General features: G+C 69.4%; 50 protein-coding genes (2 of these 50 only partly in view). 19 read left to right on the forward strand and 31 right to left on the reverse strand.

The window, feature by feature from the left end; all coding sequences use genetic code 11:
- Positions 1-1,229: the 5' portion of an AAA family ATPase gene (locus IU450_RS14850; RefSeq protein WP_228834549.1), read on the reverse strand. 1,216 nt of this gene lie to the left of the window's left edge; the window shows 1,229 of its 2,445 coding nt (coding positions 1-1,229); the start codon lies at positions 1,227-1,229; its stop codon lies beyond the left edge, outside the window.
- Between the two features lie 434 nt (positions 1,230-1,663).
- Here IU450_RS14850 and IU450_RS14855 point away from each other — a divergent pair, with 434 nt between their 5' ends.
- The 5 genes from IU450_RS14855 to IU450_RS14875 all read left to right on the forward strand — a co-directional run bounded on the left by IU450_RS14855 (position 1,664) and on the right by IU450_RS14875 (position 10,006).
- On the forward strand, positions 1,664-4,531 hold the full coding sequence (locus IU450_RS14855; protein WP_195150365.1) for an SWIM zinc finger family protein: 2,868 nt from the start codon (positions 1,664-1,666) through the stop codon (positions 4,529-4,531).
- Positions 4,528-5,628, forward strand: a complete 1,101-nt coding sequence (locus IU450_RS14860; protein WP_195150366.1) for an ATP-binding protein — start codon at positions 4,528-4,530, stop codon at positions 5,626-5,628. Before IU450_RS14855 ends, IU450_RS14860 begins: the two co-directional genes overlap by 4 nt.
- Complete coding sequence (locus IU450_RS14865) at positions 5,625-8,069, forward strand: DUF5682 family protein (protein WP_195150367.1); 2,445 nt, start codon at positions 5,625-5,627, stop codon at positions 8,067-8,069. Before IU450_RS14860 ends, IU450_RS14865 begins: the two co-directional genes overlap by 4 nt.
- 29 nt (positions 8,070-8,098) lie before the next feature.
- Entirely contained in the window at positions 8,099-9,256 is a 1,158-nt protein-coding gene (locus IU450_RS14870; RefSeq protein WP_195150368.1) for a VWA domain-containing protein, read from the forward strand.
- Between the two features lie 105 nt (positions 9,257-9,361).
- A complete protein-coding gene (locus IU450_RS14875; RefSeq protein ID WP_195150369.1) occupies positions 9,362-10,006 on the forward strand; it encodes an SRPBCC family protein in 645 nt (214 codons plus the stop codon).
- A gap of 177 nt (positions 10,007-10,183) precedes the next feature.
- On the opposite strand, the gene IU450_RS14880 is transcribed toward IU450_RS14875, so the two are convergent.
- From IU450_RS14880 to IU450_RS14915, 8 genes are all read right to left on the reverse strand, one after another.
- Complete coding sequence (locus IU450_RS14880) at positions 10,184-11,014, reverse strand: phosphatase PAP2 family protein (protein ID WP_195150370.1); 831 nt, start codon at positions 11,012-11,014, stop codon at positions 10,184-10,186.
- Positions 11,015-11,443: 429 nt separating this feature from the next.
- The gene (locus IU450_RS14885; protein WP_195150371.1) at positions 11,444-13,972 is read right to left on the reverse strand and encodes an ABC transporter permease; all 2,529 of its coding nucleotides are present in this window, start codon (positions 13,970-13,972) and stop codon (positions 11,444-11,446) included.
- Between the two features lie 34 nt (positions 13,973-14,006).
- A complete protein-coding gene (locus tag IU450_RS14890) occupies positions 14,007-14,783 on the reverse strand; it encodes an ABC transporter ATP-binding protein (RefSeq protein ID WP_195150372.1) in 777 nt (258 codons plus the stop codon).
- A gap of 129 nt (positions 14,784-14,912) precedes the next feature.
- Positions 14,913-15,839 carry a hydroxymethylglutaryl-CoA lyase gene (locus IU450_RS14895; protein WP_195150373.1) on the reverse strand — a complete coding sequence of 309 codons (927 nt, stop codon included), beginning with the start codon at positions 15,837-15,839 and terminating at the stop codon, positions 14,913-14,915.
- A complete protein-coding gene (locus IU450_RS14900; protein ID WP_157229815.1) occupies positions 15,836-16,003 on the reverse strand; it encodes a hypothetical protein in 168 nt (55 codons plus the stop codon). Before IU450_RS14900 ends, IU450_RS14895 begins: the two co-directional genes overlap by 4 nt.
- Complete coding sequence (locus tag IU450_RS14905; RefSeq protein WP_195150374.1) at positions 16,000-17,220, reverse strand: CaiB/BaiF CoA transferase family protein; 1,221 nt, start codon at positions 17,218-17,220, stop codon at positions 16,000-16,002. The genes IU450_RS14900 and IU450_RS14905 overlap by 4 nt, the downstream gene beginning before the upstream one ends.
- Before the next feature lie 521 nt (positions 17,221-17,741).
- A complete protein-coding gene (locus IU450_RS14910; RefSeq protein ID WP_195150375.1) occupies positions 17,742-18,674 on the reverse strand; it encodes a TauD/TfdA dioxygenase family protein in 933 nt (310 codons plus the stop codon).
- Between the two features lie 694 nt (positions 18,675-19,368).
- The gene (locus IU450_RS14915; protein ID WP_195150376.1) at positions 19,369-20,139 is read right to left on the reverse strand and encodes a deoxyribonuclease IV; all 771 of its coding nucleotides are present in this window, start codon (positions 20,137-20,139) and stop codon (positions 19,369-19,371) included.
- A gap of 163 nt (positions 20,140-20,302) precedes the next feature.
- On the opposite strand from IU450_RS14915, the gene IU450_RS14920 reads away from it, so the two are divergent.
- From IU450_RS14920 to IU450_RS14930, 3 genes are all read left to right on the forward strand, one after another.
- Positions 20,303-21,454: a serine/threonine-protein kinase gene (locus IU450_RS14920; protein ID WP_195150377.1), complete on the forward strand. Its 1,152-nt coding sequence runs from the start codon at positions 20,303-20,305 to the stop codon at positions 21,452-21,454.
- Positions 21,455-21,579: 125 nt separating this feature from the next.
- Complete coding sequence (locus tag IU450_RS14925) at positions 21,580-23,400, forward strand: serine/threonine-protein kinase (RefSeq protein ID WP_195150378.1); 1,821 nt, start codon at positions 21,580-21,582, stop codon at positions 23,398-23,400.
- A gap of 3 nt (positions 23,401-23,403) precedes the next feature.
- Entirely contained in the window at positions 23,404-25,014 is a 1,611-nt protein-coding gene (locus IU450_RS14930) for a serine/threonine-protein kinase (protein ID WP_195150379.1), read from the forward strand.
- 64 nt (positions 25,015-25,078) lie between these two features.
- On the opposite strand, the gene IU450_RS14935 is transcribed toward IU450_RS14930, so the two are convergent.
- The gene (locus IU450_RS14935) at positions 25,079-25,909 is read right to left on the reverse strand and encodes a GNAT family N-acetyltransferase (RefSeq protein WP_195150380.1); all 831 of its coding nucleotides are present in this window, start codon (positions 25,907-25,909) and stop codon (positions 25,079-25,081) included.
- An 88-nt stretch (positions 25,910-25,997) separates the two neighbouring features.
- A complete protein-coding gene (locus IU450_RS14940; RefSeq protein ID WP_324197675.1) occupies positions 25,998-26,237 on the reverse strand; it encodes a hypothetical protein in 240 nt (79 codons plus the stop codon).
- A 348-nt stretch (positions 26,238-26,585) separates the two neighbouring features.
- On the opposite strand from IU450_RS14940, the gene IU450_RS14945 reads away from it, so the two are divergent.
- Positions 26,586-27,020, forward strand: coding sequence for a hypothetical protein (locus IU450_RS14945; RefSeq protein ID WP_195150381.1), 435 nt, complete (start codon positions 26,586-26,588; stop codon positions 27,018-27,020).
- Positions 27,021-27,059: 39 nt separating this feature from the next.
- Here IU450_RS14945 and IU450_RS14950 read toward each other — a convergent pair whose 3' ends face one another.
- Complete coding sequence (locus IU450_RS14950) at positions 27,060-28,184, reverse strand: acyl-CoA dehydrogenase family protein (protein WP_195150382.1); 1,125 nt, start codon at positions 28,182-28,184, stop codon at positions 27,060-27,062.
- 9 nt (positions 28,185-28,193) lie between these two features.
- Entirely contained in the window at positions 28,194-29,366 is a 1,173-nt protein-coding gene (locus IU450_RS14955; RefSeq protein WP_195150383.1) for an acyl-CoA dehydrogenase family protein, read from the reverse strand.
- Between the two features lie 213 nt (positions 29,367-29,579).
- On the opposite strand from IU450_RS14955, the gene IU450_RS14960 reads away from it, so the two are divergent.
- Positions 29,580-30,278, forward strand: coding sequence for a hypothetical protein (locus tag IU450_RS14960; protein ID WP_195150384.1), 699 nt, complete (start codon positions 29,580-29,582; stop codon positions 30,276-30,278).
- 122 nt (positions 30,279-30,400) lie between these two features.
- Here IU450_RS14960 and cysC read toward each other — a convergent pair whose 3' ends face one another.
- The 14 genes from cysC to IU450_RS15030 all read right to left on the reverse strand — a co-directional run bounded on the left by cysC (position 30,401) and on the right by IU450_RS15030 (position 44,006).
- A complete protein-coding gene (gene cysC, locus IU450_RS14965; protein ID WP_416382872.1) occupies positions 30,401-30,955 on the reverse strand; it encodes an adenylyl-sulfate kinase in 555 nt (184 codons plus the stop codon).
- Between the two features lie 88 nt (positions 30,956-31,043).
- Entirely contained in the window at positions 31,044-32,297 is a 1,254-nt protein-coding gene (locus IU450_RS14970; protein WP_195150386.1) for an MFS transporter, read from the reverse strand.
- Between the two features lie 21 nt (positions 32,298-32,318).
- Positions 32,319-32,858: a peptide deformylase gene (locus IU450_RS14975; protein WP_195150387.1), complete on the reverse strand. Its 540-nt coding sequence runs from the start codon at positions 32,856-32,858 to the stop codon at positions 32,319-32,321.
- A 3-nt stretch (positions 32,859-32,861) separates the two neighbouring features.
- Positions 32,862-33,881 (reverse strand): hypothetical protein, encoded by a 1,020-nt coding sequence (locus IU450_RS14980; protein WP_195150388.1) that lies wholly within the window; start codon positions 33,879-33,881, stop codon positions 32,862-32,864.
- Between the two features lie 449 nt (positions 33,882-34,330).
- Entirely contained in the window at positions 34,331-35,635 is a 1,305-nt protein-coding gene (locus tag IU450_RS14985; protein ID WP_324197676.1) for a nucleotide sugar dehydrogenase, read from the reverse strand.
- Positions 35,632-36,555 (reverse strand): glycosyltransferase family 2 protein, encoded by a 924-nt coding sequence (locus IU450_RS14990; RefSeq protein ID WP_195150389.1) that lies wholly within the window; start codon positions 36,553-36,555, stop codon positions 35,632-35,634. Before IU450_RS14990 ends, IU450_RS14985 begins: the two co-directional genes overlap by 4 nt.
- Positions 36,525-37,247, reverse strand: coding sequence for a polysaccharide deacetylase family protein (locus tag IU450_RS14995; RefSeq protein ID WP_195150390.1), 723 nt, complete (start codon positions 37,245-37,247; stop codon positions 36,525-36,527). The genes IU450_RS14990 and IU450_RS14995 overlap by 31 nt, the downstream gene beginning before the upstream one ends.
- The gene (locus IU450_RS15000) at positions 37,244-38,476 is read right to left on the reverse strand and encodes an Ldh family oxidoreductase (protein ID WP_195150391.1); all 1,233 of its coding nucleotides are present in this window, start codon (positions 38,474-38,476) and stop codon (positions 37,244-37,246) included. The genes IU450_RS14995 and IU450_RS15000 overlap by 4 nt, the downstream gene beginning before the upstream one ends.
- Before the next feature lie 358 nt (positions 38,477-38,834).
- On the reverse strand, positions 38,835-39,251 hold the full coding sequence (locus IU450_RS15005) for a glyoxalase (RefSeq protein ID WP_195150392.1): 417 nt from the start codon (positions 39,249-39,251) through the stop codon (positions 38,835-38,837).
- Between the two features lie 17 nt (positions 39,252-39,268).
- Positions 39,269-40,045 carry a sulfotransferase gene (locus IU450_RS15010; protein ID WP_195150393.1) on the reverse strand — a complete coding sequence of 259 codons (777 nt, stop codon included), beginning with the start codon at positions 40,043-40,045 and terminating at the stop codon, positions 39,269-39,271.
- Positions 40,035-40,904 (reverse strand): sugar phosphate isomerase/epimerase family protein, encoded by an 870-nt coding sequence (locus tag IU450_RS15015; protein WP_195150394.1) that lies wholly within the window; start codon positions 40,902-40,904, stop codon positions 40,035-40,037. Before IU450_RS15015 ends, IU450_RS15010 begins: the two co-directional genes overlap by 11 nt.
- Positions 40,901-41,563 (reverse strand): hypothetical protein, encoded by a 663-nt coding sequence (locus tag IU450_RS15020; protein WP_195150395.1) that lies wholly within the window; start codon positions 41,561-41,563, stop codon positions 40,901-40,903. The genes IU450_RS15015 and IU450_RS15020 overlap by 4 nt, the downstream gene beginning before the upstream one ends.
- 68 nt (positions 41,564-41,631) lie before the next feature.
- Positions 41,632-42,924, reverse strand: a complete 1,293-nt coding sequence (locus IU450_RS41310) for a Gfo/Idh/MocA family protein (RefSeq protein WP_416382869.1) — start codon at positions 42,922-42,924, stop codon at positions 41,632-41,634.
- A complete protein-coding gene (locus IU450_RS15030) occupies positions 42,870-44,006 on the reverse strand; it encodes an epoxide hydrolase family protein (RefSeq protein ID WP_195150397.1) in 1,137 nt (378 codons plus the stop codon). The genes IU450_RS41310 and IU450_RS15030 overlap by 55 nt, the downstream gene beginning before the upstream one ends.
- A 96-nt stretch (positions 44,007-44,102) precedes the next feature.
- Here IU450_RS15030 and IU450_RS15035 point away from each other — a divergent pair, with 96 nt between their 5' ends.
- A complete protein-coding gene (locus tag IU450_RS15035; protein ID WP_195150398.1) occupies positions 44,103-45,101 on the forward strand; it encodes a helix-turn-helix transcriptional regulator in 999 nt (332 codons plus the stop codon).
- A gap of 243 nt (positions 45,102-45,344) precedes the next feature.
- Positions 45,345-45,653, forward strand: coding sequence for an antibiotic biosynthesis monooxygenase family protein (locus IU450_RS15040; protein ID WP_195150399.1), 309 nt, complete (start codon positions 45,345-45,347; stop codon positions 45,651-45,653).
- Between the two features lie 63 nt (positions 45,654-45,716).
- Here the strand turns inward: IU450_RS15040 and IU450_RS15045 are convergent, their stop codons facing one another.
- Positions 45,717-46,670 carry a hypothetical protein gene (locus IU450_RS15045; protein ID WP_195150400.1) on the reverse strand — a complete coding sequence of 318 codons (954 nt, stop codon included), beginning with the start codon at positions 46,668-46,670 and terminating at the stop codon, positions 45,717-45,719.
- A 66-nt stretch (positions 46,671-46,736) separates the two neighbouring features.
- Here IU450_RS15045 and IU450_RS15050 point away from each other — a divergent pair, with 66 nt between their 5' ends.
- The 5 genes from IU450_RS15050 (at position 46,737) to IU450_RS15070 (ending at position 50,743) form a co-directional block, all read left to right on the forward strand.
- A complete protein-coding gene (locus tag IU450_RS15050) occupies positions 46,737-47,453 on the forward strand; it encodes an alpha/beta hydrolase (RefSeq protein WP_195150401.1) in 717 nt (238 codons plus the stop codon).
- A 34-nt stretch (positions 47,454-47,487) separates the two neighbouring features.
- Complete coding sequence (locus tag IU450_RS15055; protein ID WP_228834553.1) at positions 47,488-47,922, forward strand: hypothetical protein; 435 nt, start codon at positions 47,488-47,490, stop codon at positions 47,920-47,922.
- Positions 47,915-49,216, forward strand: a complete 1,302-nt coding sequence (locus tag IU450_RS15060; RefSeq protein WP_195150402.1) for a WXG100 family type VII secretion target — start codon at positions 47,915-47,917, stop codon at positions 49,214-49,216. The genes IU450_RS15055 and IU450_RS15060 overlap by 8 nt, the downstream gene beginning before the upstream one ends.
- A complete protein-coding gene (locus IU450_RS15065) occupies positions 49,213-50,034 on the forward strand; it encodes an ESX secretion-associated protein EspG (protein WP_195150403.1) in 822 nt (273 codons plus the stop codon). Before IU450_RS15060 ends, IU450_RS15065 begins: the two co-directional genes overlap by 4 nt.
- Before the next feature lie 184 nt (positions 50,035-50,218).
- The gene (locus IU450_RS15070) at positions 50,219-50,743 is read left to right on the forward strand and encodes a gamma carbonic anhydrase family protein (protein ID WP_195150404.1); all 525 of its coding nucleotides are present in this window, start codon (positions 50,219-50,221) and stop codon (positions 50,741-50,743) included.
- Between the two features lie 6 nt (positions 50,744-50,749).
- Here IU450_RS15070 and IU450_RS15075 read toward each other — a convergent pair whose 3' ends face one another.
- Together IU450_RS15075 and IU450_RS15080 are read right to left on the reverse strand one after the other, a co-directional pair.
- Positions 50,750-51,373, reverse strand: a complete 624-nt coding sequence (locus tag IU450_RS15075) for a phosphoribosyltransferase (RefSeq protein WP_195150405.1) — start codon at positions 51,371-51,373, stop codon at positions 50,750-50,752.
- An 11-nt stretch (positions 51,374-51,384) separates the two neighbouring features.
- Complete coding sequence (locus IU450_RS15080; RefSeq protein ID WP_195150406.1) at positions 51,385-52,239, reverse strand: carbon-nitrogen hydrolase family protein; 855 nt, start codon at positions 52,237-52,239, stop codon at positions 51,385-51,387.
- 62 nt (positions 52,240-52,301) lie between these two features.
- Here IU450_RS15080 and IU450_RS15085 point away from each other — a divergent pair, with 62 nt between their 5' ends.
- Together IU450_RS15085 and IU450_RS15090 are read left to right on the forward strand one after the other, a co-directional pair.
- On the forward strand, positions 52,302-54,092 hold the full coding sequence (locus tag IU450_RS15085; protein WP_195150407.1) for a DEAD/DEAH box helicase: 1,791 nt from the start codon (positions 52,302-52,304) through the stop codon (positions 54,090-54,092).
- A 116-nt stretch (positions 54,093-54,208) separates the two neighbouring features.
- On the forward strand, positions 54,209-57,595 hold the full coding sequence (locus IU450_RS15090; RefSeq protein ID WP_324197677.1) for an AAA domain-containing protein: 3,387 nt from the start codon (positions 54,209-54,211) through the stop codon (positions 57,593-57,595).
- Here the strand turns inward: IU450_RS15090 and IU450_RS15095 are convergent.
- A protein-coding gene (locus tag IU450_RS15095) for an amino acid deaminase/aldolase (RefSeq protein ID WP_195150409.1) crosses the window boundary here: on the reverse strand, positions 57,565-57,671 show its end. Its footprint extends 1,072 nt past the window's final position; 107 of the gene's 1,179 nt are visible here — the last part of the coding sequence; its start codon lies off the right edge, out of view; it ends in the stop codon at positions 57,565-57,567. The genes IU450_RS15090 and IU450_RS15095 overlap by 31 nt on opposite strands.

Consider the following 57,671-nt stretch of genomic DNA (forward strand, 5'->3'; position numbering starts at 1 on the left):
AGCGCCCGCGCGGCCCGCACGGCGTTGCCGAGCTCGATGCGGGCGGTGGTGAGCGCGTCCACCCGGGCGGCCAGCTGCTCGATGGCCGCATCGGTCTCGCGTACCCACGCCTCGTCGAGTGCGCCGCGGCCGCACACCGGGCACGGGCAGGCTCCACTCGCCGCCTGGTGCTCGCGCGCTTTGCGCAGCAGGTCGAGCAGGCGCAGATCGGCTTCGGCGTCGGCGGTGGCGCCCTGCGCGAGAGCCGCGCCGCACGCCTCCAGCCGGGACGCCACGGCTTCCACTTCGGCGTCGTCGGGCAGTGCGAGCCGCACGATCGCGCGCAGGCCGTCCGGTCCGGCCGGGTCGTCCACCGCACCCAGCACCTCGCGGCCCACGGCCGCCAGATCCGGCTGGGCGGGGCGCAGCAGCCCGGCCACCCGGACCGCGCGGTCGTCGGCGACCGACGCGAGCAGCTCCAGCAGTTCCAGCCGTTCCTGACGCGAATCTCGCACGGCGCGTTCCAGTTGCAGCCGGCGCATCCGGATCCGCTCCTGCGCCAGGGTGAGCTCGTCGAGCCCGAGCAGTTGGTGCAGCGCGTCGAACAGGTCGCTCGGCTTCCCGTCCACCAGCGCACCGAGCTCGCTGTAGGAAAGGAACGGGCGGTAGAGCTCGAGCTGCGCCGCCCAGCGGTCGGTGTCGAAAATACTCGGCGGCGCGGGCGGATACCGCTGGGTCCAGTGCGCGTCCGACAGATCCGCGTCGGGCGCCCATTCCTTGGTGATGGTCAGCCGGGGGGCGTCGCCCGCCGTGAGCAGTTCCAGCTCGATGCGGGCGGCCGTGCCGTCGTGCAGGTTGCGCCAGCCTTCCCGCCAGGCCGCCGATCGGCCGTCCCAGCGGCGATTGCCGCCGGTCAGGGCCAATTCGGCGGCCTCGGCGAAGCTGGATTTGCCGCTGCCGTTGCGACCGACCACGAGCGTGAGACCCGGACCGGGCGGCAGTTGCAGCGTCGTCTCCGGACCGATGCCGCGGAAACCGCACACCCGGATGGCGCTGAGGAAGATCCCGGAGTGATCGAACATCGTTGTCGCGTCATCTGATTCGGCTGCGCCGAGGGCGCGCAGCACGGTCCGCGTGACCGAGGGCGTCACCGCCGGGTCCTCGGCGAGGCGCCGGGTCACCACCTCCGAGAGCCGGGGCGTGGCGTCCGCGGATCCGGCGGCCTGGACAGCGTCGGGATCCAGGCGCATGCGAAAAATCCCCTCCACCATCGAGCCGCACACTCCTCCGACCCCGTGCGCGGCGCCTTGTCGAAGCTGGGCGAAACGCTACCCGATCGCGTTCGAATCGCACACCGCGCCCATGCGAATCTGCCCGCGGGGATGGAAATATGGTCATCGAAGCGCCTGCGCCGCGTCTCGATGTCCACCCCTCGCGCCAACCCCGGCGGGCAGCTCGATGGTGTCGACACCCGTTCTGGGTGGCTCGGTCGAGCCGAACAGGACAGAATGCCAGAGCGCCCCGATCGGCGCAAGATCGTCCGATCGGCGAATATGACGCAGGGGCAAGCGGTTCCGTTCCCGGCGCGGTACCGGCGACGGTAGTTGTCGGTGCGCTGGGGTAGAAATCCGGTCAACCGAGCAACGAAGGAAGCGATGAGGCACCACCGAGCCGGAGCCGCGCGATGACGACGCCGTGGACCGAAGACCAGGTCACGGCGTTGGCGCCGGACGCGAGCTCGCTGTCGGCGGCACGCAAGCTGGTGAACCGCTGGCAGGAGAGCGGGCAACACGGCGCGGCGCTGTGGGGCCGGTGCCAGGGCAGCGGGGCTACGCCGTACCAGACGATCGTCGACCTGTCCGGTCCCGCGTACCGGTGTTCCTGCCCGAGCCGCAAGTTCCCCTGCAAGCACGCGCTGTCGCTGTTGCTGCGCTGGGCCGCGGGCGAGGTCGCCGTGGCCGCGGAGACGGCGGACTACGCGGCGTCGTGGATCGGCGGACGTGCGGCGCGCGCCGCGACCGCCGACCGCACCCGCACCGCGAACCCGGCCACCGCCGAACAGCGCCGGGTACGAGTGACGGCGGGGCTGGAGGAACTCGACGTCTGGCTCGGCGATCAGGTGCGCACCGGGCTCGCGCAGGCCGATCGGTCCTACCGCGCCTTCGAGGCCGTCGCCGCCAGGATGGTCGACGCGCAGGCCCCGGGGCTCGCCTCCGCCTTGCGCAGGCTCCCGGCAGCCGTGGCCACCAGAACCGACTGGCCCGACGTGGTGCTGCGGGAGTACGCGCGGATGCACCTGCTGATCGCCGCGCACCGGCAGCTCGACGCGGTACCGCCCGCACTGCGCGCCAGCATCCGAACGCACGTCGGATACCCCAGCCCGGCCGAGACGGTGCGCGCCGAAGCTCCGGTCCGGGACCGATGGATGGTGTTCGGCCTGCGGATCACCGAGGAAGAACGCCTCTACACCCGGCGAGCCTGGCTGTACGGGCGGGAAACCGGGCGCTGGGCGCTGGTGGTCGATCATTCCTTCGGTTCCCCCGGCTTCCCGGCCGACGTTCCCGCACTCGGGCAACTGGCCGACGCCGAGCTGCATTTCTATCCGGGCGCCGCACCGCTGCGAGCACTGTGGGGTGAACGGCACGGCGTCGCCGAACCCTTCACCACACTGCCCGCCGAAACCGGCCGGGCCGCCACGATTGCCGCCGCGCTGGCCGCGCACGCGACCGCGCTGGGCGCCGATCCGTGGCTGCGTTCATGGCCGATGCTGTTGGCCCACGTGGTGCCCACGCGGACCGAACAGGGTTGGTACGTCACCGAATCCGACGGCACGGCGCTGCCGATCCGGCCGGGCGAACAGCCGTGGACGCTGATGGCCGTCTCCGGCGGTCACCCCGTGACCGTGATCGGCGAGTGGAGCCCAGACGGGTTGGCGCCGATCTCGGTGTTCACCGCGGGCGAGGTGACCGACCTGACGCCGACCGACACCTTCGGCCGCGACGTGCCCCGTTCGCCCGCTGGGTCGTCCGCGAGCGCGGACCTCACCTCCGTCGCGCTGCTGGGCACCGCGCGCCGGGCCCCGGATCTCTCCGCGCTGGCGCACCCGATCGCGCGCGCCGCCGAGCGATTGCCGAGCGACCCCGCGTTGCGGCTGCTCGAATCCGCCGCGCTGCACGACCTTTTCCGCCGAGGCGGGGTCGCGCCCGCCACCGCGGCGACGCCGGAACCAGCGGCGGACGATCCGCGCCCGATGCTGCCGCGCCCGGCCGCGGCACGCCTGGCACGCATGCTGCGGGAGCGTTCGGCATTCCTTCCCGAATGGTTCGACGCGGCAGCGCCGCACGACTATCGGGCCCCGGACGCGCTCTGCGAACAACTGCTCGAGCACGCGAAGATCAACGCCACCTTGCGGGAGCCGCTGCTGCGCTTGGCGGGCACTCGGGGCAGCTGGCTGGCGGCCCGGCATCCGGACTGGCGCGACCTGGTACGGCAGCCGTCGCCCGGATCCGAACGCTCCGCCGACACCTGGCTGTTCGGCCGGCCCGCCGAGCGGCGCGACTGGCTGGCCGCCCTCCGGCACGACGACGCGGAGGCGGCCAGGACGACGCTCACCGCGGCGTGGCCGAAGGAGACCGGGCCGCTGAAGGCCGAACTGCTGGCCCTGCTCGCCGACGGACTCGGGCCGGACGACGAGCCCCTGCTGGAAACGGCGTTGGACGACCGGCGGGCGGACGTGCGCCGCACCGCCGCCGGACTGCTCGCGCTGCTCCCGGAATCGGCCTTCAGCCTGCGCATGCGCGGCCGGGCGAGCGCGTGGCTGCGCGCCGAGCACCGCATGCTGCACACGCAGGTTGTTCTCGCCCTTCCGGATACGCTCGACGCCGCCGCGCAGCGCGACGGAATCACCGATCGCACGTCCGAATTCGCCTACCGCTGGAACGGCGCGCCCGACGTGTCAGCGGCGCGGCTGCGGCAGGTGGTCGCCGCGACCGCGCTGACGCACTGGACCGGTGTGCTCGGCACCCCGCAGCAGGCGGTCCGCGCCACCATCGAGGACCGGTTCCGCCAGCCGGTCTTCGACGGCTGGGTGGACGCCGCACTGGCCCAGCGCGATTCGGCTTGGGCGCGGGCGCTGTTCGAAGCCGGTGTCCCCACCGACCTGGCGATGTTGCGCAGGCGCGAGCTGTTCGCGCTGCTGCCGCTATCGGACCGGACCGCTCACCTGGTGCGGCTGGACGGCTCCTGGCTCTCGGAGATCGAGGCGCTGCTGCCCGCGATGGGCCATCCGTGGCCGGAGGCGCTCGCCCAGCACGTCGTCCTGCTGCTCTTCGAACGGGCGCGGGCGGCGGCGCGGCGGCCCGAGGCGCACGGCGCGTCGCCGAACGCGCACCGGTCGCTGCTCGCCACGGCCGCCGTCCACCTCCCGATCACCGCCGCGGGCAATCTGTCTGCGGTGGCCCGCCGATGCGACGATCCCGCCTGGGAGCGCGCCTTCGACCAGCTCGCCCACGACCTCAACCACCGCTCGATGATGCTCGAGGAGTTGCAGTGACGACCACCGACCCCACCCCGGCCCTGCTGCGCCCGCACGCCGAGCAGGCGTACGCCGACGAACTGCGCGCCCTCGCCGCCGCCGACGACCGGACCCGTCCGCCCTCGTGGCGGTTGTCGCCCTGGGCGGTGGTCACCTATCTGCTCGGCGGCACCCTCGGCGACGGCACCGTGATCACCCCGAAGTACGTCGGCCCGCGCAGGCTGATGGAAGTGGCGGTCGCGACGCTGGCCACCGACCGGGCGCTGCTGCTGCTCGGCGTGCCCGGCACCGCCAAAACCTGGGTCTCGGAACACCTTTCCGCCGCCATCAGCGGCGCCTCGACGCTGCTGGTGCAGGGCACCTCGGGCACCGCCGAGGAGGCGATCCGCTACGGCTGGAACTACGCTCGGCTCCTCGCGGAGGGACCGAGCGACGCCGCGCTGGTGCCGTCGCCGGTGCTCACCGCCATGCGGACAGGTTCCATCGCCCGGATCGAAGAACTCACCCGCATCCCTTCGGACGTGCAGGACGCCCTGATCACCATCCTGTCCGAGAAGACCCTGCCGGTGCCCGAACTCGGCCGCGAGGTCCAGGCGGCCAAGGGCTTCAACGTCATCGCCACCGCGAACGACCGCGACCGCGGGGTGAACGAACTGTCCTCCGCGTTGCGCCGCCGCTTCAACACGGTGGTGCTGCCGCTGCCCGCGAGCGAGGACGAGGAGGTCGCCATCGTCAGCAGGCGGGTCGAGCAGCTCGGCTCCGCACTGGAACTGCCCACCGTGCCCGCGGCGGCCGAGGAGGTGCGGCGAGTGGTGCGGGTCTTCCGCGAGCTGCGTTCGGGCAGCACCGCCGACGGCCGCACCAAGCTCAAGTCACCGTCCGGGACGCTGTCCACGGCCGAGGCGATCTCGGTGATCACCAACGGCATCGCACTCTCGGCGCACTTCGGCGACGGCGTGCTGCGCGCCTCGGACATCGCGGGCGCGGTGCTCGGCTCGGTGATCAAGGACCCGGTGGCCGACGCGGTGGTGTGGACCGAGTACCTGGAGGCCGTGGTCCGCGAGCGGCCCGACTGGGCGGATTTCTACCGCGCCTGCCGGGAGGTCACCGGGTGACCTCTCCCGCCGAATCCGCTCCGGTGACCAGGGTTTTCGGCATCCGCCACCATGGTCCCGGGTCGGCGCGCTCGCTGCGGCTGGCGCTGGCGGCGTTCCGGCCCGACCTGATCCTCATCGAGGGGCCCTCGGACGCCGATCCCCTGGTGGGCTACGTCGCGGCCGAGGGGATGACGCCGCCGGTCGCGCTGCTGGCCTATGTTCCCGACGCACCCGCCAAAGCCGCGTTCTGGCCGTACGCGGTGTTCTCCCCCGAGTGGCAAGCATTGCGATACGCCGTGGACAACGACGTGCCCGTGCGATTCTGCGACCTGCCCGCGTCGGCAGTGCTCGCCACCGAGGACGAACCCGGCGACCGCTTCGATCCCCTCGCCGCGCTCGCCGAGGCGGGCGGCTACGACGACGCCGAACGCTGGTGGGACGCCGTCGTCGAATCCGTGCCCGACGCCGACGCGTTCGACCCGATCACCGAGGCGATGGGCGTGCTGCGCGAATCCGCCGAACACACCGCGCGGCAAGGCGACGTGACGCCGGACAGCGGCTCATCGGACGCGAACGACCACTCGCCGCATCACGCACCCGCGGATGCGGCTGATGACCGGTCGCAGGCCGCCGACGCGGGGCGCGGTCGATCCGCGACCACCCCACCATCGCAGGGACCATCTGCGGATGAGCCCTCGCCGGAGTTCGATTCGGTCGCTGAGGCGGTCGCCGAATCCCCTCTGCGCGAATCACCATCCGAGCCCCTCGTGGTCGATGCCCACACGCTGCGGCGCGAAGCCCATATGCGCCAGACCATGCGCAAAGCTCTGAAGGACGGAGCGACACGGTTGGCGGTGGTGTGCGGTGCGTGGCATGCGCCCGCGCTCAGCGGCGCGCTCGGGCCCGCCGCGCCCGACGCCCGGTTGCTCAAAGGGCTGCCGAAGACCAAAGCCCGGCTCACCTGGGTGCCGTGGACACATTCACGGTTGTCCACGACCTCCGGCTACGGCGCGGGTGTCACCTCGCCGGGGTGGTACCACCACCTGTTCACCGAGACCGAACGACCGATCGCCCGCTGGCTGACCAAGGTCGCCGGTGTGCTGCGCGCCCACGACCTGCCCGTCTCCAGCGCGCACGTCATCGAGGCCGTCCGGCTCGCCGACACACTCGCCGCGCTGCGCGACCGCCCGCTCGCCGGGTTGTCGGAGGTCACCGAGGCCACACGGTCGGTGCTGTGCGGCGGGGACGAGACGATGCTGCGGTTGGTGATCGGCGAACTCGTCGTCGGCGAGGCGCTCGGCGCCGTTCCCGAGCAGACGCCGACCGTGCCGCTGGACGCGGACCTGCGCGCCACCATCCGGTCGCTCCGGATGAAGCAGGAGCCCTCGGCCCGCACCGTCGACCTGGATCTGCGCAAGGAACGCGAGGTCGAGCGGTCGCGCCTGCTGCACCGGCTGCGGGTGCTGGGAATCGACTGGGGCACGCTCACCACCAGCGAGGTGCGCAGCACCGGCACCTTCCGGGAAACCTGGACGCTGCGGTGGCATCCCGAGTACGCGATCTCGATCATCGAGGCCTCGCGCTGGGGCACCACCATCCGCACCGCGGCGGAGGCGAAGATCCTCGACACCGCGGGCCGCGCCGACCGCTCCGTCGGTGACCTCACCGCCGCGCTGGAAGTCGCGCTGCTCGCCGACCTCGGCGGGGCCACCGACGGATTGATCGCCAGGCTGGAGTCCACCGCCGCGCTGGACCACGATGTCACCCACCTGCTCGCCGCGCTGCCCGGCCTGATCCGCACACTGCGCTACGGCGACGTGCGCGGCACCGACACCAAAGCGCTGGCCCACGTCGCCGATGGCCTGCTGGTGCGCATCTGCGCGGGCCTGTCCGCCGCGGTCACCGGATTGGACACCGACGCCGCCACCGAACTGCGCGGCCTGCTGGACGCGGCGCACACCGCGATACACACCAGGGACGACGGCTGGGCCACCGGCGAGTGGCTGGCCGCCTTGCGTCGCGTCGCCGATCGCGACGACGTGCACGGCGCGCTCGTCGGGCGTGCGGTTCGCCTGCTCGCCGACGCGGGCCGCATCGATGACCCCGAATCCGCGCGCAGACTGTCCGCGGCCCTGTCGGTCGGCGCGACCGCCGCGGCGAAGGCGGCGTGGATCGACGGATTCCTCGGCGGTCGTGGCCTGCTGCTGGTCCACGATCGAGAGTTGTTGCGGCTCATCGACGATTGGTTACGCGGGCTCGGGGACGACACGTTCGTCGAGACGTTGCCGCTGCTGCGCCGGACCTTCGGCGCGTTCGAATCGGGTGAGCGCCGCGCGATCGGACAAGCCGTCCGCGACGGTGGGTCCGTGGCCGCCGAGGCGGCCGTCGCGGGCATCGACGCGGACCGAGCCGCAGCCGCGGTGCGCACCGCAGCGGAGATATTGGGGGTCACGGTATGAGCGATCGGGCGGCAGGGCGAGGACACGGCATGAGCGACGAAGCACACTCCCGGCGTTGGCGATTGGTGCTCGGCGCGGCGGCGGAGGAGGGGCTCGGCGGGCTGGGTTCCGGCGCGGACGCGGCCATGGACCGTGCGCTGTCGGCGCTGTACAACACCGATGACGAGACCTCGCCCGGCAAGCGCACCGGTGGTTTGCAGGGTTCCGCACCGCGCGTGGCCCGCTGGCTCGGCGACATTCGCAGCTACTTCCCCGCGACGGTCGTCGAGGTCATGCAGCGCGACGCCGTGGAGCGACTCGATCTCACGCAGTTGCTGCTGGAGCCGGAACTGCTCGAAGCGGTGGAGCCGGACGTGCACCTGGTCGGCACGTTGCTGAGCCTGAACCGGGTGATGCCCGAGACCACCAAGGCGACCGCGCGCATGGTGGTGGAGAAGGTGGTGCGGGAGGTCGAGCAGCGCGTCGCGGCGCACACGGTCACCGCGGTCTCCGGTGCGCTGAACCGCGCCGCTCGCGTCAGCCGGCCGAAATTGCGCGATATCGACTGGGACCGCACTATTCGCAAGAACCTCGCCACCTACCTGCCCGAGCATCGCACCGTGGTACCCGAACGGCTGGTCGGCTACGGCCGCAAGGCCCAGGCGGTGCGGCGCGACGTGGTGCTGGCCATCGACCAGTCCGGCTCGATGGCCGCCAGTGTGGTGTACGCGTCGGTGTTCGGCGCGGTGCTGGCCTCGATGCGGTCGCTGCGCACCTCGCTGGTGGTCTTCGACACCGAGATCGTCGACCTCACCGACAAACTCGACGATCCGGTGGACGTGCTGTTCGGCACGCAGCTCGGCGGCGGCACCGATATCAATCGGGCGCTCGCCTACTGCGGATCCCTGATCACCCGCCCGGCCGACACGTTGTTCGTCCTGATCTCCGACCTCTACGAGGGCGGTATCCGCGACGAGATGCTGCGCCGAGTCCGCTCGATGCAGGAGTCCGGCGTGCAGGTCGTCGTGCTGCTCGCCCTCTCCGACGACGGCGCCCCCGCCTTCGACCACGACAACGCCGCGGCCCTCGGCGCACTGGGCATCCCGGCCTTCGCCTGCACGCCGGACAAATTCCCGGACTTGCTGGCAGTGGCGCTCGACCGAGGCGACGTCCAGTCCTGGTCGCACGCCAACGCGGCGCATCACTAGATCGGCGCCATACGCGACTCTCCTGGCAGATCCCGCCTTGGTTGACGTTGTCAACCCAGGCGGTTACCGTCGGTTGACAACGTCAACCCAGACAGGAGATCGGACATGTCGATCCGTCTGCTCAGCGCGGTCATCGGGCTGCTCGGGGCCGTGCTCGGCCCGCAGGAGTTGCGGCAACCGCCCTCGGCACCGCCCGCGTACACCGAGCCCCACCCCACGCTCGCCGCGAACGGCTATGTGAGCCACACCGAATCGATCGTCATCGACGTCGCCAGGAGCGACTATCTTCGCTGGGTCAACGATCCGGAACTACACCTCGGCGATTTGATCCAGAGCGACGACGATGCCACCCGGGTGGTGCGGACCGACATCCTCATCGGCGCGTGGGACGCCGGCACCGATCGCACGGGAGATCGGCGCCGGGTGCAGTTCGCGAGCGGGCACTACCTGGTCGAGGAGGTGCTCGACGACACGAGCGACACGTTCCGCTACATGGTATGGGGCTTCACCGAGCCGCAGCAGCGCTACGCGGTCGACCACGCGGTCGCGGCGTTCACCTTCCGTGACCACGACGGCAGGACCGAAGTGTCCTGGACGTACTCGTTCCAACCGACCGCTGCGCCATTGCGTCCCCTGGTGTCGACCTTCGTCGGCCGCGCCATGCCCGCGCTCATGCGGGAAACCCTCGCGGCGATGAAGAGCGGCGCGGAAGCAGCGACCGGCTCGCCCAGAACCGGTCAGCCGGAGTGACCGGCGGCGATCTCCTGCACCAGGGCGACGATCTGAACGACGAGCGACAGCAGGGTGTTCAGGACGGTCAGCGGTTCCATGGCAACTCCTTGTCCGGGCGGGCGAACAGGACGGCAGTGCGATCGTAGGCGCAATCGAGCACTTTTCGAGTCATCGCCCTGGGGCGTGTACGACCGGCTACGGCCTGATCGAAACGGGTTTCGGCGGAACGGGACCCATCACGCCCCATGCGGTGGCCGCTGCGGGCACCACGAAGGGATGCAGAGCGGCGGCCACTGCCAGCAATACGACAGCGACGAGCGCGTCCAGCCAGTAGTGATTGGCAGTGCCCACGACGACGAGCGTGGTGAGCGCCGGATGAGCCAGGGCGAGCCAGCGCCACGGCGTGCGAGTCGCGGCGACCACGGCGACACCGAGCAGCAACGCCCAGCCGACGTGCAGCGATGGCATAGCCGCGAACTGATTGGAAAGGCCGCCGGAATCGGTCTCCCCGTAGACGGATTGGCCGTACAGCGCGGCCAGATCGACGAAACCACGATCGGGCAGCATGCGCGGCGGCGCGAGCGGGACCAGCATGTGCACCAGGAGCGCGGCTCCGGTCAGCGCCGCCATGAGGTTCCTGGTCCAGCGATAGTGCTCGGGCCGGAACATCCACAGCCACAGCAGAACCCCGACGGCCACCGTGAAATGCGCGCCTGCGTAATAGAAATTGGCCGGTACCGCGAGGAAGTCGCGGTGCAGGAACAACGCCTGGACCTGCTGCTCGTCCGGCAGACCGAGCCGCCGCTCGAGGCCGAGCAGCCCGTGCGCGTTGACCATGGCGCGCCCGGTGTGGTCGGCGGTGACCAGCCGCCCCGCGCGATAGCCGAGGTAGAGCACGGTGATCAGGAGCAGTTGCCCGAGCGCCTCGCCGCCGCGACCGCGCACCGCCGCCCGCACCCGTTCGACGACTCCGCCCGGTGCGAACCCGAGTCCGGCGCTCGGACCCACGAAGTCCACAGCGACCATCGCGCGGCCTCCTTCCCCGTTGAACCAGGCCGTTACCGAAAGTTAAGTGGAGTGATAGCCTCCGTTTAAAGTAGCACTACGGACCGGACAACTTCAGCAGGATGTGACGGGACAGACACCGGCGCGCCGGTAGCCGAGTTCGCTTACAGCACAAGCGAATTCGCGATCTGTGCTGCCTCTGCCCGGGCAGCGTCTCCCGCTCGGCCCGAGTCCAGCCGGCGGTCGGCGAAATCGAGGGTGTGTCAGGGCCCACCGGCGGCATGATGCGCGACGCCGAGCGCTCATCCGCCGGGCGAAGATGACCCAGCCGGACGCACGCCGGAGAAAGAGCCGACGCCGCGTGTCCACGTGCATCGGCGATACAGGCGCGGCGCCGAAGCCGAGCCCTCACGGCCCGTGCGGCGCACAGTGGCTGTGCGCCGCACGGACTCAGAGATCCGCGATGGCAGCCAGCGGCGGCGTGCGCGCCGCGCGCACCGCGGGCCAGAGGGCGGCCAGCACGCCGACGACCGCCGAGCTGACCAGGACGAGCACCAACTGGTTCCACGGGACGGCGATCTGGTCGAGGCCGAAGTCGCGCAGCGTGCGCAGGAAGCCGACACCGAGGCCGAGGCCGAGCACCATGCCGACGATCGCGCCGAACACCGCGATGAGCATCGACTCCAGATAGATCGTGCGGCGCACCTGGGCGCGCTGCATGCCGACGGCGCGCAGCATGCCGATCTCCCTGCGCCGCTCCACCACCGACAACGCGAGCGTATTGACGATGCCCAGGATGGCGATCACCACCGCCAAGGCGAGCAGGCCGTACAGGATGGCCAGTAGGGTGTTGATCTGCTTGCCCTGCGCGCCTTTGAACTCCTCACGGTCCTGCACCTGCACCACGACGAACCGCTCGGTGGCCTTCTCCAGGTCGGCGCGCATCTGGGTGATGTTCGCGCCCGGCTGCGCCTCGATCAGCACCAGGAAGTTGGTCCGGAAGTTGAGCGGGACCACCTCGTCGTAGACCGTCTGCGAGACCACCATCGGACCGAGCAGCGGATTCTTCTTGTACACGCCGGTCACCGTGAGCGGGACCTTCTTGCCGTCGACGCTGGTCGGAGTCACCTGGTCGCCGACCTTCCAGCCGCGGTCGGAGGCCTCGTCCTCCGACACGAGCACATCGCGGGCGCCGAGCGTGTCGCTGCCGCGCACGATCTCGTAGTTCAGCACGCCGTTCAGCGGCCCGTCCGGTGACGTGGCGAACACCTGCTCGTCGCCGAGCTTGAAGCCTGCACCTCGCATACCCACCACTTGCTGCACGCCGGGCACGTCGGTGCGGGCGGCGTCGGCCGCGCCGAACGGCACGCCGAGCAACTGCGGTCCCGCCAGCACGTAGTCGGCTCGCACACCCTTGTCCACCAGCACACCGACGCTCGCCTTCGCCGAGGCGCCCAGCATGCCGATCGCCGAGACGAGCATCAGCCCCAGAGTGAGCGCGAACGCGGTCGCGGCCGTGCGGCGCGGATTGCGGGCCGCGTTGTTGCGCGCCATGCGGCCGATCGGCCCGAACGGGCGCACCAGCACCCCGAGCCCGCCGACCACCGGCCGCGACAGCGCGGGCGCGGCGAGCAGCACCGCGAAGATCAGGCCGAGCGCGCCGACCCCGACCGTGGCGGCCGCCGTACCGCCGGTGCGCTGCGCACCCAGCACGACGAAGCCCGCGCCGAGCACGGCGAGCACCACGCCGAAGACGGTCCGCCAGCGCAACGACTCGCCAGCGGACGCGAACTCCTCGCGCATGGCCTGCACAGGTGGGATCCGCGCGGCGCGGCGGGCGGGGGCATAGGCGCTCACCACCGTCACCACGAGACCGACCAGCAGCCCGACCACGATGGTGCGTGGACGCACCGCCATCGATCCGGTCGGCAATCCGAGGTCGAACGCGTTCAGCACCGCCGACAATCCGAACGCGAGCGCGACGCCGCCCGCGAGGCCGATCACGCTGCCGATCAAACCGATGACGAACGCCTCGGCCACCACTGATCGGCCGACCTGCTGCCTGCTCGCGCCCACCGCGCGCAGCAGCGCCAGCTCCCGCAAACGCTGCGCGACGATCATCGAGAAGGTGTTGTAGATGATGAACGTGCCGACGATCAGCGCGATCGCACCGAAGGCGAGCAGGAAGTAGTTGATGAAGTTGAGCGCGTTGGAGACTTCCTTCTTCAGGTCCGCGCGCACCTGGTCGCCGTTCTGCACCTTGTAGCCCGGCAGCTCCCTGGCCAGGTTGTCGCGCAGCTCGTCGCCGGGAATGCCGGTGGCCGCGAGATCGACGTAGGCGACGTGCAGTCCGTCGGTGAACAGCTTGCGCGCCTGCGTGTCGTCGAACAGCACCCCGATGAAACCGCCGGTGTCGGAGGGCACCTCGTAGATCCCGGTGAGGGTCACATCGATGGGATCGGCCTGGGAGGGGATGAGGATCTTGGTCCGGTCGCCCACCTTCAGCCCGGCTCGCTCGGCGCCGCCGGTGTTGAGCGCGATCTCGCCGGACCGGGCGGGCGGGAGGCCCTGCAGAAACTTCTCCGGCTCCGCGACGGCCTTCTCCGGCGGCAGATACGACTTGCCGAGCGTAGGCGCCCCGCCGGTCTGCACGGCTTTCTTGCCCGCCGGATCGAGCAGGACCACCGGTCCGTTCACGCTCGGCGCGACGGTGCGGACGCCGGGATACTTCACCAGCTCGTCCACCACGTTGTTCGGAATGCCCTGTGCTTGGCGCTCCTTCGGGCTCACCCGGACGTCGACGCCCTTCGCCTCGCCGGCGAAGATCCCGTCGAAGGTGCTCTGCAGCGTGTCGGTGAACACGAACGAGCCCGCGATGAACGCGGTGCCGAGCACCACCGACAACAGCGTCAGCGCGAGCCGCACTTTGTGCGCGGCCAGATTGCGCAGCGCCACCTTCCGCATCGGACTCGCGGCCATCACGCCCGCCCCCGAATCTTCCGCGACGACCCGGTCACGCCTGCTCCAACGCTTTCATCCGGTCCAGCACGGTGTCGGCGGTCGGATCGCGCATCTCGTCGACGATGCGTCCGTCGGCCAGGAACACCACCCGGTCGGCGAACCCGGCCGCGTGCGGTTCGTGGGTCACGATCACGACCGTCTGCCGGAACTCGTCCACCGCGGCGCGCAGGATCGACAGCACCTCCTCCGAGGCGCGCGAGTCCAGGTTGCCGGTCGGCTCGTCGCCGAAGATGATCTCCGGCTTGCCCGCCAGGGCGCGGGCGCAGGCCACCCGCTGCTGCTGACCGCCGGACAGCTCGCTGGGGCGGTGGGTGAGCCGATCGACCAGCCCGAGCCGCTTCAGCACCGTGTCCAACCACTCCTGGTCGGCCTTGCGCCCGGCGATGTCCAGCGGCAACGTGATGTTCTCCAGGGCGGTGAGCGTCGGCACCAGGTTGAACGCCTGGAAGACGAAGCCGATCCGGTCCCGCCGCAGGCGCGTCATCTGCTTGTCGGACAGGGTGGTCAGGTCGGTGTCGCCGATGCGGACGGTGCCGGAACTGGCGCTGTCCAGCCCGGCCAGGCAGTGCATGAGAGTCGACTTGCCCGATCCCGACGGGCCCATGATCGCGGTGAACTCCCCCTTCGCGAACACGGCCGACACTCCGTCCAATGCCCTGACCTGGGTGTCACCCGATCCGTAGACCTTGGTCAGTTCGATAGCGTGGGCCGCGACATCGGTCGGAGCCGCCGTATCGGCGATCTCGGCGCCCAAAGCTTGCGAAGTCATGCCGTCCAGTCTTACCGGCTTCGCTCCCGCACGCCATCAGGGAAAACCCTGTGTTGGATTTGCGGTGTTGGATTTGCAGCGCCTGTGGCGCTGCGGGTTCGCGGCCCCCTTGTGGCTCGCGGGCTCCGGCTAGGGGCGCTGTGTACCCACGACCCACTCGAAGGCCGATGCCTTCGATCGGGCGCCTTCCAGTGCGCGCGATCGGTTGGGCTCGCCGAGTTCGGCGAGGAGGTCCTCCGACAGGTCCGCCAACGAGGCCAGTGTCGCGGGATCGAACCAATCCGGCCTGGTGGCGAAGAGTATGTCCTCCGAAGCGGTGTTGCCGCTCGCGCCCGGCGCGAAGGGGCAGCCACCCAGTCCGCCGAGAGCGCCGTCGACCATGCCCGCACCGGCCGCGACCGCGGCGAGGGTGTTGGCCACGCCCATCCCCCAGGTGTCGTGGCCGTGGAAGACGACGCGTCGCGGCGGCGTGCGGTCGCGCACCGCGGTGACCAGCGCGGCGACCTGGCCGGGATGGGCCTGTCCCAGGGTGTCGGCCAGGACGATGTCGTCCGCGCCGTCGGTGCGCGGATCGCAGGCGATGGCCAGCACCCGCTCCGGGTCGACCGGGCCGTCGAAGGGGCAGGTGAAAGCCGTCGCCAAGCACAACTGGATCGACCCGTCCACCTCGCGGGCCAGGCGCACCGCGTCGGGCATGGCGGCGACGCTGGCGGCGGTGTCGCGGCCGATGTTCGCCCGATTGTGCGCGTCGGAGACCGAGAAGCAGTACTGGAAGTTGCGCACCCCGGCCGCGGCGGCCTTCTCCACGTGCCGCGGCGTGGCCACCCACACCCAGCAGCGGCGCAATTCCTCCGGCGTCAGCGCCGCGACCAGCTCCATGGTGTTCGCCATCGGTGCGACCAGGTCCGGGCGCGCCATCGAACCGATCTCCAGCGCGGGCACTCCGAGCGCGAGCAGGCGGCGCACGATGTCCACCTTGCGCTGCACCGGCAGCAGCTTGCCGGTCAGCTGCAGTCCGTCGCGCAGCGTGACGTCGCGCAGCACCGGCGCGGTCATCGCTGCTCCCGCTTCTGGCGGCGGCCGCACATCACGCCGCCCCATGGCTTCTCGCCCGCCCCCGTGGGATTCGGCTGCACCGCGGGCCTGCTGCTGCCCGGCGCACGCAGTTCCCGCGCTCCGCGTCCTTCCGGACGCCTCCGGTCGTGTGGCTGCATGGTCATGGCGCCTCCAACGCGTCGATCTCGGCTTCGGTCATGCCGAGCACGTCGGACAGCACTTCCCGGGTGTGTTCACCCAGGTCGGGGCCGACGGTACGGATGGGAAGGGACTGTTCGCCGATCACCGGGACGATGCCGGGAAACCCGACGACCTTCGGCTCCGGCGCACCGACGTCCACGGCGAACGGCTGGATCATATTGCGGGCCCGATACTGCTCGTCGGCCACGATGTCGGCCGCGGTGTAGATCGGGCCGCACGGAATCGCGGCGGCTTCGAGGATCTTCAGCGCCTCCGCTCGGCTGTGCCGGACCGTCCACTCGCCGATGGCCGCGTCCAGCCGCTCACGGTGGCGCCAGCGGCCCGCGTTGTCCTGGAGTTCCGGGTCGGCGGCCAGGTCGGGCCGATCGATGACAGCCATGTAGCGCTGGAAGATTGCGTCGCCGTTGCCGCCGATGATGATGCTGGTTCCGTCGGAGCACGGGTAGGCGTTGCTCGGCGCGATGCCCTCCATCCGCCCGCCCACGCGTTCGCGCTGGATGCCGTAGGCCAGATAGTCCGGCACCAGCGATTCCATCACCGACAGGATCGCCTCGTTGAGCGCCACGTCGATCACGCGCTCCCGCAGCGGAACCGGCGCGTCCCGCTCGGTGCGGCGCTCACGCTGGAAAAGCGCCATCACCGTGCCGAACGCGGCGTATATGCCCGCGATGGAGTCGCCGATCGAGACGCCGGTACGCACCGGAGGACGGTCCGGATCGCCGACCAGCTCGCGCAGGCCACCGACCGCCTCGGCCACCGCGGCGAACCCGGGACGCTGCGACATCGGCCCGGTCTGCCCGTAGGCGGAGATCCTGGTGATCACCAGATCCGGATTCGCCTCGTTCAGCACCTCCGGGCTCAGGCCCCACTTCTCCAGCATGCCGGGCCGAAAATTCTCCAGCAGGACGTCACAGCGCCGGACCAGGTCGAGCACGATGCCGCGCCCCGCCTCGGTGCGCAGATCCAGGGTGATCGACTTCTTGTTGCGATTGATCGTCCGGTAGAGCATCGAGGTGTCTCCGCCGTAGAGCCGCCAGTTGCGCAACTCGTCACCCGCTTTCGGGCGCTCCACCTTGATCACCTCGGCGCCGAAATCACCGAGAATGCGCCCGGCGGTCGGCGCGGCGATGTAATTGCCGAGTTCCAGGACGCGAACCCCGTCCAGCGGCCGAATACTCATGGCAACCAGTGTGGACCATGCTGTGTTGGTTTTTGCAGCGCCTGCGGCGCTGCGTGTTCACGGCCCCGGGAAGTCTCGCGCCCGAGCGACCGAGACTCGCGCCTACGGCGCATGCACTTCGCCCACTCGGACACGAGACGGGCCGCGAACGGCGCTCGTAAGACTCGCACCCGGCGGGGCTGGGTCGGTCTCGCTCCTCCTTCCTGCGGCGATGCCATGGAATCCGACTCGCGAGACTCTGTCCGAATCGCAGCAATCACGCGTTGCCGACTGGGTCCGAACCTGCCGCGAACGGTGTTCACAACACTTGCACCGACGGGGGCGGGGCGTGCTGGCTCGCAGCCCAGCGGGCTGGGCTGCGGTTCGCGTGAGCAGGGTCGTATCCGCGTTGTCGGGCGTACTCGGCGACTGGACAGCGGGATCGCCTAGGTGGTGGCGGGGAGCCGTCCCATCCGGGACCCGGGGACACCGCATGGCCCCTCAACGGCCGGGCTCGCGCCCGGCAACCATGCGGGGTCCGCTCAGGACGCGAGCAGCTGCGTGTCCTCGATGATCGAGTAGTGCTCGGCGCTGCCCGCGATGATGGTGCTCGCCGCTCCGTCGACGCCGACCGGGACGTCGCCGGCCAGCGTGATGCGGGTCAGCTTGCGCGGCTGGTCGTCGTAGTCGTCGATGGCGTAGTGCTGGGTGGCGCGGTTGTCCCAAATGGCGACGTCGCCCGGCGCCCAGTTCCAGCGGGCGGTGTTCTCCAGACGGGTCACGCGGTCCTGGAACAGCCGGAACAGGGCGTGCGACTCCGTGCTGGAGAGCCCGACGAAATGCTTGACGAAATGGCCGAGCAGCAATGCGCGCTCCCCGGTCTCGGGGTGCACGCGCACCACCGGATGCTCCGTCTCGTAGTAGGTGGACTCGAACTCGGCGCGGTAGGCGGCGGAGTTGGGGCGCTGCTCCTCACCGGTGCGCGCGGCGTAGTCGTAGACATTGGTGTGCACGGCGCGCAGGGACTCGGCGAGCCGCTTCAGCGGCTCCGGCAGCGACTCGTAGGCCGCGGCGGTTGACGCCCAGGTGGTGGCGCCGCCGTAGGGCGGAAGATGCACCGCGCGCAGGATGGACGCCTTCGGGACGCGGTCGACGAAGGTGACGTCGGTGTGCCAGCTGTTCGCGCGGCCGTTCTCGGAATCGATCGCCAGGCTCTTCACACCGTGCGAGGTGACCGTCGGGTGCGGGGTGGTCGGCGAGCCGAGCAGCTGGGCGAACTCGTACTGCCCGTCCTCGGTGAGGTGGTCCTGTCCCCGGAAGAAGATGACTTTGTGCTCCAGCAGCGCGCGATGGATCACGTCGACGGTGGCCGCGTCCAAGTCGCCGCCGAGCCGGACGTTGTCGATCCGCGCGCCGATCCGGGCGCCGAGCCTGGTCACCGAGGCGGTGGATGGGGTGGCGGTTGCGACCGTCATGAGATCACCTTCGCTGTCGAGATCGGTTACTGCTCTGTCGAGCACATCACCGAAACCACCCCGCCGACCAGGGTTTTCGTCGCGCTGATCACAACACAGGACGACCGGAGCCGCCCGACCCCGTGCCGCGCGAGCCCCGCAACCACCCTCTGCGGCCGTGCGCACCCAATCGCCCACACGCTCGCGCGGCGGTCACCGCAACCGGACACAGCCCGGCAAGCCGCATCGTGACAGAACCCAAAGCAGCAGAAGCCAGACGGACCCAGCCCCACGGGTGCGAGCCCTACGACTACCGTTCACGGCCCGGCTCCCGGCCGAGTGCATGCGCTACCAGACGCGAGTCTCGGTTGCTCGGGCGTGAGACCTCCCGGAGCCACCGACACGCGACGCCACAGGCGCTGCAAAAACAACACAGCGCCTAACGAGCACCGATCACGACCCGTTGCTACCCATTCAGCGACACGCTTGCGGTCACAGCAAATCGGAACAGCCCTGCGAACCGCATCGTGGCAAAACCCCAAAGCAGCAGGAGCAAGACCGACCCAGCCCCGCCGGGTGCGAGTCTTACGAGCACCGTTCGCGGCCCGGCTCGTGTCCGAGTGGGCGAAGCGCATGCGACGAAGTCGCGAGTCTCGCCCACTCGGACGCGAGCCACAAAGGGGCCGCGAACACACAGCGCCGCAGGCGCTGCACATCAAACACAGCACTCCCGCAGGTATGCCAGGTCCTCCGCCAGTCCGTCGGCCGGGGTTTCCAGCACCACGGGAGCGCCTGCGGTCCGGCACACCTCGGCGAGCAGTTGCGGGTCGATGGTGCCGTCGGCGAAGTTGGCGTGCCGGTCGGCGCCGGAGTTGAACTCGTCGCGTGAGGAGTTCAGGTGCACCAGGTCGATCCGTCCGGTGATCGCCTTGATCCGGTCGACGGCGCCGACCAGTTCCTCACCGCCGGCCCAGGCGTGGCAGGTGTCCAGGCAGAAGCCCGCGCCGTAGTCGCCGACCGCGTCCCACAACCGCGCGATGGAATCGAAGTGCCTGGCCATGGCGTGATTGCCGCCCGCGGTGTTCTCGATCAGGATGGGGACCGCGAAACCGCCCTTGTCCTGCTGACGCTCGAACAGTTTGCGCCAGTTGTCGATCCCGGTGTCCAGCTCGGCGTCGGAACGCACGTGCCCGCCGTGCACCACCAGGCCGAACGCGCCGAGCTCGGCGGCCGCCTTCGCCTGCTGCGCCACCGCGTTGCGCGAGGGCATGCGCAGCCGGTTGTTCAGGCTCGCGACGTTGATCTGATAGGAGGAGTGCACCACGACCTCGATCGGGCTCGCGAGGATCTCCTCGGTCCGCGGATGGGGGGTGGGTTTGTCCCAGCTCTGCGGGTCGACCACGAACATCTGGACGACGTCGGCGCCGAGTTTCTCGCCGAAGCCGATCGGGTCGCTGTCGAGCCGGACGTGTGCTCCAATGCGCATGCGGTCACCTTAACGAGTGGGTGTGTCAGGAATCGGAGCCTGGACCGAGGTGACCGTGCCGCAGGTCGACGACCGAAGGTTTCGCCGCGACTGTTGCATCCCGATGGCCCGGCGAGATACATGGATAGTGTCCGCGCGCTCGACTCGACAAGGGGGTGTACCGGTGTTGCAGATCGGCGACGTCTTCGCAGGTTACGTCATCAAGCGCGTGCTCGGCCACGGCGGCATGGGCACCGTGTACCTGGCCCAGCATCCGCGCCTGCCCCGGCTGACGGCACTGAAGCTGCTCAAACGCGACCTGTACGCCGACACCGACATCCGCCGCCGCTTCGAGCGCGAGGCCGATCTGGTCGCGCGGCTGGACCATCCGAACATCGTCACGGTGTTCGATCGCGGCACGGAGGACCGGCAGCTGTGGATCTCCATGCAGTACGTGCCCGGCGCGGACGCCTCCTGCGCGGATGTCGACGTACTCGCCCCGGGCCGCGCGGTGCAGATCGTGGCCGACACCGCCGCCGCGCTCGATTTCGCGCACGCCAACCAAGTGCTGCACCGCGACGTGAAACCGGCGAACATCTTGCTGGCCAAGGCGCCGATCGGGCAGCCGGAACGGGTGCTGCTCACCGACTTCGGCATCGCGGGCATCCGCGGCGCGGAGAGCACGATCGGCTCGTCGGGCACGATCACCGCGACACTCGCCTTCGGCGCGCCGGAACAGTTGATCGGCCAGCCGCTGGACGACCGAGCCGATCAGTACTCGCTGGCCTGCACGCTGTTCTGGATGCTCACCGGCGCGCCGCCATATCCCGGCGCGAACCCCGCGGCCGTGGTGAACAACCATCTGTACGCGCCGATCCCGGTGCTCAGCCGGGTGCGTCCCGGCCTGCCACCCGCGCTCGATCCGGTGCTGGCTCGCGCCATGGCCAAGCGGCCTGCGGATCGATTCGCCAGCTGCGCCGAGTTCGCCGCCGCGGCGAAGCACGCCCTCGCCGGACACCCCGGCAGGCACCGAACGGCGCCGCTGCACGGCCTCCACACCGACGGGCACCCGACCGCGCCGACGCACCGCACGCCACCGAATCCCGTGCCGCAGCACCGAGCTAGGCCGCAGGAACCGCCCCGTCCACCCACACCGCGCCCGAGCTTCCTGCCGCCGCGCCGCCCCACGCACCCCGGCCTGATCGAGTTGCCCAACTTGCCCATGCGCCCGGGATCAGCGGTGCGGCCGCACCAGCAACCTCCGAACCCCCGGCCCCCGCCGGGCGGTCCGGCTCCCGTCGATCGCCCGCACGTCACCACGCTCGACGAGCGATAGGCGGGGCGCGACTACTGCTATGGTTTCGATGTTTTCCGTGGTCGGGCCCATCTCCGGCCACGCATTCTTTTGCTGTACGCCTGTTCGCCGGTGGGTCCCGGCGCGCGGCGGGAAGTGGAGCAGTCATGCTGGCCAGCGGTGACGTTTTCGCCGGCTATGTCATCGAGCGGCAACTGGGCCGCGGTGGCATGGGTTCGGTCTACCTGGCGAAACATCCGCGGCTGCCGCGGATGACCGCGCTGAAGCTGCTGAATCGGGAGATGTTCTTCGACAAGGAGGTGCGGGCGCGGTTCGAACGGGAGGCGGATCTGGTCGCCCAGCTCGATCACCCGAACATCGTCACGGTCTACGACCGCGGGCTCGAGGACGAGCAGTTGTGGATCTCGATGCAGTACGTCGACGGCATCGACGCCGCCTCGGTGGAACCGAAATCGCTGCCGCCCGAACGCGCGGTGCAGATCATCAAGGAGACCGCCGACGCGCTGGACTACGCGCACGGCAGCGGGGTGCTGCACCGTGACGTGAAGCCCGCCAACATCCTGCTGGCCCGTTCCAGCGCCGGTCGCGGGGAGCGGGTGTACCTCACCGACTTCGGCATCGCGCGGCTGCGCGACGACACCGGTCATCTCACCCAGACCGGAACTTTCACGGCGACCCTCGCCTACGCCTCGCCCGAACAGCTCACCGGCGCCTCGCTCGACCACCGCTCCGACCAGTATTCGCTGGCCTGCTCGCTGTTCTGGTTGTTCACCGGCACCGGCCCGTTCTCCGCGACCAACCCCGCCGCGGTCATCCAAGGGCATCTGCAGGGAGCGCCGCCCGCGCTGAGCAGCGTCCGGCCCGGGATGCCCTTCGCACTGGACGGCGTCCTGGCCAGGGCGATGGCCAAACGCCCCGACGACCGTTACGGCAGCTGCGCGGAGTTCGCCGCGGCCGCCAAGCAGGCGCTGACCGGTTCCAGCGTGCCGTCGATGCCGGTGGTGGGCGGTCCACGCCCCGTCACCGGCCCACCGCACTCGACTACCGGTCCGCGCCCGAGCACCGGTCCGCAGATCCCGACCACCGGTTCGCCGTATCCGGTGGCGCAGGGCCATTACACCAGCGGCCCCGGCCACCAGGTGAATCCTCCGCACACCAGCGGGCCGAATTCGCTCGCGGCGGCATCGCCCGCGACTCCCCCGCCCGCCCCGGTGGCGAACCCCGGTCCGCGCACCGGCTCGGCGCCGCAGCCCACGGCCGTCAACCCCTACGCCCACCAGCAATCCGGGTTCGCGTCCTTCGCCGCACCGCCCGCACCGCCGCACGGCGCGCACAGCTACCCTTCGGCCGGACCGCCGCAGAAGAAGAACACCGGTCTGATCGTCGGTTTGGCGGTGGGCGTGGTCGTGCTGATCCTGGTGGTGCTCGGCATCATCGGAGCGGTCTCCGATTCGGGCTCGAACCAAGCCGACACCACGACCACCTCGGCGGTGAAACCGAACCTCGTCGACGCGACCCCGGAGTCGGTCAGCGCGGAGTTCCCGCGGATGGTGCCCGCCTCCAAGACCGAAGAGATCGGTTACAACGGCGCCGAGTGCTGGCTGGCCTCGCCGAGCTCACCGCCGTCGCCGTCCAAGGGCGACCCGGAGTTCGGCGACTGGGCCGCGCAGTGGCGCTGCTTCAAAGGCGGCAACAACGAAGATCCGTACTACCGCATCTACGCCTACAAGACCCCCGCCGACGTACAGGCGGTGCTGAAGGGCCTGCCGTCCTCGGCCACCAAGTCCACCGACACCAACGGCGGAAAGACCTACACCAACTACAAGTACGTCGACGAAGGCGCCAAGATGGTCACGGCGTTCACCGGCGACCCGGACCGGACCCAGTTCCTGATGTACACCGACGGCTTCGCCCACACCACCATCGACGAGCTGCTGCGCTGGTGGCGCTCGGCTCCGCTGAACTGACCGATGCTGAGCACCGGCGAGGTATTCGCCGGGTACACCATCGAACGCCTGCTGGGGCGCGGCGGGATGGGATCGGTGTACCTGGCCCGGCATCCGCGGCTACCCCGGTTGACGGCGATGAAGCTGTTGAACCCGGAGCTGTTCGACGACAAGGAGATCCGCGCCCGCTTCGTGCGGGAGGCGGACCTCGTCGCGCGGCTGGACCACCCGAACATCGTCACGGTGTTCGACCGGGGCGTCGAGGGCGACCGGCTGTGGATCTGCATGCGCTACATCGACGGCACCGACGCCGCCGCGCTGGACGCCCGGACGCTGCCGCCGCAGCGGGCGGTGCAGATCATCGCGGCGACGGCCGAGGCACTGGATTTCGCGCACAGCCGCGGTGTGCTGCACCGCGACGTGAAACCGGCGAACATTCTGCTGGAGCGCGGCGAGGGCGCGGCGGAGCGCGTCTTTCTCACCGACTTCGGCATCGCTCGCTTGCGGGACGACGCGGGAGGGCTCACCCAGACCGGAACCTTCACCGCCACCCTCGCCTACGCCGCACCCGAGCAGCTGTCCGGTGCGCCACTGGATCACCGCGCCGACCAGTATTCGCTGGCCTGCACACTGTTCCGGCTGCTGACCGGCACGGTGCCGTTCGACGCCACCAATCCGGTCGCGGTGATCCAGGGCCATCTCAGCGCACCGCCGCCGCCGGTCAGCAGGCTGCGCCCCGGGGTGCCGGTGGCGCTGGACGCCGTGCTGGCCAAGGCGATGGCCAAGCACCCGGGCGAGCGCTTCGACTCGTGCGGCGAATTCGCCGCCGCCGCATGGCAGGCGCTCAGCGCGCCCGCGGGGCCGTGGCCGCCGACCGGACCGAACACCGCGGCGCACCGAGCGGATGCGCCGATCGCGCAGCACGGGACGGGCCACCAGGCGCGACGTTCCCGCCGGAAAGCCTCGGTGGGCGCCTTGATCGGGCTGCTGATGGTGGTCGGCATCGCCGGTCTTCTCCTGGCGGCCTCGCTGCGCGGCACCACGCCTTCCGGCTCGGCCGCACCGACCACGACGATGTCCGCGCCGAACACCGCGACCACCGCGCCGCCGACCACCAAGCGTCCGACCACGACCGTCGCGGCAACCACGGATCGAGCCACGATCGGCGCCCGCGCGGCCGAACTGAGCGCCGCGTTCCCGGACATGCTGCCGGAGACCTCCGCCCAGCGCCTGGTGCACTCCGGAACCGGCTACAACAAAGCGGGTTGTTTCGCCCACGCGCCGGACTCCTCGACGACGCGCGACCACGACGACCCGGACTTCGGTGCCTGGCTGGTGATGTGGAGCTGCTTCGGCGGGCCGAACAAGGCGTCCTTCGACTTCTACCTCTACGGCTCGCCCGCCGAGGCGCAAACGGTTCTCGACGCGTTACCGGCCAACGACCGCGCGGCCGCCACCAACAACAGCGGCCACAGCTACACGAACTACACGCTGCACGACAGCCGCAACCTGCGCCCGCGCATGGTCACCGCGTTCTCGGACCAGAGCCGGGCGACCATGCTGATGTACAGCGCCGGATTCATCGCCACCGAAGCCGAGTTCCTGGATTGGTGGAAATCCGCGCCGCTGAATTGAGTTGCGCGACGAGGTCGCCGGTGTTCGCCTGCTTCACCGCGGCTCTGCGCACCGGCCTGGCGAGCTAGTCGAAGACGTAGTGCGCGAAAGCGTGGGTGGGGTGGAAGCCGATCGTCCGGTAGATCCGGTTGGCCGTGGCGTTCGCGCTGTCGGCGAACAGACAGACGTCCAGGCCCTCGGCGCGCAGCAGCTGGGCAACATGTGCGGTGGCCGCGCCGGCGTAGCCGTGGCCGCGCCCCTGCGGCGGCGTGTAGACGGGCCCGATCCGTGACCAGCCCTGGATCGGGATGTGGTGGCCGGCAAAGCTCACCGGTTGCCCGTCGTGTTCCCACAGCCACCAGCGTCCGGCGTCCACTCGGCGCCGGATCGCGGCCTCGTCCAGGCCGGACGCCTGGCCGGACTCCGCCCGCATGGCGGCCAGCCAGTCCCGGCACAGCGCGACATCGGCCGCACCGGCTCGGCGTGGCGCTCCGGGCACATCCGGGATCCGCAGCGTGCCGAGCCGGTGCAGCCGAGTGACGTAGCTCTGGTGAAAACCCTTTCCCAGCAGCGCACACCAGTGCTGGGCGAACGCGGTCGCATCGTCGACGACGCCCTCGACGCCCGCGGTCTCGGGGACCACGTCGGCCAGCGCGCGAGCCGCCGCCGCAATGCCCTCGGGCGGTAGTTCGCCCAGGTACACGTCGCGACCGGCCACCCGCATGGCGGCGCCGACGACCGAGGCGTCCGTGCCGTGGACCGAGAGGAAGCGCGAGGCCTCGGCCGGGGCGTCGAGGCCCGTGACGTGGTTGGCGACACTCGTGGTGATCACGGTGTGTCGCAATGGATCGCGGAGCAGAAACGACCCCGCGACCGAGCGGAACTCGGCGGCGTCGGTGGTGATCTCGATCCTCATGAAATCACGGTAGGCGCCGAAACTGTTGCGCGCCCCGATTTCTCGTGCCGATCACGGACCCGGGCACCGGGGCGACCGGCCGGTTCGCTCAGTCGGTTTCGCCGCCACCTGAATCGCCGCCACCCGTGCGGAGTTTGAGCAGCACCAGTCCCGCGGTGCACGCGAGAATGAGACCGGCGACGGTGATTTCGACGTGCAGGCCGGCGATGCCGAGCACCGCCCCGACGAGTCCGCCGATGAAGATCAACCAGGCGAGCGTCCGCGACAGAATCGTGGACAGCGTGCGTGCCTGCTGATTCGACGCGGGATGCTGCGCCGTTGCCGACACCGCATCCTCCGCGGCGTGGGATGAACCACGCCGCGACGCTGTCGAGTAAGCTCCCATCATCTACTCCTCGATGACGCCGGTCAGAGAACCACTATCACGTTCTCACACAACGTGTCTCTCATCCTGAAACCGGCGTCTCACGCGTAACTTTGCTCACACACGCTACGACTCCGGGACGCCGGAAGATAGCGACACGTGCCCGCGACACGCCGAAGAGACCAATTCGATATCTGAATCAGAACCGTTTTACCCGCGCCGTCCGGCGTACCCCCAGCGACCACTCGCCTCGCCTGGCCGACCGGCCTCGATTATGGTGAGTCGACTCGATACACACGAGGAGCGTCACCGTTGGAAAGCAGCAGGGCCAAGATCGCCGGTCCGGCGATCGCCGCGGGAGCGGTTTCCATCGGACTCGTCCTGATCGGCGCCTGCGGCGTCGGCAAGCAGGACACCTACGTCCCGCCCCCGCCACTGAAGGCGGGCGAATACGCCGAACCCGTGGTCCAGGAAAGCACTACCGGCTCGATGACGCCCAGGGTCGTCATCCCGCCCTCGCCCACGTGGCGGATCGCGCCCGCCGATCAGCGGCGTCCGACCCCGTTCGCGGGCTTCATCAGCAGCACCACCGCCGAGCCGTCCGAGCGGAATCCGCACGAGGACACCTCGCAGGCCGCGCCGCCGGAGGACTCGCGCCCACCGGCCGCCGCGCGGACGCCCACGAGTGAGTCATCGAACGAAGCGCCCACGCAACTGCACGCGAACCCCCAGAACGAAGACGAGTGACCCGCGGTGGTGCGTACCCACGCACCACCGCGGCACTACTCACAGTTCGGGCAGCTCGTAGTCGCCCACCCGGGAGCTGAGCACTCGCAGATGCTCGAGTCCGCTGCCGAGGGTGCGCTCGATCGCGGTCAACCGGGCGACGTAGTGGCCGACCGGGTACTCCGCGGTGACGCCGATGCCACCGTGCATCTGGATCGCCTCCTGCCCGATGTGCCGGGCCGCGCGGCCGACCTGCAGCCGCGCGCGCGACGCGATCACCGGATCGTCGGCCCCGTCCGCCAGCGACGCCGTGGCGTACAGGCTCATGCTGCGCGCCAGTTCCAGCGAGACGTACATGTTGGCCGCCCGCTGGGTGAGCGTCTGGAACTTCGAGAGGGTTACCCCGAATTGCTTGCGCTGCTTGAGGTAATCGGTGGTCAGCCGCAACGCCTCTTCCATGGCGCCGACCGACTCGGCGCACAGGCTCGCCTGCGCGTGCGTGAGCACCGACGCGATCGCCTCGGCCGCGTTCCCCTCGCCGAGCCGCTCCGCGGGCGCGTCGGTCAGCTCCAGCTGCGCGCCGCGCTGACCGTCCACCGTGCGGTAGGACTTGCGAACCACGCCCGTCGCATCGGACGCGACCAGGAACAGTCCCACACCACCGTCCGGCAGCGTGGCGCTGACCACCAGCTCGTCGGCGCTGTCACCGTGCGGGACGGGGTTCTTCACGCCGGTCAGCGTGTACGAGTCACCCTGCGCCGCGGCGGTGGTCGCCGGCTCGCTCGACGGCCAGCGCACCCCGGGCTCGGCGTGGGCGAAGGCGAGCAGCTTCGCGCCCGAGGCGACCTCGGGCAGGATCCGCTGCCGCTGTTCGGCGCTGCCCGCCGCGGCGATCAGCCCACCGGGCACCAGCACCGCGTCCAGGATCGGTTCCGGCGCGAGCCTGCGGCCCACCTCCTCCAGCACGACCATCGTCTCCACCGGACCGGCGCCGACGCCGCCGTCCTCCTCGGCGAAACTCAGGCCGAGCACGCCCAGATCGGCGAGCTGACGCCACACGTCGCGGCTCCAGCCCAGTTCGGACTCGACGACCTTCAGCCGGGATTCGGCGTCGTAGGTGCGGGCGAGCAGGTCACGGACCGTGTCACGGAGCATGACCTGTTCATCGGTGAGATCGAAATCCATGGTGTCGCCTCACAATCCGAGGATCGTGGAGGCGATGATGGTGCGCTGCACCTCGCTGGAGCCTCCGTAGATGGTTGTCTTGCGGTAGTTCAGATAGGCGGGGCCGCTGCGCTGCGCCCAGCCGGGCGAGGCGATGTCGTCGGCCTCCACCGGGATGGCGTCCGGCCCCGCGATGTCCAGCAGCAGCTCGGTGGCCGCCTGCTGGAGTTCGGAACCGCGCAGCTTCAGCACCGAGGAGGCCGGATTCGGTTTGCCGTCCGAGGAGTTGGAGACCACCCGCAGCTGGGTGAGCTCCAGCGCGAGCAGCTCGTTCTCCAGTTCCGCGACCCGCGCCGCGAAGACCGGGTCCTCCAGCAGCGTGCCGTTGCCCGACTTGGTCTGCGCCGCGTACTGCTTCGCCACGCCGAGCTTGACCTTGGTGCGGCCGACGCCGGTGATGCCGGTGCGCTCGTTGCCGAGCAGGAACTTCGCGTAGGTCCAGCCCATGTTCTCCTCGCCGACCAGCTGGTCGGCCGGAACCCGGACGTTCTCGAAGAAGACCTCGTTCACCTCGTACCCGCCGTCGATCAGCTTGATCGGGCGGATGGTGACGCCGGGCGACTTCACGTCGAACAGCAGGAACGAGATGCCCGCCTGCTTCTTGGGCGCGCTGGGGTCGGTGCGCACCAGGCAGAAGATCCAGTCCGCGTACTGGGCCAGCGTGGTCCAGATCTTCTGGCCGTTGACGATGTAGGAATCACCGTCGCGGACCGCGGTGGTGCGCAGCGAGGCCAGGTCCGAGCCCGCGTCCGGCTCCGAGAAGCCCTGGCACCACCAGATGTCCAGCGCCGCGGTGGGCGGCAGGAAACGCTCCTTCAGCTCCTGCGAGCCGAAGTGGGCGATCACCGGGCCGACCATCTGCGCGTTGAACGTCAGCGGCTCCGGCACCGACGCGAGCTGCATCTCGTCCTGCCAGAGATGGCGCTGCATCGGCGTCCAATCCTTGCCGCCCCACTGCACGGGCCAGTTGGGCACCGCGAGGCCGTGGTCGTTGAGGATCTTGTGCGCGGTGACGATGTCGTCGCGGGACAGCTCGCGGCCGTTCCGGACGCGCTCGCGGATCTCGGCCGGGATCTCGGTCCGATAGAACTTGCGCAGTTCGTCGCGGAAGGCGACGTCGTCGGGGGACAAGGATAGTTTCATACGCATCTCCCTGCGTGTCTCGTACGTCCGAGTCAAACCTACCCCTCGGTAATCCTCCATTGTCGACTGGATCACAAGCGGCGGCACGGCTGGGCGATCAGCGTCCCCCGCTCCCCGGGACGGCAGCCGCCGCGAGCTGGTACGTTGCTGCACGTGGGTCGGGGACCCCGCAGGGTTCGGTATCCCCGCAGGGTTCGGTAGCGAGGAGAACGAGTGAACGGCAGGACCATCGCACGCGCCGCCGCGGCGGCGGCATCCCTCGGCATCGGCGCGGTTCTCACCTTCTCCGCACCCGCCACCGCCGAGCGGACCCAGGCTCCGGTGGACGCCGCCCTGACCCATCTGACCGACCTCGCCGGCGCCGACGCCTCCGCACGGGAGGGCGTCGCCGCGCTCACGCGGTACGCCGCCTTGGTCGACGCCGCGAACCTGCGCGATGTCTCCAGCGTGTTCACCCCGTTCTCCTATGCCGCGCCCACATTCGGCTGTGGCAGCAACGGGCCGATCACCACGATCATCGCGGCCGCGACGACCGACGGCGGCGGTACCGGCCGTGACCTGAACGTCGCGCCCGGCGAGCTGCGCTTCAGCGCGACGCCCTCGCACTCCGGCGCGCCGCTGGCCTCCGGGCTCGTCGTCGCGTGGGTGAACGTCAACACCGGCGCCAGCGGCATCGACCCGCTCGACGACGTGACCGAGTACCGTCTGCCGTCGTTGTCCAAGACGGTCAAGAGCGGGCCCGGCACGGTCCTCGCCTCGATGTGGGGCATCATCGACTATCCGTTCGCCCACTGCGTGATGACGCCCACCGTTGGGTTGTTCACCGTTCCGGACTTCCCCGCTCCCGCACCGGCGGCTCCCGCTCCCGCCCAGCCCGCCCCGAGCGGCTCCGGCGGCGAAGCCACCCCGTAGCGGCACAGCGGCACAGCGGCACAGCGGCACCGGCAGGTTCGCAACCCGGCCCGTTTCGTAGTCGAGCCCGCATCGCGACCCCGGCGTTCGACGCCACCGCGCCCGGAAGACTTCGGACTGTCTCAGAGGGCCAGCTCGCTGCGGATCGCCTCCGCCATCCGGGCAGCCGTCCCGTCGCTCGGCACAACCGTGAGATCAGGGGTTCGTGGGCGTTCGTACGGAGAATCGATGCCCGTGAAATCTCGCAACTCTCCTCGCCGTGCGGCACGGTAGAGACCCTTCGGGTCCCGTGTCTCGCATACGGGAAGTGGAGTGTCGACGAACACCTCGTAGAAGGCGGCTCCGATGGCGTCATGGGCTAACCGCGCACCATGACGACCAGCTTCGAACGGACTGATGAGGGCTACGAGGACCACGTGTCCGGCATCGGCGAACAACGCCGCCACCTCGCCCGCGCGTCGCACGCTTTCGCGGCGATCCGCATCGGTGAACCCGAGGTCCGAGTTCAGACCGGATCGCAGAATATCTCCGTCGAGCAGATAAGCGGCACGACCTGCCCGCGTCAAGCTATCGCGCAACTCCGAGGCAATCGTCGTCTTGCCTGCTCCGGACAAGCCGGTGAACCACACCGTCGCTCCCCGTACCGGCCGCTCGTCCACCGTGCGAAGTGGCGGCATCACGCACCCCGGTGACGACCGGGCCTGCGCGTTGTCCTTCATCGCGACCCCGCGCATCCGACCCGAGCACCATTCACGACGATCTCCTTCAGCCCGCCTGAGGCGGTGTTTCGCTTTTCTCCGCCACGGCCGTGGGATTCTCGGCGATCGAGGCCGGAAATAGGCGGGATATGCTCTTCCGATAGACGACGCTCGCCGCGACGAACACTGCTCCGAGCACCAGCCAGCCGACTGAGCCGAAACGAGCGACGATCGCGCTGAACATCGGTGGCCCGACAACCTGCTGGACGGACATTCCCAGCGAGAATGTCGCGATGTACTCGGAGCGACGTCCCTCTGGCGCCAGATCGTGCGATATGACCCATGCCGACGACGTTTGGTAGATCTCTCCTATGGTCAGAGTGCTGATCACCGTGAACAACACCACCGCGCCGAGTATCGGACCGTGAACCTCGGCCATCAATGCCATCAGCAGGCAGGCGGTTCCCAAGGCGATACCGGCTCGGACCACCGCCGAACGAGCGGAATGCACCGAGTTGATCCCTTTGCCGAGCGGAACCTGCAGAAGCACCACCAACAGCGCCCCGATCGTGACGATCATGGGGATGAACGCGCTGGGCACATCGGTGCGAGCTGTCGTCCACAAGGGCAGCGCGATGATCATCATCGTGGCGTGCAGCCCTAGCATGCCGTTGGCCAGGCCGAGCGCGAGATATCGGACGTTTCGGACGGCGGGCAATCCGCGAGCCCGTATTTCCAGCGGCGACTTCTCCATCGAACGCAGCCGGTAGACGAGGGCGCCACAGATCAGATAAGACGTGGCATTGCCCAAGAGCATGATCAAGTAGCCGGTGGTTCCCGCCGCCGCGAGCCCGAGTCCGGCGAGGGCCGAGCCCACCATGACTCCGCCGTTTCGAGTGGCGCGCATCGTCGCCAGAACTGTGGAGCGCTCGATGCCGGTGACGACCATGCCCGCCACCGCTTGGTTCACCGGCGGAACGGCCCGCATGAGCACTGTCGCCACGGAAACGGCCACGACGAAGGTGAGAACTCCCTCGATGAGCAGGTAGGCGCAGTACACGAAAGCCAACGCGCAGTTGAGTGCCGCCAGCGTGCGCACCGCCCCGAATCGGTCGGCCAACCCGGCCAGAGGGACACTCGCGAAGATTCCCGCTACCGCCGCGATCCCGAGCCCGCCACCCACGACCGTGATCGGTATGTCCAGATATGTGGTGTAGAACAACACCGCGCCGGCCAGAAACAATCCGGTGCCGGTCGAATTCACCAGCGCGGCTAGCACGAGAATTCGCGCGGAGCCGTTCAGCGACAGCAATGTCTTCATTTCACGCACCCGCCGGCGCGGTCACCTTCCGGAGTCATCGCGCGAAAGCCGGGGCATGCTCGCCACACTGCTCGGATCGGCGTGATCGAGGAAGAGAACGCCGTCGAGGTGATCGACTTGATGGGCGACCACCCGAGCCGCGCGTCCGAACAACTCCCAGTCGACGGGTTCCCCGGAGCTCGTGGTCGCTCGATAGCGTATCCGCGACGGGCGGGCGACCAGGCCCGTCGTTCGCGGGATGCTGACGCACGTCTCGTAATCCTCGGCCATTTCCCCGGCCAGCGGGGTGATTTCCGGATCGAAGTGCACTACCGCTCCGGATGCCACGCCGGACAGACGGCGAACCTGACACATGCCGTCGACGTCCAGCGCGATCATCCGCACCGCAGTACCGATCACCGGTGCGGCCATGCCCGACCGCTGGTACCGCGTCAGCGCGGTGGTCAGCCCGGCGGCGACGGCGGCGAGATCGATGGCGTCGGATCCCGGATCGCGCACCGACGTAGCCGGGACACGAAGACCGGGCTCATCGAGACGTATTATTCGAACGTCCTGCGGCATCCTTCACCTCACTTCCGTGAGGTGACGTGCCAAATTCTGCTGGTTGACGAACAGGTCGAAGCGTAGCGATTTCCCGCCCTCGGTCAGCAACTCTTCGAGTTCGACTCGGCGCACCGTGACCTCCGACAGGTTCATCGCGGCGATGATTCGACCCGTATCGAAATCGACAGTCGGCTCCTCGGGCACGAGCAACACTTCGACCTTCCCTGGTTCGGTCTGTTTGACCTGCCAGCGGTGCAATGGAAGCGATTCGAGATAGAGCTGTATGGGCTTGACGTTCATCGGAGCACCGTTTTTGTCGGCGATGAAGCCACGTTGCCTGCCTTCCAGACCGCGCAATCGTTGCAGTGCCCGTCCGCACGTACACGATCGGCCGAGTAGCTCGGCCCGGTCTTCCGGCCGGTATTTGACCATCAGCATGGTGGAGTTGATCAGATTGGTCAGGAGCAACGCACCGTCGGAGTCGAGACCGATGTGCACTCGCTCCTCGTTGACGTGATATGTCGCCGCTTCCGCTGGACACTCCCAAGCTACTTGCCCGAACTCCTGTAATCCGAAGATATCCCGGTGCGGCGCATCGAAAGAGGCGGTGAGAGCTCTGCGCGTTTGCGTGTCCACCGTGTCGCCATGGGTCAGCAACAATGTGGGATTCGGTATCGCCAGCTCACCCGCCGTGGTCATGCGAGCGAGCACCAGGACTTCCATCGGCTGCCCCCACACGACATCCGGCTTGAAGTCCGCGACGAGTCGCTCGACGTAGCGCGCGTTGGCAGTGGTGACCTTGGAGATGTTGACCCGCAGGCGCGTCCAGGTCGCGGCGTCACCACTGAAGTGCACCAAATCGTGCCGCGGGTCACAGGTGACGCGCAGAGTACGAAAGCCCGGAGCGAGACCGTAGGCGTGAAAGACGCGCATGGGCATGGCCACGCCGTTGATCAGATGCGATTCCCCGTGTTCGATGACGACAGGCTCGCCGGTAGTGCCGGAGGTCCGAGCACGCAACACATCGACCGGGTCGAGCAATCCGGTACGCAACTCGTGCGGCCGCCGGATCAGATCAGCCTTCCGTAGGACGGGGAGGCGATCGATGACGCTTCGCGGATCGTCGCCCCCGGCGGTTCCCGCCATCGCGGCCCGTTGCTCTGCCGTTCCGTACTCGGCGACCAACGCGAGCAGTTCCCGCAGGCGCGCCGCGGACAGGGCCGTGAGCCGATCGAGATCCCACTCGGTGTGCCGGTATACCGTGTCGTACATCCGCCAACCATCGGCGACCGCGGCATACGTGCGAAGTGTTTGATTGTGCCAATAGCGGGGACGATCCGCTGACGCGTCGGTGACTGCCGCATCTGATCCCATGAGCCGAACCTTCCGAATAATGGGTGACGTTGGGGGCGCGTCCACGCCCCCAACGCCCTTCACACTCCTGAACTAAAATCAGGCAGTGGCTTCCTCGGTCACGATGTCCATGCTTGTCACCTCCCCTCGTATCGAACGTCGGCGATCTGTAGCAGGCGAGCCTGCTGCAAGAGCGCCGAATCGTATTGCTCGTGCCGCTGAGCCAGCAGCACGAGATCTGCCGTCGCGATCGCGGATCGCACGTCTGGTTCGACGTGCAAGACCACATCGTCGACGACAAGTTCTGAAAGGAACGGGTCGTGAATCGAGACGACCGCTCCGGCCCCGGCCAGCGCACGCACGAGACCGACCGCGGGAGTGTTCCGGCCGTCGGCCACGTTCGGCTTGTAGGTGAGACCGAGAACGAGGACCCGTGCGCCGGACAACCCCGCGCCGCGCCCTGCCAGCAGCCGAGCGGTCCGCTCGGCCACGTGTCGCGGACGGTCGTCGTTGATCTCTTGTGCGCGCTCCACCAAAGTCATCGGCGAGCCGACTTCACGCGCGGCGACCGCCAAATACATCGGGTCGACCGGAATGCAGTGACCACCGACCCCCGCCCCCGGATAGAAGGCATGGAAACCGAACGGCTTGGTCGCCGCGGCCGCGATAGCGGCGCCCGCGTCTATTCCAGCCGCGGCACAATAGGCCGCGAACTCGTGCACCAGAGCGAGATTGACCTGGCGATAGGTGTTCTCGAGGATTTTCGACGCTTCGGCTTCCTCGAGGCCCGGCGCCACGTGGATCTCGGTTACCACGCGTCCATAGAGGCCGACCGCCGCACGAGCACACTCGGCCGTCAAACCCCCGATCACCCTTGGCGTGTTCGTTGTGGTGTAGCTCTGGTTTCCGGGGTCGATGCGCTCGGGCGCGAAGGCGAGGTGGAAATCTCGCCCGGCCAGCAATCCGCTTCGCTCCAGCAACGGGCGTACCACACCGTCGGTGGCGCCAGGGTAGACCGTGGATTCCACCACGACCAGCTGCCCCGGCTGCAGATTCTCGGCGATGGTCGTGGCCGCCGAGATCAGCGGCACCAGATCGGGCCTGTGGTCAGATCCGAGTGGGGTCGGTACGCAGATCAGCACCGCGTCACAGGAGCGCAGATCCGTGAAATCCGATGTCACGCCGAACAGCTCGCTCGTACGGGAAATCCGCTCGTCCGTGACGATGTCCACGGGACTGCGGCCGGAACGGAGTAGTGCGCACACCGCCGGATCGGTATCGATACCGCACACCGGATGACCGGCCTCCGCGAAGGCCAGCGCTTGAGGCAAGCCCACGTAGCCGAGCCCGATTATGCCGATCTTGGTGGATATGGCCGTAGCTCGTGCGGGCCCTGTTCCTGGCGTAGTCCGACGGGCAGCTGCGAGCATGCGCGTGTTCATCGGTTCACCACCACGGCATCGATATCCGGACAATCCGGAATTCGACTTCGCTCCGGCGCTGATCCCGGCGAAGGCACGCGGCCCGTCGAGCGCGAACTTCCCTGCCGCACGCCCATCCGCCCGGCGGCGTGCACAACGCCCAACACTCGGTTGAATCCGCGCACCGCGGGTGAGTCACCGAGTCCGCTCGCGCGCACGAACTGAATCGCCGACGGAATCGTCAGCGCCTGCCCGTGGTCGCGGCCGCTGGACCACGAGTCCAGAATCGCGCGTCGCATCCCTTTGCCGTTTCGGTGGGCGATCACCAGCTCGGGTTCGAACCGCACGGGTCTGTCGTTGCCGGCGAGCGCTTCGGCAAGGCTGTTGTCTCCTCCCACACCGCTGCGTGAGAACCCACCCACGGATTCGAACGCCGACGCCAGAACCGCGCTGTTGCCACCGGCGAAGAAGCCGACGGGATCTCCGGCGGACAACGATCGGTATCGATCGTCGTAGCGCGCTTGCCTGGCCGAGGAGACCAACCCCGTGTCGAACCGCAACACTCGGCCGGTGATCGCCGGCCGCTGCTCGGTAACCGAGCCGGCCACCGTGAGCCAGTCTCCGCGTGGAACAGCATCGTCGTCCAGGAATGCCAGGACATCACCGGAGGCGGCGGAGACAGCGCGTGCCCTACTACTGCCCGCGCCCATCCGTTCGCGGTTGTACAGCACGACTTCGGGCAGATCGCTCGCATGGACAGGCGACAATGCGTCCGGCCGCGTCGATGCGTCGTCGATGACAACGACTTCGTGCAGCACCGTGCCCGGTGTCGACGCGAGGCGCTGCGCGCACTCCGTCAGCCCCGCCAGACAGCGCCGCAGATCATCTGGCCGATTCCGGGTCGGAATAATCACTGAGATACGTACCACTGCCGTTTCCATTCTCGAACCAAGGCAGGCCAGGAGTCGGGATCGTGAGCCGGCAAGTAGGTCCGCCGAATCCGATGCGGCGCCGCGTCCCAAGGAGCGGGCTCGGCTTTGATCGTGCTGAAGCCGAGGACATCGGACCCGAGTACCGTGCCCGTCGGTACCAGGCCGTATGGATACGCGAACAGCGCTGTCGGCTGTCCGGTGCGCTCGGCCACCGCCGACAGTGAGCCGAGGATCTCCTGCCGGACACTGCTCGCATCCAGTTCGGTGAGCTTCGGATGGGTGCGGGTATGCGCAGCCAGGAGATGCCCCGCCGCACGCATCGCCATAGCCTGCCGCCAGCTCATGAATTCGCCGCTCGAGCCGGACGGATCATCGATCGTCAGTTCGTCGGTGATGCAGAACAGCGCGATACGTACGCCGAATTCGGCCAGGATCGGTGCGGCGTTCTCCCAGTTGTCCCGGTAACCGTCGTCGAATGTGATCAGGACTGACGGCCGGTCGGGCGGGACGAACCCGGCCCGCACCGTTCCCGGGTCGAGCGCCGGACCGAACTCCGACAGGATCAGATCCAACCCACGACGAAAAGCCCCGGGCGTCAGAGACGTGTAATGCGTCATGCCGGAACGCACGTGGTGGAAGTACAACACCAACGGCCATCCCGAAGCCGAACCGACCCGCGGGTCGGCGTACTTCACCGTCATCGCCGTGCCCAGCCCAGTTCGTCGAGGACCGCTGTCGGGACCGGGACACCCGCGGAGTGCGCCAGTTCGGTGTGCCGGTGCTCTGCTTGGTCCGGAAACCAGGGCTCGGTGGGTGGCGAGCCGTAACCATCGAGTACGGCCTGGCGGAGCAGCTGTACCAGTGCGGGGACGGCCTGCCGCTCACCGGTGGCGCCGAAACGCCCCACCGCGAAGCCGACGAACATCTGGGAACACCGCATGACGGCGCCGGGCTGCTTGCGCTGTTTGCTGACCTGCGGACTCACCAGACCACCGGCCAGTGCTCCGGCGAGAATCTCCACGAGCAGGGTCACGCACAAGCCCTTGTATCCGCCGAACAGCGGGATCGAGCCACCCGCGTCCATCTGCGCCGGATCCCGCGTTGGCCGACCCCCCGGGTCTTGCAGCCACCCTTCAGCGACGGGAGCACCACGATTGAGTGCGTCCCGGATCTTGCCCGCAGCTACGACTCCGGTCGCGAGATCGATGCAGAACGGTTCGCCGCCGACCGGTCCCGGGGTGATCAGGCACAGCGCGTTGCTGCCCAGAGTGGCACGTTGCGCGCCAGGGGCCGCGACCGCGGGCCCGGAGATATTCAGCAGCAGACCGACAACTTGGCGTTCTTGGAACGAATCCCGGTACGCCGCCAGCATTCCGACGTGGTTGTTGTTGTGGACGGCGACTGCCGCCACCCCCTGCTCAGCAGCGCGGTCGGCACACAGGCGGGCCGCCGACTCCGCCGCGACCTGCCCTGGGCCACCGCAAGCGTCGATCGAGATCACCGCAGGCGCGGTCTGCGTGACCACCGGCTCCGCCTGCGGCGAAATCCCACCGGCCGCGATCCGACGCAGATATGTCGGCAGAAGACCGACACCGTGCGAGGCATGTCCGCGAATGTCGGCATCCACCAGAACGCGGGCCACAGTTCGCGCCGGACGTGCGGGAAGGCCCGCTCGTACCAACTCGTTCTCGACACGGGAGCGCAGTTCATCGGCCGCCACCATGGTTATCGCGGAAGGCTTCGGCACAGTTGCCGGAACGAACTCGCCGCCGTGCAAACCGAAGACCCGCAATCCGTTCCTGGCCACCGCGGGAGCCCCGGTCAGCAGCACAACCGCACGGTTGGCCGATTCATCCCGACCATACGACTCGATATCCGGCTCCTGCGTGTCTCCGATATCGAGGACGACGACGTCCGCGTCGCTTCGCACCAATCCGTATCGAGGGGGCGTACGACCGCTGAGCAATTGAGCTAGAGCATGTCGCTGCGTGGGACTCAAACCACCCAGCATCGCCACTTCGGATGGTTCTACCACGAGCGTTGCGCCGCGCAGTAGCAGCTGCTCATTCCCCTCATTTTCGGAAACATGAACGACATCGCGTAATTCGAGCACCAGCAGACTCCCCTTCTGCTATATGAAAACCCCCGACCGGATCGGTAGTCATGATTCGAGAATCTCCCCGCGACCGATCCCTTGCGACTTTCCGGTCTTTCGACCCGGTAATCGCTACCGAATAAATTCTCCACCGTTACGGAGACATTTGTCAACTACCCTGTCGTGTGCCATTTTACGACACCCCATCATGCAGCGGAGACATGAATTCGAGCCGATTGCCCACACAGTCGAACGCATAGAATCGGCGAAATCCCGGGAACTCCTCGTCCCAAGATGTTTCGATGCCCGCTTCGGTCAACCTCCGGGCCAGCTCGTCGAGACGTCCGACGAGAATGCCCGGATGAGCCTTGCGCGCGGGACGGAAGTCCTGTTCGACACCGAGGTGGATCTCGAGTCCGTCGCCACGAACCCACAGGCCACCTCGCGCCGCGAGCACAGGAGGTTTCCGCACCTCCCGCAACCCGAGCACCTCGACGTAGAACCGCCGGCATTCCGGCTCACTACCTGGCGGTATCGCCAACTGGACGTGGTGCAGACCGAGGTGGAACTCGGTCGCTGTCGCCGCGGAGTCGTACGGGAGAACTGACATGCGTCCAGCCTTTCGTGTCACAATGCTTGCCCGAGCAGCCGGGTCCACGTGTCGCGCACCGGAGCGGGTAGCGCGACGTCGGTCGGTGCCGCAGATTCGGTGAGCTGCTCCCGGTACGGAGTCAGATCGATATCGAGCCGCGAACCGAGTCGGGACAGTCCACGTCCCGCGCAGAGCTGACTGTATTCGACGACCGTGCACAGCCGCTGGTCCGCGGTACGCGGATGTGCCAGCCAGGGCTCATGCCATGCCACCCACTTCGCCAAGGCCGCTTCCCGGTCCGGTGGCCGCCACGGACGATCCCCGGACCATCGCAGGGTCGACCGAGTCACCGCTTCCGGATCCCGAATCAGGAGTACCCACTGCGCTTCCGGCAGGCTCTCCGCGAGCGAATCGAGTTCGAGCAGGTACTCGTTGTATTTCTCACCGAACCGGGTGGCGCCGGCATACGCTCCGTCGAGCACGTCGCGGCGCAGTTGCACCGGATCGGTGACCTCTCCGGCGCTCACGGCTTCGGCGGCAGCGCGCAGAACGGTTTCCGTTGTCGCCAGCCATCTTTCGCTGTGCGTTCCGAACGGCCGCTTGCGCCGCAACGCCCAGATCATCTCATCGACACGAAGATGACGCGCTGTCAGATCCGGCGCTGTCACCCACCGGTGCAGGATGTACGGCAACTTACCGTTGATCGTGAATATGCCACCGACCTCGTCGAAAGCGACATCCAGCACCGAAGCGAGTGCCGTGGTGCCGGACCGCTGGGCGCCGAGCAGGATCACAGGAGGCTTATCGCTCATGATCGAGGCTCGCCTTCGGGATCTCATCGAGCATCGTTCGAAGAATGCCGAGGCATTCGGCGCTCGCTGCCCGCCCGCCGCGGGAAAAATCGTCTCCCCACGGAGTGTCGCGTTCTTGCGCGGACAGCACACGGCCGATACGCCAATGGGTCTCCAAACTCAGGTACCCCCCATAACCGTCTTCCGCGAGCCGATGCAAGATCGCGGGCCAGGGCAGATCGCCCGATCCGATCCGCACATAGCCGGTTCTGCCGGCCGGATCCTTCACGTGCACATGACGAATCAGTGTTCTGCCTGCGTCGTAGTCATCCGGGAATGGCGCAGGGTCCCACCCACTGAACACCGAGTTTCCCGGATCCCACAGAATTCCGAGACCAGGAAAACCCAACGCCTCGAGGAACTCGAGCACGTGGCGCATGGTCGGCGTGTTCGTTCGAGTCCCCGTCTCGACGACAAGCGGTATATCGGAGCGCACCTCGGACAGCACACGTGCGGCGGCGCGCGCGGCCCCGATCGGATCGGGCTCGCCGTCTCTCCAGAAGGAGAATATCCGCACATGCGGCGCGCCGAGGACCGCAGCCTGCTCAGTGAACTTGTTCAATTCATCGGCGACCACGGCGTAATCATCGTCGGTGACCGGGATGGGACATTTGAACGCAGGTGGGGCGTACCCTGCCACCGTCAGTCCTCTGGCAGCGAGTACATCCCTGATCCGCCGTAGCTCGGGCCGGGTGAGCAGACCCGGCGCACGGTCGGCCACCGACCGGATCTCGACTCCTACCGCTCCTGAGGCGGCTGCCACCTCGGCGACTACCTCGATGTCCTGCGCTACTTCATCACCGATCACCGCGAGCTTCATCGACACACCTCCGCGCGCAACTGCTCGACGACGGCCAAGTCCTCACGGGGTGTACCCGCACGGGATTCCACAGTTATCGCACGCACCGGCGCACCGTCAGCCACTATCTGCCTGACCTGATCCAGGTCGGACGACTCCAGCGGGCGATGCCGCCACCCGTTCTCGGGCGGCTCGAAACCCTTCACCTGCACGGCCCGGACATGCGGGGCCAGTTCGCGCAGCTGGGTCCGGCTCGCGCCGCCGATCCGCGCCAGTCCCAGCGTGTCGAGCACCACACCGATTCCGGTGTGTTCGGCCAACTCGGTCAACCGCACCACATCGGGCCCGCCCTCGTGCGTCTCGACCAGTAGCTCGATCCCCCGCTCCGCTGCCGCGGCACACTGCGCGGCGACCAGGGCCGGATCAGGTTCCGCTACGCAGAACACTTTGATCGGCACGGCGATCACCGGATGGATCGACTCCCAGCGCAGCTCGCGCTCACCGAGCCGTAGTCCCAGCCCCAGGAAATAGATGGACAGCCCCGCGGCGAGTACCGCGGCGACGCCCTCGCCGATGCCGTCGCGTTCCCAGCCGTGCCCCTTGCCCGCTCGCAGATCGACGCCCGCACCTCCGGCAGCAGAGGTCGATGCCGCGAATTCCGCTGCCGAACTCTCGGGCATGGTGCCGGAACTCAGTCCGGTACCCAACCCTTCGCAGCGCGATCGTCCGCCAACGCTGGATTCGGTCTTCACCATGCGCTGTCGACACCCGTCGCGATCGCGGCGGCGCCGGACAGGCGAGCCAGCGCGTCGGTGACGAACCTACTGCGCGACAACGCGATAACTCCGAGATCGCTACCGTCCCGGACAGCTACCGACAAGCGACGGTAGACCTCGGCTCGCAGTTCCACCGCCGGACGCGCAGCCCGGGTGATCGCCGATCCGTCGAATTCGCCGGTACAGGCGCCGTCCCGAATCTCCACGCGGTCGTTCGAGCCGAAGATGGCAAGGTGCTCGCACCGATGTTTGGAGCGGCTGGTGACGGTGACATTCAAAACCGCTCCGGAGACGAAACGGATATGACCGACCAATTCGCTGTCGACACCGGGTGCCGCCTCGACCCGGGACAGCACTTCGGCGTCAGCTATCGGCCCCAGGATTTGGCATGCCAGATCCAAATAGTGGACACCGAGGTGAGCTGTGACGCCACCTATCGCCACAGCCGCATGCGATCGCCATCCCAGCTCGTAGTAGGTGTCGACCCGCGGTCGTGAAACGACGAGACTCCCTATCGCACCCGCGAAACGGTCCGCCAGCACTGATGGATCGACAGCGGTGAGTTGGTCCGGCAAGCAGAATCGATGCTGGAACATGACAGCCGCGAACCGTTCGGCGGCTCGCGCCGTCGCGGTGAGACCGTCCAACTCGGAAACGTCCTGCGCCGGCGGCTTCTCGACCACGACGTGCTTACCGGATCGCAGCGCGCGAGTCACCAGTTCAGCTCTGCCACCGGGCGGCAGGCAAAACGCCACGACATCTGTCGCATCGTCTCGAAGAACCTCGGTGAAATCGCGAATGGGAATCGAAGCTCGTCGCGCTACCTCCGCGTCCGGCTCGACACCCGCGACAACTGAGCACTCCGGGCAATTCTCGATGGCAGCGATATGTCCCTGCCCGGCATTACCCAAACCGACCACCGCGACGCCGACGCGCCGGGTCGCCGATACCCCCCCGTAATGCAACCTACCCTCCCTGTTACAAGCTTTACTCCGGCGGAGCTCGACGCCATCCAACGACCGTGTCATCGAAATGGGTTGTTGCTCAGCCTTCCCCGCCGCTAGGTTATGGCAACCACTTCGATTGCACAAGCATCGTTCTCGCTGCCGTCGGTAGCGAGCACGAAAGCGCGGACCGGCATGCGGTCGACCGATCGTGGCGCCACTCGCCGGCCTCCGAGTGGCACCGTGCCGGATGAAGCCGCCGGGCCTCAATCCAGGGCGGCGAAGAACGCGCGGATGTCGGCGACGTGCGCGTCCGGGCATTCCATCGCGACGAAGTGATTGCCGGTGTTGCCTCGCGGCCAGTGCACGATGGTGTTGTCCCGTTCGGCGAGCCGCCGCATCAGCGCGGAGCCGCCGCCGTAGGTGCCGGTCGGCACCGCTTTCTGCCCCTTCGGCCAGACGAATCCGCCGTCCCCGAGGCCGTTGTACATCGGCCAGGACGACGAGGCCACGGTGTCGGTGAACCAGTAGACGCTGATGTTGGTCAGCAGATGATCGCGGCTGATCACATCCTCGACCCGATCGGCGAGCGGGGCGAACTCGGTGAACTTCTGCATCAGCCAGGCGAGCAGACCCACCGGCGAATCGGTCCACGCGTGGGCGAAGGTCTGCGGGGCGTGGCGCAGCAGGACGTGGTGGTCCACCCCGCCGGTCATCCACTGCTGCATGAGATCCCACTCGGCGCGCTCGTCCGGCGTCATGGTGGGCACGTCCGCCTCGGTCGGCATCCCGATCCCACCGTCGAGGTGCACGCCGATCACCCGGTCCGGCGCGGCGATGGCGAGTTCGGGCGCGACGTAAGCGCCGAGGTCGCCGCCCTGCGCGCCGAAACGCCGGTAGCCCAGCCGATCCATCAGCGTCAGCCACATCCCGGCCACCTTGCCCGGCGTCATCCCGGGTTCGCGCGGGCCTTCGGAATACGCGAACCCGGGGACAGAGGGCACCACGACGTGGAACGCCTGCGCCGGATCGAGTCCGTGGGCGCGCGGATCGGCCAGCGGGCCGATGGTCTCGGTGAATTCGACGAACGAGTTCGGCCAGCCGTGGGTCAGCAGCAGCGGCGTCGCGTCCGGCTCCGGTGAGCGAACGTGCAGGAAGTGCACGTCGAGACCCTCGATACGCGAGGTGAACTGCGGGAACGCGTTGAGCGCCGCTTCCTGCGCCCGCCAGTCGAATCCGGTTCGCCAGTACTCGGCCAGTTCGCGCAGATAGTCGACCGGCACGCCGCGATCCCAGCCGGAGCCGGGCAGCTGCGCGGTCCAGCGGGTGCGGGCGAGCCGGTCGTGCAGGTCGTCCACGTCGGCCTGCGGGATCTCGATGCGGAACGGGCGGATGTCGGTCATCGGGCGGCTCCTTGCCGGTCGGTTCTGCGGTACGACGACGACGTTAGGAGGGATCTAGGACTGATCAGGTCCTAGATTTCGGGCATCCTCTCTCTCATGAACGACACCCCGGCCCGACTGCTTCGGCTGCTGTCGCTGCTCCAGACGCCGCGCGAATGGCCGGGCAGCGAGTTGGCCGAACGCCTCGGCGTCACCGACCGCACCGTGCGCCGCGACATCGACCGGCTGCGCGAACTCGGCTATCCGGTGACCGCGACGCTCGGCGCGACGGGCGGATACCGCCTGGTGGCGGGCACGGCCATGCCGCCGCTGCTGGTGGAGGACGACGAGGCCGTCGCCATCGCGGTCGGATTGCGCGCCGCGGCCGGGTCGGCGGTGGCCGGGATGGAAGAGGCGTCGGTCCGGGCGCTGGCCAAGTTGGAGCAGGTGTTGCCCGCGAAGCTGCGGCGCAGGGTGCGGGTGCTCGCCGCCGCGCTGACCCCGCCCTCCGGCGACGGCCTCGCTGTCGACGCCGAAGTCCTCGCGACACTGGCGGCGACCGTGACGAACCGGGAGCGGGTGCGTTTCGCCTACCGCGACGAAGCGGGCGCCGAAACGAGGCGCAATACCGAACCGGTGGGCCTGGTGTCCGCCCGCAGGCGCTGGTACCTGGTCGGTTACGACCTCGACCGCGCCGACTGGCGCGTCTACCGGGTCGACCGGATCGACCGTCCGCAGCCCACCGCCGCTCGGTTCACCCCGCGCCCGCTACCCGCCGCCGATGCCGCCGCCTACGTCGCGGGCCGCCGCACCGACTGGGGCGCACCGGTCTTCCGGCTGCACTCGACCATCCACACTTCCGCCGACCGAGTCGCGGGACGGCTGGGAGACGACCGGGGTGAGGTCGTCGCGATCGATGGGAGCACCTGCCGGATCGACGCCCTGCGCGACGACGCACCGGAATGGCTGGCCCACCGCCTACTCGGGCTGGGCGTGGACTTCGAGGTCCACGAGCCGCCGGAACTGATCGCACACCTGCGCGCGATCGCCGACCGTGCCGAGCGCGCGATCAGCCCGAATCCAGGCGACAGACCGCCGCGCCGTGCCGACGCCTAGACATCCGGCCCGGCGACCACATCGTTTCGCTCCGCCTCTCAGCGGGTGCGGCGTCGTTCTGCTCTGCGAGTTGCCCGTCGCAGTGCCATCGACCGCGGATGTCCGGATCTGTGGACAACCTGTCCTCGACGGGGCGCACCGGCGCGCAAAGACTGGTGTCTGCGGGATCGGCGCGGCAATCCGCGACGCGCGCCCGCACTGCCGGTGCGGCTCATTCACGCAGAGGAACAGAAAGGCACTCGCATGACCGACGACGGGGTCACCTTCATCAATGTCTTCGAGATACCCGCCGAGCAGATCGATGAATTCGTCGAGAACTGGCACGAACGTGCGCGGATCATGCGCGAGGCTCCGGGTTTCCGCGATGTCCGCCTGCACCGGGCGCTCCTGCCGGACACGCGATTCCAGCTGGTCAACGTCGCACACTGGGACAGCGCCGAGGCTTGCGAGGCAGCCGGAGCCCACCCGTCGGTCCTGGCATCCGTGGACGACGCCAGGAAGACAGCCGACGCGAATCCGGCCCTCTACGAAGTCGTAGCCGAATACACCTGAGCCGACCGGATTTCGGGTTGCGCACTCCAGCGCACTTCTCGCAGCCGCTACGCGCACCCGGGTTCAGCGGGAAAGGTGGACTCGCAGCAGAGCGCCGGATTCAGTGGTGGCGATCAGTTGGTCCGGCTGGGCGGGAACGGCGGCTACGGCGGTGAGTGGCTGCGTTTGCAGAACGGCACACGCGGCGGCGGTGGCGGGATCGACGCGGATCAACTGGCCGGTGAGGGTGGTGACGTACAGAATGCCGGTCGGGTCGACCAAAAGGTCGTCGGCGAAATCCGGGATGCCGGGCAGCCGCGTGGACAGGTCGGTGACGGTGGCGCGATCCGCGGGGGCGGTGAGCGGGATGCGGACGATCCGGCCGAGCGGCCCGCCGTTGGCGGTCACGTACAGCAGGCCGTCGTGCACGGCAGCGCCGTTGGCGGCCAGTCCGGCCAGCGGCGCTCCCCACGCGGTATCGACGGACCCCTCGGGACGGACCTTGACCACGCCGGACAAGGTCGCGACGTACAGGTTGCCGCTCGGGTCGAACGCCGCGCCGTTGGGCATCGTGAGCCCGGAGACGAAGACTTCCGGCTTCGGCACGGCCGCCGCCGGATCGAACCGGAGCACGCCGCCGGGGCGAACGACGCTGACCGGCGCGTCGCCGTAGACGACGTAGAGCAGTCCGTCGGGACCGAGCCGGACCGCGCCGGGGAACTCCACCGGAACGGTCGCCGTGAGCGTGCCCGCGGCGTCGTAGCGCTGGACCTCGTTGCGGTAGAGCCGCGAGACCCACAGGTTGCCCTGCGCGTCGTACCCCAGGTTCTCCGCCCAGTCGAGCACGGGTACCGGCGCCGCGACAGCCGTGACCGCCGCCGCGGGGACGCATGCGGCGACCGGCGGCGCGGCTTCCGCGCCCGGCGCGAGCACGACGGTGAGGGTCAGCGCCGTGGCGGACAAGAGGAAGGCCCCTGGACGGCGGAGAGTTCGCAACGCGGGCACCTCGGGCTCGGGGAGGAGTGAGTCGCCGCGCATTTTATCCGTCCTCGTGTCGAAATCGTGTGGTCCCATCCGCGACGCGATTTTTGGCACTATCGGTGAATGCCATTTTTCGACGGCGCGCGCGGCCGGATGCACTATCGGCAGTGGCCGATCGAAGACCCCCTCTACACCGTGGTTCTGCTGCCCGGAATCGGCCAGCACAGCGGTCACTACCATCGCTTCGCGCGCGCCGTGAAACCCGCCGGTGCGCAGGTGTGGGCGCTGGACACTTCCGGGCACGGCTTGAGCGAGGGCGATCCGCGGCGGCCGGGCAGCTTGACCGAACTGGTGGCCGACGCGCTGCGGCTGGTCGAGCTGGCCGCGACCGGCAGGCCACTGATCCTGATGGGCCACTCGCTCGGCGCGGTCACCGCGCTCGGCATGCTCGGCGCGGCGGTGCCGGATCCGGCGATGGGGCAGCCGGATTCGGCCGTACTGGAACGGGATATCCCGCTGCGGCCCGCCCTGCCGGCGGACACGCTCGCGGGCCTGGTGTTGTCCGGCGTCCCGAGGCGCGCGCTGGGCGGCGGTGCAACCGACGCGCCGGGAACTCCACTGCCGCGCGAACTTCCGGTTCTCGCGGTGCACGGCGTGGATGACCGGCGCGCACCGATCGATGCGATCAGGGTCTGGACTAGCCGCCACGAATCGGTAGATTTACGGGAGTACATCGACGCAGGGCACGACCTGTTGCACGAGCCGGTGCACGCGCGGGTCACTGCCGACATCGCGGATTGGATGCAGGGTGTCGTCGTGGGGTTGGCACGACATCCGTGAACCGCTCTTCGGACGAGGAAGGGGGACGGCACAGATGCCATCGCAGGAGAACGGGTTCGGCGGAGAGCCACCCGCCGAGACCACCGCACCCGGCGTCGATATCGCCGCGCTGAATCGAGCGGTCGACGACGGCTCGCTGTGGATCGACGGCCTGCTGGTCGCCGACGGCGCGCACGAACGCTGCGCGCGCCGCTACGAGTTGCTCGCCGACCGGGTGGAGGAGCAGATCCGCGTCCTGAGCGCCGCGATCGCCCTGCCCGGTTTCGGTGGATTCGCCTCCGGCGACGCGCTGCGCGCGGGTTTCGAGCGCAAGGCCGACGGCGCGATCGCCCGGTTGAGCGAATACGCCACCGCGGCACGGGAACTCGCCCAGACCTTCCGCGCCGCAGCTGCCGCCTACCAGCAGGCCGACCAGGCGCTCGCGCTGGCGGTCGAGCGGATCGACGTGACAGGAGCCGCGCATGCGTGAGATGCCCCGCGCAGGCGAGCGGGCCAGGCACCGCCGCACCGACCCCGCTTACGCGCCGCAGGTCGAAGTGTTCGACAACCTCACCCACACCGAGATCCATGCCGGAGTCCAGCTGCTGGATCCGGCGGTCCTCGCGGGCGGCAGGCAAGCCTGGGGTGACGCCGCGGCGCAGCTGGCCGACGCCATCTTCCAGGCGCACACCGAGATTCGCGGGGTGATCGCCGACGGCTGGCGCGGCTCGGCGGCTACCAGCGCGGACGCGGTGGTGCGCGTGTTCGAGCAGAGCGGCCAGGACCTCGCCGATGTGTTCGCCGTGGTCGCGCAGCGCCTCGGGCAAGCGAGCGACGCGGCCGAAGCGCTGCGCGCCGCGGTGCCCGAGCCTTCGGCCGACGCGACCGATCTGGGGGCGGCGCTGCTGGATCCCTCCCAGGCGACCAGCAATGTCGCGGGACAGAAGGCGAGTGAGCACGCGCGCCAAGACGTCGTGCGCGCGATGAACGACATCTACGCGGGCGTTTTCGTCCGCACCGGCACCGACGTGCCCGCGTTCCCCGACGAGACCGACCAGCCGGCAGCCCCGGCGCCCGCCACCGCACCGGCGAGCAAGATCACCGGAGCCACCCCCGTTTCACCCGACGGGCCACCAGTTCCACTCGGGACACACCTGCAGGAGCCGAGCAGGCCCCCGGAGCAGAGCACAGGTGCGACGACCGCCGATCCGGCACCCGCCGAGGACACACCGTCGACCTCCACGGCCGGTGTCGCGCCCGCCGCTGCCGCGGTCGCGGGGGAAACACCGGCGACGCCCGCGTCCAGGGTCGCTCCCGTCGCCACGGCACCGCTGACGACGACGGCGGCGGCGGCCGCGACAGTCCTCCACACCGCAACCGCCGCGAACGCGCCCAGGCCGACGACCGCGCCCGCCTCGGTAACGAGCGCACCGACTACCGTGCCGGGGGTCGGCGGCCAGGGCGTGTCCGAGGAGCAGCGCAAGCGCGACGAGCGGCGCAGGAAGGACGACAACGGTGACGCGGCGGTGACCGGTCTGGGCGCAGGCGCGGTGGGCGGACTGATGGGCGGTGCGCTGGCCGCCGCCGACACCCCGCGCGCGGGGTCGAGCGTGGCCGCGAACGCGGCGACCGCGCGCCCGGTACCGATCGACGACGAGGACGACGAGTTCGACCTCGACGACCTTCCCACCTTCCTCGAGCCCTCCGACGACGGCGGCGAACTCATCGGGGCGCTCGACCCGACCACGCCGCCCGTGCTCGGTGAATGGACCGAGTACGAGTGATTTGGACGCTGACCCCGGACCAGTTCGCGCTGGCCTGGTCGCGCACCGACGGAGATCGCATCCCCTATCCACTCGCAGTGCGCTTGTCGGCGCGCGACACCGGCGAGCGGGCAGCGCAACTTCCCGCGCTCGACCGCTGGTGCGATCAGGTGCTGGACGCGGATCTGGAAGCGGCGCTGCGCGTTCTCGCCCAGCCGGACCTGCGCATCGAGGTATTCGGGCAGCGTGACACGGCGCCACCCGGTGACGGCGGGCCGCGACCGTCCGCACCGGCGACCGAAATCGGGCAGGGACCTCAGCCGACGGCGCGTCCCGTGCGTGTTCTCGGCGCCGCCGCGGGGAACATCGCGGTGGTCGCGGCGCAGCGCCCCGGCGCCACCCCCGACCGCGGCGGCGACGTGCGGTTGTTCGCCGGTAGCTCGAAAAGCCTGTGCGCTCGGGTGGTCTCGATGCTGCCGGAGAACAACCCCGGCACCCTCGCGCGCATGACCGCTCCCCTGGCCCAGGTCGGCGAGGACAGCCGCGCCCTGGTCACCGTCCCGGTGGCCGGACCGTCCACGCCCGCCCGGATCCGGCGGCTGCTCAGGCAGCCGCGCGAAGGCATCGGCCAGATCGTCGTCTCCGCCCGCCGCGGCGCGGGCGAACTGCACCCGTTCGGCGTGCTGTGCTGGATCGATGTCGTCGCCGACGGGCGGTATGCGGTCCGCACCGGCACCGACGTCGACGTCGACGCGGTGACCGCGGAACGCTTCGCCGCCCACCTGCGTCCACTGGTCACCGCCGCCGCGCGCACGTCGACGGCCTACGCCGGGCGTTGATTCGCACGCACTGCCACGTCGTGCGAACCGGCACTCGACTTGTGACCGAGCAGATCGGGCCGCCATGCGTTCGAACGGCACCGGTCAGGGCCTTCGAGGGGATTCCGGCCGAACCGTTCGGTGCACGGCGAGTTTCCGGCGGCGACGTCGACCAGCACGCCGTAACAGCATTTACGGTGTACGAGTGCCCCTCTACGAATTCGAAGGCAAACGGCCGCAGGTCGATCCGACGGCGTTCGTCGCGCCGACGGCGACCCTGATCGGTGATGTCCGGGTCGAGGCGGGCGCCTCGATCTGGTACGGCGCGGTACTGCGCGCGGACCTGGCGCCGATCGTCATCCGGGAACGCGCCAACATCCAGGACAACGCGGTGCTGCACGTGCCGCCGGACGTGCCGATGGAGATCGGTCCCGGCGCGACCATCGCGCACAGCGTGGTGTTCCACGGCGCGGCGGTCGGCGCCGAGGCCATAGTCGGCAACGGGACCACGGTGCTGGACCTGGCCAAGATCGGGGCGGGCAGCATGATCGCCGCCCACTCGCTGGTGCCGCCCGGCGCCGAGATCCCCGACGGCGTGCTCGCCGCCGGATCCCCCGCCGAGGTGAAACGCCCGATCGAGGGCACCCAGGCGCAGATGTGGGTGCGGCTCAACCCGGGCTTCTACGCGGAACTGGCGCAACGCCACCGCAAGGGCATCGCCGAGCTCTGACCGCGGTCAGCACAGCAGCGCGGTGACCTCGTCGTCGGCGAGCTGGTGGAAATCCCGGTAGGCGCCGCCGACACCGCCGAGCGAGCGCGGCACCCACGGGCAGACCACCTCGTCGGCTTCATCGATCACCCGGCGCATCGCCTCCGTGGAGGAGACCGGGACCGCGGCCACGACCAGCGCGGGCTGGTGCAGCCGCGCGACCCGGCAGGCGACCACGACGGTGGCGCCGGTCGCCATGCCGTCGTCGACGATCACCACCGTGCGGCCGGTCAGCGGGATCGGCCGCGCCGCACCGCGCAGTACCTGCCTGCGCCGCTCCAGCTCGGCGCGCTCCCGCGTCTCGATCGAGTCGACCTTTTTCGGCGACAACCCGGTGTGCGCCAGCACATCCGGATTCAACACCCGGACCCCGTCCTCGCCGACGGCGCCCAAAGCCAGCTCCGGCTGCCACGGCACGCCCAGCTTGCGGACCAGAAGGATGTCGAGGTCGCCGCCGATCACCTCGCGCACCGCCGCCGCCACCGGCACCCCACCGCGCGGCAGGCCGAGCACCAGCGGGTTCGACGCGCGTAGGTGCTCCAGATGCGCACCAAGCGCGCGACCGGCCGAGGTCCGATCGGCGTACACCATCGATTCGAACGCTACTCCGGTCCGCGCTCGGTGATCGCGAATCGACGCAACGCGAGGCTCGGGTTGGCCGTGCGCACCTTGCTCAGGTACGCCAGGTCGATTCCGGCGGTCAGTACGCCCGGCTCGTCGCCGAGTTCGGCGAGCACCGCGCCGGCCGGGTCGATGATCATCGACGCGCCCGCGCCGCGCGGCGCGGCCTGATCCGCGGCGGCGACGTACACCGTGTTCTCGATGGCGCGCGCCCGCAGCAGTGTGGTCCACTGATCGACCTTGGCCGGTCCGGGGATCCACTGGGCCGGCAGCAGCAGTACCTGCGCGCCCGCCGCGGCGACCCGCCGCACGCCCTCCGGGAAGCGCAGATCGAAACAGGTCTGCATGCCGAATGTCACATCCCCGACGGTGAAGGTGACCGGCGCCTCGATCGCGCCCGGCTCCACCACGTCGGATTCGAGGTGGCCGAAGGCGTCGTAGAGGTGCACCTTCCGGTAGCGGGTGACCAGGGAGCCGTCGGGCCCGAGCACGACGAGCGTGTTGCGGATGCGGTCGCCGCCGGGAGACACCTGCTCCACCGTTCCGGCGACCAGGAACACGCCGAACTCGCGCGCGATGCTCCCGAGCCCGGTGACGAATGGGCCGGTCAGCGGCTCGGCGACGGCCACGACCCGCTCATCGAGCCGGGTGACGGCGAACATCGAATATTCCGGTGCGACAACTACCCGCGCACCGCGCTCGCGGGCCGCGCGGACGTGTTCGCGCACCACCGCGAGGTTCGCCGAGGGATCGGTCGAGGGGGCGAACTGGACGACCGCCACGTCCAGCTGATCCGGCGTCGGGTCCTGATGCGCGGGCGAGTTGTCCAGTTGCATACGTCTCACCGTATTGGGGCGGTGGCCGGGACGACCAGCACGAGGCAGTAAACTCCTGGTCAATGAGCACCAATCAGGTCGACAGCGTTCCTGGCGACGACGACAGGGACATTGACGGCCCGTCCTTCGCCGATCTCGGGATCGATGACCGCATCCTCGCGGCCATCGCCGATGTCGGTTACGAGTCGCCCTCGCCGATCCAGGCGGCGACGATTCCCCCGCTGCTCTCCGGCGCCGACGTCGTGGGTCTCGCGCAGACCGGCACCGGTAAGACCGCCGCCTTCGCCATCCCGATCCTGATGGGGCTCGAGGCCACCGGCCGCACCCCGCGCGCCCTCGTGCTCGCCCCCACCCGCGAGCTCGCGATCCAGGTCGCCGAGGCGTTCGGCCGCTACGCCGCGCACATCCCCGGCCTGCACGTGCTGCCCATCTACGGCGGGCAGAGCTACGGCGTCCAGCTATCCGGCCTGCGCCGCGGCGCGCACGTCGTGGTCGGCACGCCGGGCCGGGTGATCGATCACCTGGAGAAGGGCACGCTCGACCTGTCGCAGCTGCAGTACCTGGTGCTCGACGAGGCCGACGAGATGCTGAAGATGGGCTTCCAGGAGGACGTCGAGCGCATCCTCGCCGATACCCCGTCGGACAAGCAGGTCGCGCTGTTCTCCGCGACCATGCCCGCCGCGATCCGCAAGATCTCCAAGCAGTACCTGCACGATCCGGTCGAGATCACGGTCAAGGCGAAGACCTCGACGGCCACCAACATCACCCAGCGTTGGGTGCAGGTCTCGCATCAGCGCAAGCTGGACGCGCTCACCCGGGTGCTCGAGGTCGAGTCGTTCGAGGCGATGATCATCTTCGTCCGTACCAAGCAGGCCACCGAGGAGCTCGCCGAGAAGCTGCGCGCCAGGGGCTTCTCCGCCGCCGCGATCAACGGCGACATCGCGCAGAACCAGCGTGAACGCACCATCGGCCAGCTCAAGTCCGGTTCGCTCGACATCCTCGTCGCCACCGACGTGGCCGCGCGCGGGCTGGACGTGGACCGCATCTCGCACGTGGTCAACTACGACATCCCGCACGACACCGAGTCCTACGTGCACCGCATCGGCCGCACCGGCCGGGCCGGGCGCAGCGGCGAGGCGCTGCTGTTCGTCGCGCCGCGCGAGCGGCACCTGCTCAAGTCGATCGAGCGGGCCACCCGGCACCCGCTGACCGAAATGCAGCTGCCCAGCGTGGAGGACGTGAACGCGCAGCGCGTCACCAAGTTCGGCGACGCCATCACCGAGAATCTCACCTCGTCGAATCTCCCGCTGTTCCGCAAGCTGATCGAGGACTACGAGCGCGAGCACAACATCCCGCTGGCCGACATCGCCGCGGCGCTGGCGATCGGCTCGTACGACGGCGACAACTTCTTCATGGAGCCCGAGCCGGAGCCGGTGGAGCGCCCGCAGCGGGACCGGACCCCGCGCGAGCGGCCCGCCCGCCGCTTCGAGGAGGACCGGCAGGGTGGTTCGCACCACCGCGCCACCGGGACCGAGCTGGCGACCTACCGAATCAGCGTAGGCAAGCGGCATCGGGTGGTGCCCGGCGCGATCGTCGGCGCGATCGCCAACGAAGGCGGCCTGCGGCGCAGCGACTTCGGGCACATCAGCATCCGTCCCGACCACAGCCTGGTCGAGCTGCCCGCGCAGCTGCCGGAGGAAACACTGGAGGCGTTGCGGCGCACCAGGATCAGTGGTGTGCTGATCCAGTTGCAATTGGATCAGGGGCCGCCGCAGCATCGCCCGTTCAGCCGCGGCCCGCGCCGGGAGCGCGACGGTGTCAAACGGCCGGAGCGCCGCAAGCCGCGTTCCTGAACCGGGCAGGGTAGGCCGAGGTCAGGCGCGCTAGCTACAGTGTTGCCGTCCGTGTGTAATGAGGCGCACGCCGGCAGCGGGTGTCCCGCGAAGACACAGGAGGGCCGCGTTTGTTCGTGTTCGGTGATCGTGTCGTCTGCAGCACCGTCGACCTCGTCCGCGCGGCGCACTGCGAGTTCGCGCTGTTGCGCGGCCTCGACGCCGAACTGGGCACCATCCCGGCCGAACTCGGAAGCACCGCACCGGGGTCCGAGCCCGCACCCGGAACCCACGATGTCCGCCAACGCCTTCTCGACGACTACCGCACGCGGTTCGGCGGCGCGGTGGTCGAGATCGACCGCCCACCCGACGAACCGGGCGATCCGCGGCGGCATGTCACGGCACTGACGGCCGCGCACTCCGACACGGTCGCCGCATTGCGCTCCGGCGCGCACGTCGTGCACGACGCGACCTTCTTCGACGGCCGATTCCATTGCTCCGCCGACTTCCTGGTGCGCGCGGAACATCGGGTCCGCTACACCGTGCACGGCATCGCGGCCACCACCGCCGACCGAGTGGGCGCCGCACTCGGACTCGCCGCCTGCGCCGACGCGCTCGACCGCTCGGGCGCGCTCACCGCGCCGCTGGTCCGGCTGCATCCCGGGGAGGAGACCACCGCACAGGCCCTCAGCGCACTGCTTCCGCTGTATCGGGCGCGCAGGCGCCGGGTGGAGCGCATCGTGGAGGAGAAGCTGGGCGAACTGCTGCCGGTGCAGTGGGGCGATCCGCGCTATCTGGCCTGCGGCCGCTGCCCTACCTGCACCGAGGCTCTGTCCGCCGCGCGGGACCTGCTGCTCGTGGCCGGAATGCCACCCGCGACTCGGGCCCGGCTGCGCGAGGCCGGTGTACACACCATCGATCGGCTGGCCGCCACCGAGAGCGCGGTGCCCGGTGTGCCGCCGCGCACTGTCTCCGCGCTGCGCCGCCAAGCGGAAATCCAGCTGCGGCGCGAAGTTTCCGGCGAGCGCACGCACGCGCTGCTCGACGCGGCCGTGCTCGCGGCGCTGCCCGCGCCCTCGCCCGGCGATCTCTCGCTGACCATCGCGGGCGGCGGGCGCACCCCGCTCACCATCGAGGTCGGCGGTCCGGACACGGTGCACCTGTCGCTGACCGGGCCGGTCGGCTCGACCGAACCCGGCCGTGCCGCGCCCGGCGAACGCCGCGTGCTCGAGCAGGTGCTGGACTATCTCACTCAGCGCCGGCGGATCTATCCCGACCTGCACGTCTACCACTACTCCTCCGCGGTGCGCACGGCGTTGCTGCGCTGCACCGGACGGCACGGCGTCAACGAGGAACTCGTGGACGAGTTGCTGTGCGGGGGCGTTCTGGTCGACCTGTATCCGATCGTCCGCGGCGCGCTGCTGGTCGGCGAGTCGTCCTACCGCCTGAGCGGACTGCGGCGGCTGCTTCCCGCCACGACGGACGCGCCCGCCGCCGAACGCGATTGCCACACCGTGCTGCGACTGCGCGATTGGCTGCTCGACCGCGCCGCCGAGCAGCGCGTCGCCACGCGCGCCGGGACGCCGGAGCGGCCGGACGCGTGGTGTGCCGCGGCGGTCCCCGGCGAGTCGCGACCGGTGCCGTCGTCCCGGCCGTCGTCGCTGGAGGCCGCGCTCACGGAATACGCCGCCGCGCAAGGCGATCCGCTGCACCCGGCCGCGCTGACGGCCGCGGCGCTCGGCTATCACCGGCGCGAGCGACAGCCGCTGTGGTGGGCGCATGCCGACCGGCTCAACCATCCGGTGGAGGAATGGGCCGACGCGCCGGGAGTTCTGGTCGCCGACTGGGGCACCGTCGACACCAAGTGGCATCGTCGCCCAGACCGCCCGACGATGCGCCGCTACCTGACCCTGACCGGCCGGATCGGAACCGGTGCGGGCAGCTCCCCGGGATCGAGCGCGCTCACTCCCGGTACCACCGTCTACACCTTCTACGACCAGCCGATGGCCGGGATGGTCACCGGCGCGGGCCGGCGGGCCATCGCGACGGCGACGGTGCTCGGCTGCTCGGTGGACGCCGAATTCGACGACACCGTCCGGCTGGAGGAACTGCTGCCCGAGGGCTGCGAGCCCTACGACGAACTGCCGTCCGCGATCGCGCCGGGCCTTCCGGCATGGGACGAGAACGCCGAACTGGCAATCGAACTCGCGGCGCAGCAATTGCTGATGACCTTGCCGGGCACACCGCGCACAGCCGTCTTCGACCTCCTCGCGCGCCGTCCGCCCCGGCTGCCCGGCGACGCCCGGTTGCCCGAGGTGCACGGCGACTACGCCGCTGCGATCACCGCCGCGCTGTGCGCCATCGACCAGTCCTATGTCGCGGTGCAGGGGCCATCGGGCACCGGGAAGACCGCGACCGCCGCGCGGGTGCTGGAGCGGCTGATCACGCGGAACAAGTGGCGGATCGGCATTGTGGCCCAAGACCCTTCGATCGTGGAGAACCTGCTCGACGCGATCGTGCGCGCAGGCGTGCTGCCCGAACTGGTCGCCAAGAAGGACGCGGCGACGGTCGCCCCGGAGTGGGTCGTGATCGACGCCGCCCGCTATCCGCGGTTCCTGGACAGCGCGATCAGCGGGTGCGTCCTCGGCGGCGCACCGGCCGACTTCGCGAACGAGGATCTGGTGCCACGCGGGGGCCTCGACCTGCTCGTCATCGCCGACGCGGGCCGCTTCCCGCTGGCCGAGACCGTGGCCGTCGCGGCGTGCGCACGCAACCTGCTGCTGCTCGGCGATCCGGTGCCGTCGACCGCCCGCGGCGTGCATCCGGCCCCGGTCGGCGAGTCGGCGCTCGGCTGGCTGGCCGAGGGACGCCAGACGTTGCCTGCCGAACGCGGCTACTTCCTGGACCGCACCTGGCGGATGCATCCCGCCGTCTGCGAACCCGTCTCGCGCCTGTACTACGACGGCCGCCTGCGCGCCAACGAAACGGTCACCCTGGCGCGGCGTCTGGACGGCGAGGAGCCCGGCGTGGACACCGTCCTGGTGGAGCACTACGGCAACGCCACCGAGTCACCGGCGGAGGCGCGGGAAGTGGTGCGCCGGGTCCGCGCGCTGCTCGGCATGTCCTGGACGATCGGCGCGACCACCCGCAGACTGCATCCGCACGACATCTTCGTGGTCGCGCCGTACGCCGCTCAGGTCGGGCGCATCCGGACCCTGCTGGCCCGCGCGAAGATCGAAGACGTCCTGGTCGGCACGCCGGATCGATTCCGCGGCCGGGAGGCGGCGGTGGTCCTGCTGTCCATGACCACCTCCAGTCCCGCCGACGCTCCCTACGGCATGCCGTCGCTGCTGTCGCGCGGTCTGATCCACGCGCTGTGCCGCGCCATGTGGAAGGCGGTGGTCATCCGCTCACCGCTGCTCACCGAGTACCTGCCCGCCACCGCTGACGAACTCGCCGATCTAGGTGCGTTCCTGCGACTGGCCGCCGCGGGTCAGCCGAAGCAGACGCCCTCGCCGCGATAGGTCGGGACGGCGACGCGGGAGCCGTCCGCCTCGACCAGTTGCACCGTGTCGAAGCGCTCGCACAGTTCACCGGCCT

The organism is Nocardia abscessus (assembly GCF_015477775.1).
GTDB lineage: Bacteria > Actinomycetota > Actinomycetes > Mycobacteriales > Mycobacteriaceae > Nocardia > Nocardia abscessus_A.

What these genes read in the sequence shown, in the direction of transcription:
- IU450_RS14855 (WP_195150365.1), top strand. Translation starts at nt 1,664, where the DNA reads ATGACGACGCCGTGGACCGAAGACCAGGTCACGGCGTTGGCGCCGGAC.
- IU450_RS14870 (WP_195150368.1), top strand. Translation starts at nt 8,099, where the DNA reads ATGAGCGACGAAGCACACTCCCGGCGTTGGCGATTGGTGCTCGGCGCG.
- IU450_RS14875 (WP_195150369.1), top strand. Translation starts at nt 9,362, where the DNA reads ATGTCGATCCGTCTGCTCAGCGCGGTCATCGGGCTGCTCGGGGCCGTG.
- IU450_RS14880 (WP_195150370.1), bottom strand. Translation starts at nt 11,014, where the DNA reads ATGGTCGCTGTGGACTTCGTGGGTCCGAGCGCCGGACTCGGGTTCGCA.
- IU450_RS14885 (WP_195150371.1), bottom strand. Translation starts at nt 13,972, where the DNA reads ATGGCCGCGAGTCCGATGCGGAAGGTGGCGCTGCGCAATCTGGCCGCG.
- IU450_RS14890 (WP_195150372.1), bottom strand. Translation starts at nt 14,783, where the DNA reads ATGACTTCGCAAGCTTTGGGCGCCGAGATCGCCGATACGGCGGCTCCG.
- IU450_RS14895 (WP_195150373.1), bottom strand. Translation starts at nt 15,839, where the DNA reads ATGACCGCGCCGGTGCTGCGCGACGTCACGCTGCGCGACGGACTGCAG.
- IU450_RS14900 (WP_157229815.1), bottom strand. Translation starts at nt 16,003, where the DNA reads ATGACCATGCAGCCACACGACCGGAGGCGTCCGGAAGGACGCGGAGCG.
- IU450_RS14905 (WP_195150374.1), bottom strand. Translation starts at nt 17,220, where the DNA reads ATGAGTATTCGGCCGCTGGACGGGGTTCGCGTCCTGGAACTCGGCAAT.
- IU450_RS14910 (WP_195150375.1), bottom strand. Translation starts at nt 18,674, where the DNA reads ATGACGGTCGCAACCGCCACCCCATCCACCGCCTCGGTGACCAGGCTC.
- IU450_RS14915 (WP_195150376.1), bottom strand. Translation starts at nt 20,139, where the DNA reads ATGCGCATTGGAGCACACGTCCGGCTCGACAGCGACCCGATCGGCTTC.
- IU450_RS14925 (WP_195150378.1), top strand. Translation starts at nt 21,580, where the DNA reads ATGCTGGCCAGCGGTGACGTTTTCGCCGGCTATGTCATCGAGCGGCAA.
- IU450_RS14930 (WP_195150379.1), top strand. Translation starts at nt 23,404, where the DNA reads ATGCTGAGCACCGGCGAGGTATTCGCCGGGTACACCATCGAACGCCTG.
- IU450_RS14935 (WP_195150380.1), bottom strand. Translation starts at nt 25,909, where the DNA reads ATGAGGATCGAGATCACCACCGACGCCGCCGAGTTCCGCTCGGTCGCG.
- IU450_RS14950 (WP_195150382.1), bottom strand. Translation starts at nt 28,184, where the DNA reads ATGGATTTCGATCTCACCGATGAACAGGTCATGCTCCGTGACACGGTC.
- IU450_RS14955 (WP_195150383.1), bottom strand. Translation starts at nt 29,366, where the DNA reads ATGAAACTATCCTTGTCCCCCGACGACGTCGCCTTCCGCGACGAACTG.
- cysC (WP_416382872.1), bottom strand. Translation starts at nt 30,955, where the DNA reads ATGCCGCCACTTCGCACGGTGGACGAGCGGCCGGTACGGGGAGCGACG.
- IU450_RS14970 (WP_195150386.1), bottom strand. Translation starts at nt 32,297, where the DNA reads ATGAAGACATTGCTGTCGCTGAACGGCTCCGCGCGAATTCTCGTGCTA.
- IU450_RS14975 (WP_195150387.1), bottom strand. Translation starts at nt 32,858, where the DNA reads ATGCCGCAGGACGTTCGAATAATACGTCTCGATGAGCCCGGTCTTCGT.
- IU450_RS14985 (WP_324197676.1), bottom strand. Translation starts at nt 35,635, where the DNA reads ATGAACACGCGCATGCTCGCAGCTGCCCGTCGGACTACGCCAGGAACA.
- IU450_RS14990 (WP_195150389.1), bottom strand. Translation starts at nt 36,555, where the DNA reads ATGGAAACGGCAGTGGTACGTATCTCAGTGATTATTCCGACCCGGAAT.
- IU450_RS14995 (WP_195150390.1), bottom strand. Translation starts at nt 37,247, where the DNA reads ATGACGGTGAAGTACGCCGACCCGCGGGTCGGTTCGGCTTCGGGATGG.
- IU450_RS15005 (WP_195150392.1), bottom strand. Translation starts at nt 39,251, where the DNA reads ATGTCAGTTCTCCCGTACGACTCCGCGGCGACAGCGACCGAGTTCCAC.
- IU450_RS15010 (WP_195150393.1), bottom strand. Translation starts at nt 40,045, where the DNA reads ATGAGCGATAAGCCTCCTGTGATCCTGCTCGGCGCCCAGCGGTCCGGC.
- IU450_RS15015 (WP_195150394.1), bottom strand. Translation starts at nt 40,904, where the DNA reads ATGAAGCTCGCGGTGATCGGTGATGAAGTAGCGCAGGACATCGAGGTA.
- IU450_RS15020 (WP_195150395.1), bottom strand. Translation starts at nt 41,563, where the DNA reads ATGCCCGAGAGTTCGGCAGCGGAATTCGCGGCATCGACCTCTGCTGCC.
- IU450_RS41310 (WP_416382869.1), bottom strand. Translation starts at nt 42,924, where the DNA reads ATGCCCGGACGCGCACGTCGCCGACATCCGCGCGTTCTTCGCCGCCCT.
- IU450_RS15030 (WP_195150397.1), bottom strand. Translation starts at nt 44,006, where the DNA reads ATGACCGACATCCGCCCGTTCCGCATCGAGATCCCGCAGGCCGACGTG.
- IU450_RS15035 (WP_195150398.1), top strand. Translation starts at nt 44,103, where the DNA reads ATGAACGACACCCCGGCCCGACTGCTTCGGCTGCTGTCGCTGCTCCAG.
- IU450_RS15040 (WP_195150399.1), top strand. Translation starts at nt 45,345, where the DNA reads ATGACCGACGACGGGGTCACCTTCATCAATGTCTTCGAGATACCCGCC.
- IU450_RS15045 (WP_195150400.1), bottom strand. Translation starts at nt 46,670, where the DNA reads ATGCGCGGCGACTCACTCCTCCCCGAGCCCGAGGTGCCCGCGTTGCGA.
- IU450_RS15050 (WP_195150401.1), top strand. Translation starts at nt 46,737, where the DNA reads ATGCCATTTTTCGACGGCGCGCGCGGCCGGATGCACTATCGGCAGTGG.
- IU450_RS15055 (WP_228834553.1), top strand. Translation starts at nt 47,488, where the DNA reads ATGCCATCGCAGGAGAACGGGTTCGGCGGAGAGCCACCCGCCGAGACC.
- IU450_RS15060 (WP_195150402.1), top strand. Translation starts at nt 47,915, where the DNA reads ATGCGTGAGATGCCCCGCGCAGGCGAGCGGGCCAGGCACCGCCGCACC.
- IU450_RS15075 (WP_195150405.1), bottom strand. Translation starts at nt 51,373, where the DNA reads ATGGTGTACGCCGATCGGACCTCGGCCGGTCGCGCGCTTGGTGCGCAT.
- IU450_RS15080 (WP_195150406.1), bottom strand. Translation starts at nt 52,239, where the DNA reads ATGCAACTGGACAACTCGCCCGCGCATCAGGACCCGACGCCGGATCAG.
- IU450_RS15085 (WP_195150407.1), top strand. Translation starts at nt 52,302, where the DNA reads ATGAGCACCAATCAGGTCGACAGCGTTCCTGGCGACGACGACAGGGAC.